We start from the raw sequence: 57,273 nt of genomic DNA, 5'->3' as shown, positions 1-57,273 counted from the left end.
GCCGCCACGTCGGCCACCGCGCTCGCCATCGGCACCGCGACGCCGAGGACGGTGCGGGTGGTGTGGGCCGCGCCGCCGCCGAAGCCGACCAGCACGCCGGCCGCGCCGGTGCGCATCAGGTGGAGCGCCGCCTGGTAGGTCGCGCAGCCGCCGACGATCACCGGGACGTCGAGCTCGTAGATGAACTCCTTGAGGTTCAGCGGCTCGGCCCGGCTGCTGACGTGCTCGGCGCTGACCGTCGTGCCGCGGATGACGAACATGTCGACGCCCGCGTCGACGACCGCCTTGACGTGCTCCTTGGTGCGCTGCGGCGACAGCGAACCCGCGACGGTCACGCCGGCCTCGCGCACCTCCTGCAGCCGCGCGGTGATGAGCTCCGGCTTGATCGGCTCGAGGTAGATCTCCTGCAGCCGCCGGGTCGCGTCGGTGCCCTCGAGGCCGGCGACCTCCGCCAGCAGCCCGGTCGGGTCGTCGTAACGGGTCCAGAGGCCCTCGAGGTCGAGCACGCCGAGCCCGCCCATCCGACCGAGCGCGATCGCGGTGGACGGCGACATGACCGAGTCCATCGGCGCGGCGAGCACCGGGATGTCGAAGCGGTAGGCGTCGATCTGCCAGGCGGTGCTGACCTCCTCGGGGTCGCGGGTGCGCCGCGAGGGCACGATCGCGATGTCGTCGAAGGAGTACGCGCGGCGACCGCGCTTGGCACGGCCGATCTCGATGTCGGTCACGGGCCCAGCCTATCGGCGACCCAGGGTGGCGCCGTGAACTACACCTGGCACGCCGTCGACGGCCGGATGGCGGAGATCTGCGACCAGTGCGGCTTCGACGCCCGCGAGCTCACCGGAGGTGCGGACGAGGCCGCGCGGCTGGACGCGGCGTACGCCGCCCTGGACCACCCCGGCCGGGACGCTCACCGACCTCGACGCGCTGCGGACCGCCGTACGCGAGCACCACGTGCTGGACGTCCGCTGCGGCCACGCCTCGCTGGCCCGGGCCGACCTCCCCGAGGTGTCCTTCCGCCCGACCTGAGCGCGCCCGGGTCGCGACGCGGCAGGTCCGGCCGGGCCCCCGCCCGACCGGACCTTCTGTGCGCGGAACCCAACCCCCACAATTGGATCCGGTCACATCGTACTCAATAGGTGGTGCCGTGGTCCACGGCGGCGCGCAACGACCGGCGCAGCCACGCGGCGTAGCGCTCGATCGTCCAGCCGCGGTGCTGGGCCAGGGTCTGGTAGACCTCCGCCCGGGTCAGCAGGTAGACCTCGTCGACGGCGTCGGGCGCCGGCTCGCCGACGGCGACGAGCCGCACCAGCTCCTCGCACACGGCCGCGTGCGAGAGGTGGGCGGTCCGGACGAGGTCGCGCAGCGTGGGGTCCTGCTCGGCCCCGCTGAGGAGCACCCCGACCAGGGGCCCCATCGGCTCGACGATCCCGCAGGCGAACTCCACGAACCGGTCGAGCCGCGCGTCCGGGTCGGGGTCGTCCTCGAGCCGGAGCTCGTGGAAGGCGTTGAGCAGGCCGCCGCGGCGGCCCAGGCCGGCGGAGGCGAAGGCCGCCATGAACAGGCCGGCCTTGCCGCCGAAGCCCTTGGTGACCCACTCGACCGAGACCTCGGCCTCGCCCGCGACCAGCGCGAGCGTGGTGCCGTTCCAGCCGTGCTCGGCGAACAGCCGGGCCGCGACCTCGGCGACGCGCTGGCGGCGCTGCTCGGCGGCGGCGCGGCGGCGACTGGCGTCGTACGGGCGGCGGGCGGGCGCGGCGTCGTGCTCCACGGCGCGAGCCTAGGCGACCGCGGTCAGAAGCCGAGCCCGCGGGCGGTCGCCCGGATGCCGTCGGCGCTGCGCCTGAGCCCGTCGAGCTCGTCGGCGCTCATCGGGACCTCGAGCCGCCGCTCGGCGCCACCGGCGCCGACCACGGTCGGCACCGAGAGGCAGACGTCTCCGATGCCGTGGAAGTCCTCGAGCAGCGTGGAGACCGGCAGCACCCGCTTCTCGTCGCGCAGCACCGCCTCGATGATCCGGCTCGCGGAGACGCCGATCGCGTAGTTGGTGGCGCCCTTGCCGCGGATGATCTCGTAGGCCGCCCCGACCACCTCCGCGGCCATCGCGTCGCGCTCGGCGGCCGGGACCAGGTCGGCGATCGGGACCCCGCCGATGGTGGCGCTGCTCCACAGCGGGATCTCGCTGTCGCCGTGCTCGCCGACGACGTAGGCGTGGACGTTCTGCACCGCGACCCCGCACCGCGCCGCGAGCAGGCCGCGCAGGCGCGCCGAGTCGAGCACCGTGCCGGAGCCGAAGAGCTGCTCGGTGCCCAGCCCGGTGATGCGCTGGGCGGCGTAGGTCACCACGTCGACGGGGTTGGTGACCATGACGAACGTCGCGTCGGGGGCCACCTCGACGAGCGCCGGCATGAGGGACCGCAGCATCCCCGTCGTCGACGCCGCCAGGTCCAGTCGCGACTGCCCGGGCTGCTGCTTCGCGCCGGCCGTCACCGCGACGACGCTCGCGCCGGCGCACACCGCGACGTCGGTGGACGCCTCGACGTGCGCGGTCGGCAGGAACTGCAGGCCCTGGCGCAGGTCGAGCTCCTCGGCGCGCACCTTGGGGCCGTCGACGTCGTGCAGCGCGACGGTGGTGGCAACGCCGCGCACCAGGCAGGCGTAGGCGAGCGTGGAGCCGACGGCGCCGGCACCGACGATGGCGATCTTCGCTGAGGTCACGCTGCATCGTGGCACCGGCGCCGGCCGGCGGACAGGGACCAACGTCCCGTCGGGTCAGCCCAGGTGGTGCACCTCCTGCAGCCGGTGGACCGGGGTGTCGATCCCCTCGAAGCGCGCCTTGAGCTGGAGCGCGAGGTAGAGCGAGTAGTGCCGCGACTGGTGCAGGTTGCCGCCGTGCATCCACAGGTTCGCGACCTGCGTCGGCTTCCACATGTTGCGCTGCTCGCCCTCCCACGGGCCCGGGTCCTTGGTGGTGTCCGACCCCAGGCCCCAGCACTTGCCGAGCCGGTCGGCCGTCTCCTGGTCGACGAGGTCCGCCACCCACCCGTTCATCGAGTTGTAGCCGGTCGCGAACACCACCACGTCGGCCGGCAGCGTGGTGCCGTCCTCGAGCACGGCGGCGTCCTCGGTCAGGTGGTCGACCTGGCCCTGCACCAGCTTCACGTCGCCGTTCGCCACGAGGTCGGCGGCGCCGACGTCGATGTAGTAGCCCGACCCGCGGCGCAGGTACTTCATGAACAGCCCCGAGCCGTCGTCGCCCCAGTCGTGGCGGAAGCCGGCCCGCTCCAGCCGCTCGTAGAAGTCCTTGTCGCGCTCGGCCATCGCCTCGTAGGCCGGGATCTGGAAGGTGTGCAGGATCCGGTAGGGCAGCGAGGCGAAGATCATGTCCGCCTTCTCGGTGGTGACCCCGGCGGCGAGGGCGCGCTCGGAGTAGAGGTCGCCGAGGCCGATGTCCATCAGGCTGTCGCTGCGCACGATGTGGGTCGAGGACCGCTGCACCATCGTCACGTCCGCGTCGTTCTCCCACAGCGCGCCGCAGATGTCGAAGGCCGAGTTGTTGCTGCCGATGACGACCGCGCGCTTCCCGGCGTACGCGTCCGGGCCGGGGTGCGCCGAGGAGTGGTGGACGTCGCCGGCGAACACGTCGAGCCCGGGGATGTCGGGCATCCGCGGCTTGCCGCTCATGCCGGTGGCGAAGACCAGCTGGGTCGGGCGCAGCGTCAACGGCCGGCCCTCCCGCTCGACCTCGACCGTCCACTCCCCCGTCTCGTCGGACCAGGAGGCGCCGGTGGCCACGGTGCTCGACCAGTAGGGCACCTCCATGATCCGGACGTAGGACTCCAGCCAGTCGGCGATCTTGTCCTTCGGCGCGAAGACCGGCCAGTTGTCGGGGAACTTGAGGTAGGGCAGGTGGTCGTACCAGACCGGGTCGTGCAGGCACAGCGACTTGTAGCGGTTGCGCCACTGGTCGCCGGGGCGCGGGTGCTTGTCGATGACCAGGCTCGGCACACCGAGCTGGCGCAGCCGGGCGCCGAGCGCGATGCCGCCCTGGCCGCCGCCGATGACCAGGACGTAGGGCTGGGTGGTGCTGCCGAGGCTCTCGGCCTCCGCCTGGCGCTGCTCCTTCCAGGTCTCGCGGTGCTTGTCCGCACCGTGCCGGGCGCCCATCGGCCGGTGCGTGCCGCGCGGCTCCTCGTGGCCCTTCAGCTCGTGGAGCGCGGTGAGCAGCGTCCAGGCCCGGTCCTCGCCGTCCTCCTGGACGAGCCGCAGGAGGCCGTTGCCGCGCCCGACCGCGGTCTCGAAGCCGATCCACGCGGTGACCACGCCGTCGACGTCGTCGGGGGGCTCGGTGGTGGCGAACCCGGAGGGCGCGACCCGGGCGCCCACCGCGCCGACCAGGTCGGCGACGCCGTCGCGCCCCTCGACCGTGGTGAGGTTCCAGGTGAACGCGACCAGGTCGCGCCAGTAGCACTCGGTGGCGAACAGCGCGGCGGACGCCTCCGCGTCGCCGGCGGCCACCGCGGCCTCGAAGCGGTGCAGCCACGCGTCGACGCGGGCCTGGGGGTCGGTGGTCGCGCCGGCCGCGGTCGCGGGATCCAGGGTCTGGGTCATCGTCTCTCCTTCACCTACGCTGGTGTGACCGAGCACACACCGTCCGGGACGCAGCGCGACAGGGTTGCGGGACGTTGCAACGGCTCGCCCGGAGGGACTCCCGATGACCGACCGCGACCAGCACCGCGTGCGCGAGGCGACGCTCACCGGTGACCCGCGCGCCGGGCTCCCCCGCACCGAGATCGCGGCGTCCTGGCGGCGGGTCGCGGCCACCGGCCTCGACCCCGGCTCGGGCGCCGACATCCCGCCCGTCGGCGGCGCCGAGCTCGAGCGCAGGCGGGCCGCGAGCGGGCTGGCCGACCTGGTGCCGCGGCTCGCGGAGTCGCTCGCCCCGGTGGTGGACGCCGGCCAGCTGGTGGTCGTCGCCGACGCCGAGGGGAGGGTGCTGTGGCGCCTGGGCAGCAGCCGCGTACGCCGTCTCGCCGACGACCTCGGGTTCGTCGGGGGCTCCGCGTGGACCGAGGCCAACGTCGGGACCAACGCCATCGGGACCGCGCTGGTGCTCGGCACCCCCGTGCAGGTCCTGGGGGCCGAGCACTTCGTCGAGTCGCACACCCGCTGGGGGTGCGCGGCCGCGCCCCTGGTCGACCCGTGGACCGGTCGGACCCTCGGCGTCGTCGACGTCAGCGGACCGAGCCGCGGCATGCACCCCGCCGAGCTCGCGCTGGTCGAGCTGGCCGCCCGGCTGACCTCGGCCGAGCTGGTCGCCCGGCACCGCGCGGCGCTCGACCGGCTCCGGGCGCGAGCGGCGCCGCTGCTCGCCCGGCTCACCGGGGACGTCCTCGCCACCGACCACGCAGGTCACCTCGCCGCGTCGATCGGCAGCCGCAGCCCCGACCGGGTGGCGCTGCCGGACGGGCTCCGCGCCGGACGGGTCTGGCTGCCGACCCTCGGCGACGCGACCGTCGAGCCGCTCGACGGCGGCTGGCTGCTGCGCCTCGAGGGCGGCGGCCACGACGGCGGGCCCGGCACCTCGGTGGTGCTCGACCTCGACGGCGACCCCCGGCTGCTGGTCGGAGGTCCGAGCGGGTCGTGGTCGCGCACGCTGTCCCCGCGGCACGCCGAGATCCTGCTCGCCCTCGTGGGCGCCGGCTCGGCGGGGCGCACCGCCGTCCAGCTCGCGGAGGACCTCTTCGACGACCCGGGGCGGACCGTGACGGTGCGCGCCGAGGTCTCGCGGCTGCGCCGGCTCGCCGGCAGCCTCCTGCTGTCCGGTCCCTACCGGATCGCCCCCGGGCCCACCACCGAGGTGCGGGGCGACCGCACGGCGGCGCTGCCGCGCTCGTCGGCCCCGGTCGTGCGCCGCTGGCGCGCCACCGTGTGACGAACGCCCCGGGAAAGGTTTTCCCAAACCGACCACGCGCCGCGCGGGCCGTACCTACCGTGCAGTGGTGGGGATCAACGAGGGGACGCGGCGCCACGCGCTGCGCCGGACGACGGCACGCGCGCTCGCGACCGCCTGCGTGGCGGGCGGGCTGATGCTCGTGACCGCGCCGCTGGCACAGGCAGACGACGACTACCCGTGGGCGGGTCAGGGCCAGTGCCCGATCCTCCCGCAGGAACCGATCGTCGAGCCGACGCCCACACCGACGCCCACGCCGACGCCGTCCCCCGGCCCCGGCGCCCCGGGCCCGAAGGCCGCCCCGGAGCCCGAGCCGGTCCTGCCGCCGCCCCCGCCGCCGGTGCTCGACCCCGTCAGCGGTCACCTCTACGACCCGCGCGGCCCGCGGCCGACCTGCGCCCGCCGGGTGTGGGCGATCGACGGCTCGATCGGCGACCCCTGGGGCTTCGTGCTCCGCAACTGCACGAGCTTCGTGGCCTGGCGGATGCAGGAGCGCAACCGCCTCGACGGCTTCGGCAACCACTTCCGCGGCCGGCACTGGGGCAACGCGGCCAACTGGGACGACGCGGCCCGCGCGCTGGGCTACCGCGTCGACGGGGTGCCCGCCATCGGTGCCGTCGCCCAGACCGACGCCGGCCGGGTCGGCCACGTCGCCTGGGTCAGCGCCATCGGACCCGGCACCGTGACGGTCGAGGAGTACAACCACGCGCTCCCGGGCGGCTACGGCACCCGCACCGTCCCGGTCGGCGACTTCCGCTACCTCCACCTCGACGACGTCGCACCCTCGCCGCTGGTCGGGTCCGACCGGCCGGTGGTGTCGGTCCCGGACGGCCTCGGCGAGTCGTGGACCGCCCGCGTCGACGCCTCCGGCACGCTGCGCGTCGCCCGCCCCGGCCGCCCGGCACGCGTCGTGGGACGCCCCGGCTCCTTCTCCGCCGTCGCGGCCCCGGCCCTCGCCCTCGACGACCGGGGTCGCCCGTGGCTGGCGGCCACCACCGCGACGGGCCGGGCCCTGGCCGGCGCCCTGCGCGGTCCCCGCTTCGCCCTGCGCGACGTCGCCGCGGCGGCCGCCACCTCCAGCCCGGCGATCGCGCTGTCCCGCACCGGCCGTCCGGTGCTGGCCACCATCGCCGGCGACGGCACCCTCTCCACCCGCCGGCTCACCCAGCGCGGACGCTGGAGCCGGCCCGAGCGGGTCGGCCGGCCCGGGTCGTGGGCGACCCACACCGCGCCGGTCCTCGGCCACGACGGCTCCGGCCGCACCTGGCTGGTGGCCGTGACGGCCGGCGGCGCGACGTACGCCGAGGGCCTCGAGCGCGGCCGGCTGCACCGCCTCGCCGGTGCCCGCGCCTCGATCACCTCGACGCCGGCCCTCAGCCTGTCCGGTGACGGGTCCGCCCACCTGCACCAGGTGGGCGCGGACGGGCGGCTCACCGTCCGCACGCTGCAGGCGGGACGCTGGAGCCGGCCCCGCGCCCTCGACGGGTCGTGGTCGGTCTACGCCTCGCCGGCCGTGGGCGTCGCCGGCGGCGGCCTCGTCGTCGCGGTGGCCGACGCCCGCGGCACGGTGCGGGTGCGTCCGGCCGTGCCGGGGCAGCCTGTCAGGGTGCGGGTCAGGCCGCTCCCCGGTGGCGACCCGACCCGGTCCCCCGCCCTCGTCACCCGCGCCAACGCGGGGGTGTTCGTGGTGTCCGGCGACGGTCCGCGAGCCGGCCGGACCGGGTTGCTGACCCGGCCGGCCACGGCACTCGTGCGGGACTCCTCACCGACCCGGGCGGGCTTCACGCCCTGACCCGGGTCGGCGGGTGTCAGCGTCCGGCGTAGGCCCAGGCGCTGACGTTGAGGGTGTCCTCCAGGCCGGTGAAGCCCTCCACCGGCGAGTAGGTGTCGGTGACGAACCGGACGTTGTCGTCGTCGGCGGTGCCGCCGATGCCGTCCGGGCCCACGCCGTAGAGGTTGGTGGCGAAGTTCGCGCCACCGCTGTCCATCATGTTGCCGATCTCGTCGGCGTTGTCGGTGTGGTAGTTGCCGATCGTGTGGCCGACCTCGTGGGCCACGACGTTGCCCACGGCCTCGGACACGAACGTCACGCGGTCGCTCGAGGCGTTCATGAAGGTGTTGAGCGACGACGCCGGGCCGGCCGGCGCGCTGAGCACGTCGAGCAGCACGATCGCCTCGTCCTGGTGGCCGTAGTTGCCCGGGTCGATGTACTGCGCGATGCCGATCGTCGAGATGCCGGTCTCGGCGATCGAGCCCGCGACGTAGATCCGCGACACGTTCTCCTGCCCGATCAGCTCGGGGTTGGTGCGGGCGTTGAGCACCTGCACGTTGACCGCGGGGTTGAGCCCGCCGGCCTGGAGCTCGGCCTGCAGGTTGCGGCGCACCACGTTGGTGATCCGGTTCTCCACCTTGCGGGCGTCGGCGCGGCCGATGCCCCACTGCGGCACGAACGCCGAGAACGGGGAGACGGTGCGCTGGCCCGGTCCGCCCCAGGTGCCGGTGTTGACCCGGCCAGGCGCGAAGTCGAGCAGCACGGTCTGGGTGCGGCCGCGGTCACCCTGGGTGCCGGGGCGGTAGCCCTCGACGGTGACGTCGTAGGCGCCGGTGCCGCCGGACACCTGGACGGAGTACCAGCCGGCCTCCTCGGCGACGTAGGCGATCGTGGTGTTGCCGCCTCCGGGCAGCGGCGAGGTCGGCGGGTAGAGCGACGACGCGTCGGTGCCGACACCGCCCACCCGCTCCTCGCCGGACGGCGTGCGGACCTTCAGGCCGGTGGCCGAGCCCTCGGAGGTCGAGCCGATGACGTCACCCGGGCGCAGGCGCAGCGAGTAGAAGTCGGCGTCGAGCTGCTGGCTGGCCACGGACAGCTTGTAGTCGCCCACGTCGGCGCCGCCGGCGCCGCTGCCGGAGTCGAACGGGTCGGCCGGCAGCGGGTCGAGGGCGTAGCCGCCGACCATGACGTAGTAGGTGCCGGCCTCGGCGGGCGTGTAGCTGAGGCTGCTCAGCACCCCGGTGCCGCTGTCGTCGTCGGCGACGAGCGGGGTGCCGTCGGCGGCGTAGACCACGAGGATGGTGTCGGTGGTGCTGGGGCTCCCCTCGGTGTCGGCGGTGAGCGTCTGGCCCTGGGCGACGTCGACGGCGTAGAAGTCGAAGTCGTTGGTGCCGTCCCCGGTCGTGCCGTGCGGGCCGTCGCCGAGCACCGAGGTGACGGTCGCCCTGCCGGTCCCGGCGATGCCGGTGTCGGTCGCGATCGGGATGGCGCCCTGGTCCTCGGCCGTGGTGACCGTGCGCGGCGCGCTGGTGGCCGGGGCGGCGAGGTCGCCGAGGATCCGGACGGCCGGCAGCCGCGAGGCCGCGGTGCCGAACTCCGGGATCGGCTCGGCGTTGGCGTGCGTGTCGTTGGACCCCGCCGTGCCGGCGGGCTCCTCCTCGTCGTGCACGAACGGGGTCGGCACCGCCTTCGCGGAGGCGCCCCCGGAGCCGAAGGCCTGGCGCCGGTTGGCGGCCAGCTTCGCCGAGTCGGCGCGCTTCTCGGCCTGGGCGTGCATGAGCTTGTTCCAGGCGAAGTAGTTCGCGTCGCCCAGGTCGGGCAGGTTGGCGAGGTAGGGGTTGGGGTTGGCCTTCGCCGTCAGTGCGGCGGCGTCGGTCTCCTTGGGTGCGACCTGGAGGCCCAGGTCGAGGGCTGCCTGCTGCTGCGGCGTGACGGTGTCCTGCCCCGCCGGAGCCGCGACGGACAGGGCCGGTATGGCGAGGGCGACGAGACCGGCGGTGCCGGTGGCTGCCCAGATGCGTGCGCGCACGTGTGTTCCTCCCGAGATGATTCCCGGGATCGAGTCCCTGTGCTGCTGCTCCCGCCTCGGCCTGGGGCCCGATCCCCTGACGAGACGAGAACCTAGGCGCTCCCGGGCCGCAGGGGAAGGGTCCTTTCGGCTACATCCCGGAGTAGTTGGGTGCCTCGACGGTCATCTGGACGCCGTGCGGGTGGCTCTCCTTGAGCGACGCGCTGGTGATCCGGACGAAGCGGCCCTTCTCCTGCAGCTCGGCGATGGTGCGGGCACCGACGTAGAACATCGACTGGTTGAGCCCGCCGACGAGCTGGTGGGCGACCGCGGACAGCGGGCCGCGGTAGGCGACCTGGCCCTCGATGCCCTCCGGCACGATCTTGTCGTCGCTGGCGACCTCGGCCTGGAAGTAGCGGTCCTTGGAGTACGACTTCTTGCCGCGGCTGCTCATCGCGCCGAGCGAGCCCATCCCGCGGTAGGACTTGAACTGCTTGCCGTTGACGAAGACCACGTCGCCGGGCGACTCCTCGCAGCCGGCCAGCATCGACCCGACCATCACGGCGTCCGCGCCGGCGACCAGCGCCTTGGCGATCTCGCCGGAGTACTTCATGCCACCGTCGGCGATCAGCGGGACGCCGGCCGGCCTGGTGGCCAGCGAGGCCTCGTAGACGGCCGTCACCTGCGGGACGCCGACGCCGGTGACGACGCGGGTGGTGCAGATGGAGCCGGGCCCGACGCCCACCTTGACCGCGTCGGCGCCGGCGTCGACGAACGCCTGCGCCCCCTCCCGGGTGGCGACGTTGCCGCCGATGACCTGGACGTGACGGGTGGCCGGGTCGGTCTTGAGCCGCCGGACCATGTCGAGCAGCAGGTGGACGTGGCCGTGGGCGGTGTCGGCGACGAGCACGTCGACGCCCGCCTCGACCAGGGTGGTGGCGCGCTCCCACGCGTCGCCGAAGTAGCCGATCGCGGCACCGACCAGCAGCCGGCCGTCGGCGTCGTAGGAGGCGTGCGGGAACTGCTCGCCCTTGACGAAGTCCTTGACCGTGATCAGGCCGCTGAGCCGGCCCTGGTCGTCGACGAGCGGGAGCCGCTCGCGCTTGTGGGCGCGCAGCAGCGCGGTCGCCTCGTCGCGGGAGATGCCGGGGTGGCCGGTGATCAGGCCCTCGCTCGTCATCACCTCGTTCACCTTGGTGGTGGCCCACTCCGCGACCGGGGTGAAGCGCAGGTCGCGGTTGGTGATGATGCCGAGCAGCCGGTCGTCGACGTCGACGACCGGGAGGCCGGAGACGCGGTACTCGCCGCACAGCCGGTCGAGCTCCTCGAGCGTCGCGTCGGGCCCGATGGTGACCGGGTTGGAGATGATGCCGGTCTGGGTGCGCTTGACCAGGTCGACCTGGCGCGCCTGGTCCTCGATCGACAGGTTGCGGTGGAGCACGCCGATGCCGCCCTCGCGCGCCATCGCGATCGCCATCCGCGCCTCGGTCACGGTGTCCATGGCCGCGCTGATCAGCGGCACCCGGATCGAGATCTCGCGGGTGAGCCGCGTGGTGGTGTCGATGTCGCTGGGAGCCAGGTCCGACTCCCCCGGCAGCAGCAGCACGTCGTCGTAGGTGAGGCCCAGGGCGGCGAACTTCTCGGGGATCTCCACGCCCCCAATCCTACGGCGGCGCGCTCAGGCGCTCACGTCGGCGTCGAGGAGGGCGTCGAGCGCCGCCGCCTCGCCCAGGCGGAACAGCGTCCCGGTGTGGGTGAAGTCGAGCATCGTGCCGCAGTAGAAGGTGCGGTCGAGCACGCAGCTGACGACCTGGACCCCGGGAGCGAGGACGGCGGCCGAGCGGTGGTGGATGGAGACGGCCAGCGACCCGATGAGCACGTCGAGGGGCGAGCGCAGCGAGCGCGCGGCCGGCGGCTTGGTGACGTCGAGCACGAACACCCGGTCGCCGGGCTCGGCGATCGCGGCGGCGGCGGACAGCGGCAGGTTCTCCGAGATGCCGGCGTCGACGTGGGGGGCCGGGCCGTCGGCGCCGTCGAGCACCACGGGCGGGAACACCGCCGGGATGGCGGCGGACGCGGCGAGCAGGTCGGCGAGCGCGCCCTGCGTGTGGTGGTGGGCCCGGCCGGTGTCCAGGTTGGTCGTGGCGACGATCGCGGTCACCGGGAGGTCCTCGAGCCGCTGGGCCGGGATCCAGGAGGCGACCAGGTCCTGGAGGCGCTCGGAGGAGAACAGGTACGGCCGGAGGCGGACGAGGTTGCCCGGGACGGCCGCGCGCGACCCGGTGATGTCCCGCGCCCGCATCGACATCCACCGGTCGGCGATCCGCTCGACGCGCTCGGGGGTGGGGTCGTAGGCCAGGGAGCACGCGTTGATGGCGCCGACCGACGCCCCGACGACGACGTCGGGCACGAACCCGGCGCCGAGGAGCGCGCGCAGCATCCCGATCTGCGCTGCTCCCCGAGAGCCGCCTCCGGAGAAGACGAAGATGTTCCTGGTCATGGGCGCCGCCGGTCTGGTCTCGGGGGAGGTCCGTGCCTTGCGGCAGCGACGAGGCCCGCCCCACTCAGGGTTCTCTTCGGCTCCCGCGGCGCGGACATGAGGCAAACCGGCCGCAGCGGGCCCGCAGTGAGAAGGTGTCGCCATGGGGCGGGGACGCGTGGTGTGGCTGGCCGCCCTCGCGGCGTTCGTGGCCCGCTTCCCGGGGCTGCTCTGGCCGCTGCGGCCCGACGAGGCCGGGTTCCTGCTCGTCGCGCGCGGCTGGCGCCCGGAGCCCGACTCGCTCTACGGCCCCACCTTCGTCGACCGGCCGCCCCCGATCATCTGGCTGATGCAGGCCAGCGACGCGCTCGGCGGGGCGTACGCCCACCGCCTCGTCGGGGCGCTGTGCTGCTCGCTGCTGGTGCTCGCCGCGGCCGCGGCCACCCGCGAGCTCGCCGCCCGGGCCGGCGTGGTCGACCCGGCGGACGTCCGGCGGCTGGCAGGGTGGGTGGCGGTGGCGACCGCAGCGCTGGTGTCGAACGCCGAGATCGACCCGGTCGCGGCGAAGGGCGAGCTGTTCGGCATCCCGCTGGTGCTCGCCTCCTGCTGGCTCTCGCTGCGCGCCGTTCGCCGCGCCTCGGCCGGCGACGCCGCCTGGGCCGGCGGGCTCGCCGTCCTCGCGGTCGGCTTCAAGCAGAGCATCCTCGGCGGGATCGTCTTCGGCGTGGTCCTCCTGGTCGGGACGGCGCTCGCCCGCCACCGGCCGTGGCGCACGGTCGCCCGCTTCGGCGTCGCCGCCGTCCTGGGCGGGCTGGTCCCGGTCGTGCTCGTGGTCGGCTGGGCGCTCGCCGCGGGGGTCCGGCTCCGCACCCTCTGGTACGCCTCGGTGTCGTTCCGCTCCGACGCCAGCCGGATCATCGCCAGCCAGGACAGCTCGGGGGCGCAGAGCCGGATCGGCACCCTCCTCGCGGTCTTCGTCGGCATCGGCATGCTCGGCGTCGTGGTCTGGCTGCTGGTCCGGCTGCGCGGGCTGGTGCGCCTCGACGCGGTGGCCACCGTGGCGGTGGCCACGATGCTGGCCGCGGACCTCGCCGGGGTGGCGGTCAGCGGGAGCTACTGGACGCCGTACCTCTTCGTGCCGATCCCCCCGGTGGCCCTCGCCCTCGCCCTGCTGGTCACCCACGAGCGGCTGCGGCCGGTCCGGCTCCGGGTGGCGCGCCCGGCGCTCGTGCTGCTGGTCGGCTCGAGCGTCGTGTCGCTGGCCGTCTGGACGGTCACCTGGGTGCACGGCCGGGTCCCGGTGGAGGTCCGCACCGGCGAGGCGATCGCCGCGGCGGCGGCGCCCGGCGACCGGGTGCTGGTCTACGGCGGCCGCGCCGACATCCAGTGGGCGACCGGCAGGACCTCCCCGTACCCGTACCTCTGGTCGCTGCCGATGCGCACCCTCGACCCCGGCCTCACCGACCTCGAGCGGGTGCTGACCGGCCCGGACTCCCCCGCGTGGTTCGTCGAGGCCACCTACATCAACACGTGGAGCGAGCTCGGGACCCGGCCGATCGAGTACAGCCTGATCCGCAAGTACCAGTTCATCCGCACCGCCTGCGACCGCTACCGGATCTACCACCTCAACTCCGTCGACCCCGTCGACGTCGACGTCGACTGCTCCACGCCGTACCGGACGATCTGGGGACGCTGACCGCGACGGGGTCCGTCCGCTCAGCCGGCGGCGAGGCGGTGGGCCCGCGCCGCCTAGGCGGGCGTGAGCCGCCGCAGCGGGATGCGCACCGTGAGGTCGTCGGCGCCCATCCGGATCCGCCCGCGCAGCCCGCTGCCGAGCACGAGCGGGAGCACCGCCGGGTTGTCGGCGGCGGTGCGGACGACGAGCTCGGACGCCCCTGCCGCCCGCGCCGCGCGCGAGGTCTCGAGGAGCAGCCGGGAGCCGAGCCCGCGCCGCCGCCAGGCCGGGTCGACGGCCAGGTCGAGGTGCCAGGACCCGTCGGGGTCGACCAGCCAGGTCGCGGTGCCGACGGCGACCGCACCGACGAGCGCGCGGACGGCGCCGGCCGTGGTCTCGATCCGGGGCTCGTCGGTGCTCGCGGCGCCGGGGGACGGTGCGCCGTCGTGCGCGGCCGCGGCGAGGACGTCGCCCACCAGCTCGGCGAGCGCCGTCCCGCGGGCGTGCTCGGCAGCCGTGAACGGGGCGGTGCGCCGCAGCTGGACCTGCACGTCGCCGATCTCGAGGTCCATGCCGTCCATCACCGCGCCGAGGTCGGCGGGGTCGGTCTCGGCGTCGAAGAGCCGGGCCACCACCTCGGGGAAGCCCGCCGGGTGCGCCAGGATCGCGCGGGCCGCGAGGACGTACCGGGTGGGCTGGTCGCCCAGCGCGGCGTCGGTACAGGGCAGCACGCTCACCCGGCTGCCGCCGGCGCCCTCGACCAGCGCGGCGAGGTCGCCCAGCTCCCAGTCGTCGGGGGTGCGCAGGACCAGCTCGTCGGTGACCCGGTCCACGCCCGGGAAGACCTGCAGGCCGAGGATGTTGACGCCCGCCTCACCGCAGCGCACCGCCAGCCCGGCCAGCGCACCGGGTCGGTCCTCCAGGGTCGTCCGCACTCTCCACAGCATGGGGTCGATGCTGCCCGGCCGATGTTTCGCCGGACGTCCGCCCACGTAACACCGGTGTCACACGTCAGTCCGTGGCCCCGGTCCCCTCGGCACCATCACCGGCGTCCACCTCCGCGTGGCCGCCCGTCCCGGACAGCAGGTCCACGCCGGGCAGCGTGCTGCCGCCGATCCCGAGCACCGTGAGCGCCACGATGCCGGCGAGGACGATGCCCCGCAGGTGCGGCGACCGGCGCGCGCCGGGGCGCGCCTCCGGCCCGGTCCTGAGGAGGGCGACGCAGAGCAGGACGGCGGCGAGCTCGAGAACACCGGCGCAGAGGTCGGCCAGCCCGACCGCCTCGGGCTCCCCGGCCTCCGGGCCGAGGGGCAGGCCGACGGCTCGGGACACCGCCCAGAGGACCAGCAGCGCTGCGGAACCGACGGCTGCGGTCACGAGGGCCGCCCGCCCGGGGCGTCGCCACACCCAGAGCGCCGAGGCGAGCTGGGCGAGGAGGACGACGACGAAGAAGACACCGGCGGCCCACCACTCGTCCAGGTGCTCGGGCACGACGGCCGCGTGGACCAGGCCCGAGCCGACGAGCAGCAGGGCCAGGGCGAGGACTGCCGGGCGGGCCTCCGTGGCGGTGGCGCCCCGACGGCGGACGGCGGCGGGGAGCGGGCCCCCGCGCAGCGCCACCGCCCACGCGACCAGTGCCAGGTCGGTGGCGAGGATGAGGGCGAACCCGACCGCCACGGCCCGCAGCTGCACGGCCAGCGAGGCGCTCTCCCGGGCCGCCAGGCAGGCGCTGTCGCAGCCGCCGTGGTCCTCCACGTGGTGGACCAGCGCGAGGCTCTGGAGGTGGTAGTCCCACAGCGAGCTCGCCAGCAGGATCGTCCCGGCGGCGACCGCGGCGGCGAGGGCCACGAGCACGATCGTCCCGAGGACCGGACCACGACCGCGCGGCCGGTCTCCCCACCATCGGCACGCGACGGCGAGTGCCGCCACCACCGCGACCACGTAGACCGGGAGCAGCTCCACCGACTCGCGCAGCCAGCTGAGGGCCGGCGCAGAGGTCCGCTCGATGGACCCGACGCTCGTGCGCAGCACCACGACCCAGAACTCGTCGGCCAGCGCCAGCAGGACCGCCAGCGGCAGCACGACCGACAGCCACGGCACCGCGCGTGTCGTCGGGCCCCGCTCCTCCGCTGCCACGGGGGCCCGCCGCGCCATCGACACGGTGCTCACGGCGAGATCGCCCAACCGAACATCATGGCGTGGTCCTCGTGGGCGAGGTTGTGGCAGTGCGCCACGTAGGGCCCGACGAAGTCGCGGAAGCCGCGGTAGACGATGACCGACTCACCGGGGTCGAGCGCGACCAGGTCCTCGCGCGACATGTCCTCGGGATGTCCTGGGTCCGCCTTGAGCGAGACGTCCTTGCCGCCGCGCATGACGGTGCGGTGCTCCTCCATGTGCAGGTGGAACGGGTGGACCCAGCCGCCGCCGCCGTTGCGGATCTCCCAGAGGTTGAAGCTGCCCTTCTTCTGGATCGCGAGCGGGGTCTTGCCCGCCGGGTTCTTCAGGCTGCGCGCCACCGACTCCGGCGTGAACGCCTGCCCGTTGACCAGCCACTCGACCTCACCGCCGAGGCTGCCGCGCTTGACCTCGAAGACGAGGCGGTTGTCCATCATGGACTTCCAGTTGGGCGGCAGCGGCGGCAGCGGGCGCATCTGCTGCGGGACGACGCTGTTGTCCTCGGCGACGTCGCCGATGACGAACTTCAGGACCGGCACCTTGTAGGCGGGGTCCGGCGTGGAGCGCAGCGAGTTGCTCCACATCCGGCCGTCCGGCATCCGCATCACGTTGGTCAGGTAGACCACGTCGCCCTTGGTCGTCGGCGTCCCGTCCTGGTAGCGGCTGAAGTCGACGATCACCTCGCGCCGCTTCGCCGGCCACAGCTCGAAGTTGTCACGCTCGATGGGGAACGGCAGCAGCCCGCCGTCAGAGGCGATCTGGGTGAACTTCATGCACTGCTGGCCGTCGGGGATCCGGTACTGCCCCTGCAGGTCGTCACCGGTGTAGCCGAGCGACACCGCGGACCTCGGGCCCTGGGTCGAGCTCATCAGCTGGAAGTCGTAGATGCGGGCGATCGAGGCGTCGAGGAAGCGGAGGCGGTACTTGCGGCGCTTCACCTCCATCACCGGGTAGGCGGTGCCGTTGACGGTGAAGATGTCGCCGACGAACCCGTGGTTGGGGAAGTGCTTGAAGAAGGTCTTGCCCCACCACTCCGGGTGCTTGGCCGGGTTCTTCGCCTCGGGGAAGTCGCCCTCGATGTCGTGGATGTCCTTGTGGGTGGTGACGCCGTCGTCGAGGCGCGTGTCGTAGAAGGCGAGCGGGATGTCGTAGTCGACGTCGAAGGACCCGTCGGCGTGGTCGTGGCGTACGCCCGGCAGGCGCAGGCCCTGCCGCTCGTCGCCCATGTCCATCCCGTTCTTCGGGTCGTAGATCGGATACAGCCCGACCATGCCCTTGTAGACGTTGCTGCCCGTCTGGTCCATGCGGTGGTCGTGGAACCAGAAGAAGCTCTGCTTCTCGGTGTCGTCGCCGCCCGCGGGCCAGTTGAGGTACAGGTTGTCGACCCAGGCGCCGGGCAGGTACCCGTTGGCGTACGGGCCGGCGGTCCTGGAGTAGTGCGGGTTGCCGTCGCTCTCGGGTGCCGTGTGCGCGTTGTGCAGGTGGGTGAGGAACGACCAGTCCGGCGAACCGAAGTCCTGCCGGTCGAGCTCGAACGGGTTCTCGTGGAGGTTGTTGACGAACCGGACCAGCACCGGCTTGCCGTACTCGGCGTTGATCATCGGTCCCGGGAAGGTCCCGTTGAAGCCGTAGATCGTGCTCATCGGCAGCGTGCGGACCTGGCCGGCGGCGTAGACCTTGCCGGTGGCGTCGAACGACTTGGCCGGGCGCCCGTTCTTGTCGATCGGGAGCACCTTGGAGGACGTGAAGGAGTGTCCCCGCACCAGCAGCTCGATCTTGTAGACGATCGGGTCCGGGGAGCCGACCATGTTGGGCCACATCTGGTGGCGCTCGTTGCGCATCGAGTTCTGCTGACCGTTGCCGGGGCCGGGTGGGTCGGTCCAGCCCTTGTACGCCGAGTCGGGCTCGGGCGCGAGCGCCCGGGGGATCGGCAGCCGGTCGGTGAAGGGCTCGAGGATCAACGGGCTGGTGGGGAACGCCTCGAGGTAGAAGACGGTGTCACCGAGCGCCGTGCCGGCGGCCGAGAAGATGCCGTCGGGACTCAGCAGTCCCCGCCGGGCGAGGGGCGGGCCGGCGAGGGCGCCGGCGGTGGTGACCCCCGCCCCGGCCGCGCCGATGGCGGTAACCCGAAGGAGGGTCCGACGCGCGAAGGTCGGGACCTCCGGGTCGAGCTCGTGCGGATCCGTGCGTCGTTCGTGCTCGTCCATGCCCACTCCCCGGAGCTCCCCACGTGACGCGGTGCGCCACCCTGATCCCGAGCGCGCACGACGCTAGGCGCTGGCTCTTGGAGTTTCCTTGGGCCGCCCCCACGGCAGACGGCAACGAGCCCCGAGGCTGCCCGGGAAGAGCAGGCCTCGAGGCTCGTCGGAGAGGGGTGGATCAGTGGCCGTGGCCGTGACCGTGTCCGGCGGCGGCCGGCTCCTCGTCCTCGGGCTTGTCGACGACCAGGGTCTCGGTCGTCAGCAGCATCGCGGCGATCGAGGTCGCGTTGACCAGCGCCGAGCGGGTGACCTTGACCGGGTCCAGGACGCCCTGGGCGACCAGGTCGCCGTACTCGCCGGTGGCGGCGTTGTAGCCGTTGCCGACGCCGAGCTCGCGGACCTTGGCGGTCACGACGTAGCCGTTGACGCCGCCGTTCTCGGCGATCCAGCGCAGCGGCTCGTCGGCGGCCTTGCGGACCACGCGGACGCCGGCGGCCTCGTCACCGGTCAGGCCGAGGTTGTCCTCGAGCACCGACACGGCGTGGATGATCGCGGAGCCACCGCCGGGGACGATGCCCTCCTCGATCGCGGCACGCGTCGCGGAGACGGCGTCCTCGATGCGGTGCTTCTTCTCCTTCAGCTCCACCTCGGTGGCGGCGCCGACCTTGATCACGCACACACCGCCGGCCAGCTTGGCGAGGCGCTCCTGGAGCTTCTCGCGGTCCCAGTCGGAGTCGGTGTTCTCGATCTCGGCCTTGATCTGGTTGACCCGGCCCTCGACGGCGGAGGCGTCGCCCGCACCCTCGACGATCGTGGTGTTGTCCTTGGTGATGACGACACGACGCGCCTGGCCGAGGACCTCGAGGCCCACCTGGTCGAGCTTGAGGCCGACCTCGGGGGCGACCACCTGGCCGCCGGTGAGGACGGCGAGGTCCTGCATCATCGCCTTGCGGCGGTCACCGAACGCGGGGCTCTTGACCGCGGCGACGTTGAACGTGCCACGGATCTTGTTGACGACCAGCGTCGAGAGCGCCTCGCCGTCGACGTCCTCGGCGAGGATGAAGAGCGGCTTGCCGGTGGCGATGACCTTCTCGAGGACCGGGAGCAGCTCCTGGATCGAGGAGATCTTGCCCTGGTGGAGAAGGATGTAGGGGTCGTCGAGGACGGCCTCCATCGACTCCGGGTCGGTGACGAAGTAGGCCGAGATGTAGCCCTTGTCGAACTGCATGCCCTCGGTGAACTCGAGCTCGGTGCCCATGGTGTTGGACTCCTCGACCGTGATCACGCCGTCCTTGCCGACCTTGTCGAAGGCCTCGGCGAGCAGGTCGCCGATGTGGCTGTCGCGGCTCGAGATCGTGGCGACGGACGCCATGTCCTCGCGGGACTCGACCTCGCGGGCGGCCTCGCGCAGCGCGTCGCCGACGGCCTCGGCCGCCGCGTCCATGCCGCGCTTGAGGCCCATCGGGTTGGCGCCGGCCGCGACGGCGCGCAGGCCCTCGTGGACCATGGCCTGGGCCAGGACGGTGGCGGTGGTGGTGCCGTCACCGGCGACGTCGTTGGTCTTGGTGGCCACCTCCTTGGTGAGCTGGGCACCGAGGTTCTCGAACGGGTCGTCGAGCTCGATCTCGCGAGCCACGGTGACACCGTCGTTGGTGATCGTGGGGGCGCCCCACTTCTTGTCGAGGACGACGTAGCGGCCCTTGGGGCCGAGCGTCACCTTGACGGCGTTGGCGAGGGCGTCGACGCCGCGCTCGAGGGCGCGGCGGGCGTTCTCGTCGAACTCCAGGATCTTGGGCATCTGTGTGCTCCTAGGAAGGGTTGATCAGGGCCTGACGTGCACGGATCCCGGCCGGCACGAAGCCGGCCGGGATGCCAGGTGCGTCAGGAGACGACGGCGAGGACGTCGCGGGCGGAGAGGATCAGGAACTCCTCGCCGGCGTACTTGACCTCGGTGCCGCCGTACTTGCTGTAGATGACCTTGTCACCCACCGCGACGTCGACCGGGACGCGGTTGCCCTTGTCGTCGACACGACCGGGGCCGATCGCGAGGACCTCGCCCTCCTGGGGCTTCTCCTTCGCGGTGTCCGGGATGACCAGGCCGGAGGCGGTGGTCTGCTCGGCGTCGAGCGGGCGGACGACGATGCGGTCCTCGAGGGGCTTGATGTTGACCGACACTTCGGATCAACCTCCACTTTCTCTGGCACGTTTTCTTCAGGACGTGGTCCCGTGGAGTGATCGGCACGCCGTCGCGGGGATCGAGCCGGAGCCACGGGCATTGGCATTCTCGGGGTGAGAGTGCCAAGGCTGACGCTAGCACTCTCCCCAACCGAGTGCTAGCACAGGCCGTTCCCGACCCGACCGACGTCCGCGCCGCCTGACAGGATGCGGGCGTGGAGCTCGAGACGCTGGCGTGGTTGCGCACCTCCGACGGCACCCGGTTGCTGGAGGTCGCCGCGCAGGCGTGGGCCGAGCACGCGGGCGATCCCGTCCGGGTCGCCGGCGCCGTGCGCCGCGTCGAGCCGGACCCCGAGCGGGCCGCGGCCGCGACGACCCAGGCCCAGCTGCGCGAGCGGGGGGTGGCCAAGCTGGGCGAGGCCGCACGCCTGATGTTCTTCACCCCCGACGCGCTCGAGCAGTCGACCCGGGCGCGGGTCGCGGCGCACCGGGCCGCACGGCTGGCGGCCGCGATCCCGGGCGGCAGCGTCGTCGACCTCGGCTGCGGGATCGGCGGCGACCTGGTGGCGCGCGCGCGCCGGGCTGATCGCCGCGGGCGTCGAGCTCGACCCGGTCCGCGCCGCGATGGCGCGGGCCAACCTGGACGCCCTCGGCCTGCCGGGCGCGGTCCAGACCGGCGACGCCACGGCGCTCGACCCGCGCGGCTTCGACGCCGCCTTCGCCGACCCCGCCCGCCGCAGCGGCCGCGGCCGCGTCTTCGACGTCGACGGCTGGACCCCTCCGTGGCCGTGGGTGCTCGACCTGCTCGCCCGGCGCGCCCTGGTGAAGGTCGCGCCCGGCATCGACCACGACCTGGTCCCGCCCGGGGTGGAGGCGGAGTGGGTCAGCGACGGCGGGGAGGTCAAGGAGGCCGTGCTGTGGTCCCCCGACCTGTCCACCACCGACCGGAGGGCCACCGTCATCGGCGCCACCGGGCTGGCGACGCTGACCGACGAGGACTCCCCCGCCGCCGGCGAGGACGCGACGCACGTGCGCGACGTGGGCGCCTACCTCTACGAGCCCGACGGCGCGGTGATCCGCGCCGGCCTGGTCACCGCGGTGGCTGCGGGGGTCGGCGGCGGGCTGGTCGACGAGCACATCGCCTACGTCACCTCCGACGAGTCCTTCCGCACCCCGTTCGCCCGCGGCTACCGCGTCCTCGAGGAGCTCCCCTACCGGGAGCGGCAGCTCCGCGCCGCGCTGCACGAGCGCGGCGTCGGTCGCCTCACGATCAAGAAGCGCGGCGTGCAGGTCGTGCCGGAGGAGCTGCGCAAGCGGCTGGCGCTGTCCGGCGAGCGCGAGGCCACGATCGTCCTGACGCGGGTGGCCGGTCGCGGCACCGCGCTCCTCGTCGATCCGTTCTGACGCCTCGCCCTGCTCGTCGGGCCCTGCTCGTTGCGCCCTGCTCGCCGACGACGGGTCAGCAGCCGGCTCGGCCGACGCCCGGGACCGTCACCGGGAGCCGTCCCGGCGCCGCGGCCTCGCCGCGCAGCACCTCGACGAGCACGTCCATCGCCGCCGGGGTGTCCCCGTAGGTCGCGATCCGGGTGGGCGCGGCGACCTGGCCCAGCACCCACGGGCTGTCGGTGGCGACGGCGACCTCACCGTCGACCGGAGCGTCGTGGTAGCCGGTGAATCCCACCGAGGTCCCGACCGGGAGGCGCGCGTCCTCCTGCGCGGTCCAGCGGGCGAGGCGCCGCTCGCGACGCACCTCGTCACGCCTCCACTCGCGACGGCGCTCGCGGTAGTGCCGGCGCCCCTCGTGCCGGCGCCGCTCCGGCCGGGGGTGCGCGCGCACCAGCCGCGCAGGCGGCGAACGGCGCAGCAGCACCTCCAGCCCGGCGCGGCGGCCGCGGCGGTGAAGGCCGCCACCGCCCCTGAGTCGCCGTAGGGATGGACGCTCGCCCCGACGAGCGGGCCGGTGCAGGCGCCGTCGGTCACCGTCACCGCCGCCGCCGAGAGCTCGCGGGAGGCCGCCCGAGCCGCCCCGGTGGCTCCCTCGGTGGCTCCCTCGGTGGCTCCCTCGGTGGCTCCACCGGTGGCTCCCCCGGTCGCTCCTCCGCCGTCGCGCAGGTGGGTGAGCAGGGCGACCTGCCGCGCCGCGGCCTGCTCCAGGCGCCGCCGCGGGAGCGCGCCGGACCGGACCGCCCGCACGAGGGCCGTCCGGGCGAGCGCGGGCGAGGGCGGCATCAGCAGCACGTCGGCGCCGGCCCGGACCGCCTGCACGGCCGCGCGGCCCGCGTCGCGCCCCCGCGTGACGCCCGCCATGTCGAGGGCGTCGGTCACGACCAGGCCGCCGAACCCGAGGTCGTCGCGCAGCAGCCCGGTCACCACGGGACGGGACAGCGACGACGGGACCCCGCGGTCGACCGCGCGCACGTCGAGGTGACCGACCATCACCGCGGGCAGCCCCGCCCGGACCGCCTCGCGGAACGGCACCAGGTCGGAGCGCTCGAGCTGCCTGAGGGTCTTCGTCTGCACGGGGAGCGTGACGTGGCTGTCGGCGGGCACGGACCCGTGGCCCGGGAAGTGCTTGACCACCGGCAGCACCCCCGCGCTCGAGAAGCCGCCTGCCGCCGCGACGACGTGCTCGGCCACGAGAGCCGGGTCGGACGAGGCGGACCGGGACCCGATCGTCGGATCCCCCGGCCCGGAGGTCACGTCCGCGTCGGGCGCGAAGTCGACGGTGAAGCCCAGCCCGCGCAGCTCCGCGCCGCTCGCGGCGTACGCCCGCCGCGTCAGGTCGGCGTCCCCGGCGGCGCCGGTGCTCATGAAGGTGGGGAAGCGGGTGGCCACGCCTCGCAGCCGCTCGACCACGCCACCCTCCTGGTCGACCCCGAGGAACAGCGGCCACCCCCGCTTGCGCTCCGAGCGCGCGAGCGCCCGGTTCACCGCCCGGACCTGCCCGGCCGACTCGACGTTGGCGTCGAACGCGATCACCCCGCCGAGGTGCAGGTCGTGCACCATCCGCACGGGCGCGCGGGTCCCCGACCACGACGCGACGATCAGCTGACCTGCGAGGTCCGGGAGCCTCAGCCGGGCCACCTGGTCGGCCGCACGATCGAGCTCGGCACGGTCGGGTCCCCAGCCCTCGACCAGCCCCAGCTCCTCGGACGGGCCGGGTGGCGCCTCAGCCGCCGCGTCGGACGCGGCGCCGCCGGCAGGCTGGGCCTCGCCCGACGACTCCTCGCCGCCACCGCTGCTGTCGCACCCGGCGAGCGACGCCGCGAGGGCCAGCACGAGACCAGCGGCGCTCCCCCGCGCCCGCCACGACCACCCGCCACGACTCCTCGATGCCACCGACTCATCGTGACACGCGCCGCGCGGGTCGCGGAGGGGTGCCCGGCCGGCCCGGGCGGTGCGCGTTGTGGCGGGACGTACGGCGGAGCCAGACGTGCGGTCGAGCCTGACGTGCGGCCGAGCCAGACATGAGGCCGAGCCGGACGCGCGTGCAGCGTGGGAGCACTGCTCCGGTTCAGGGTCGTCCGTGTCGGTCTGGCCGAAGCCACGGCCAGGCCTCCGCCAGCCAGTCCCGCACGGCACCGGCCAGCGCCTCGTCGAGACGGGCGTGGTCGGCTCGGACCCACGACTGCACCTCGACGTCGTGCTCGGGCGAGGCGGACGGGTAGAGGTAGACGCACCCGATCACCTCGCCGGAGGAAGTCGAGAGGACGGTGAAGGTGAACCCGCGCCGCGCCTCGAAGTCGCCTGCGTGCCGCGTCAGGTCCGCGAGGTTGTCCTCGGCGCTCATCCCCTCCAGCGGGGGCCACCGCCCGTCGGGATAGCCCGGGGTCGCGCGGATGTGCTCGATGCTGGAGGACCACGCCGCCAGGTCGGACTCGTTGTGCTGCGGCCCGAGCGGCTCGAGGCGGAACTCCCGCGCGACCAGGGACCGAGGTGGTTCGAAGCCTGCGGGGACGAACGGCTCGCTCATCCCTCGACGGTAGCGCCGACGCCAGCCGGGTGACGTCGCGTCGCCCCGTCAGCCGCCCCGGTTCGGCCCGCCGGGGTTCGGCCCGCCATGGCACCTGAGTCGCTCAGCGACTCAGGTGCCACTGTCGCCAGAGGGGGGGGCTCCGGCACCTGTGCCGCGGAACGGGACCGGCCAGCGTGGACCACTTCGGGGTCACAGAGCTGTGGACGAAGAATGCCTGTGGAGGACGGACTCGTCGTTGTCGGTGGCCGGGAGTGGGATCGACGGACGACACCCGGCCGTGGAGGAGGACCGATGACGATCAGCGTGCAGCGGGTCGATCCGGAAGCGATGAGCGAGTGGACCGACGCCGAGGTCGACGCGTACCTGCTCGGGCCGCACGACGGCGGGGTGCCGGGGCTCGTACGACGCGTCCGGCGGATCCTGGACGTCTCGCAGCGGGGTCTGGCGGCGATCCTCGGCGTCTCGCAGTCGCGGGTCGCCCGGTGGGAGACCGCGCGCACGAGCCCGCGGGCCGACGTGGTCGTGGAGATGTTGCGGCTCGCGCGGGTGCGCGTCCGGCTCCTCGACGAGGAGACGGGTGCCGAGGTGGAGCCGATGCGCGACGACGGCGGGCGCGACCGGGGTCGCCGGCGGTACCCGGCGCACGTCGACCTCGAGGTCACCGGGTGGTGGGTGCCCCGGGACGCGATGACGACCGGCCTCGATGCGCGATGGCGGGCCCGGTCCCGGCGCTGGCAGGTGCCGCGGGTGCGCTACCACCACGCTCCCTGGCGTCGGGTGCTGCGTCGGGTGCGCGGGACGCCCGTCGACCACCCGGCACGCCCCCAGCTGGTCGCGGAGGCGATCCACCTCGACGAGGTGCGCGAGGAGCGCCTTCGCCGCGCGGTGGCGCTCCGTCCGGTGCGGCCCGCGCCTCCCCCACCCGACCTCGGCCCCGGCGGCGACTGGGTCCTCGACGACTGACCGGTCGAGGGCGGGACGCCGGGGGCCGGAGTCCCGACCTCGGCCGGCGGCGACTGGGTCCTCGACGACTGACCGGTCGAGGCGGGACGCCGGGGGCCGGAGCCGGGGTGGCGTCAGACGTTGGCCTTCTCGGCGCCGATGGTGGTGTCCGCGCCGTGACCGGTGTGCACGACGGTCTCGTCGGGCAGGTCGAACAGCCGGCGACGGATCGACTCCTTGATCACGTCGGCGTCCGAGTAGGAGCGCCCGGTCGCGCCGGGGCCGCCTTCGAACAGCGTGTCGCCGGTGAAGACGCAGCCGAGGTCGTGGACGTAGAGGCACACGGCCCCCGGCGCGTGGCCGGGGGTGTGGATCACCGTGACCGCAGCACCGCCGATGGTCAGGGTCATCCCGTCGGACAGGTCGACGTCCCAGAGCTCGGCGCCCGGCTCGTCGCCGCCGTGGGTGAGCTCCCACAGCGGGCGGTCGTCGGGGTGCAGCAGGATCGGCGCGCCGGTGGCGACCCGCAGCGCCGGGGCGACCCGGACGTGGTCGTCGTGGGCGTGGGTGCACACGATCGCCTTCACCGCGCGGTCACCGACCACGCGCATGATCGCGTCCACGTCGTGCGGGGCGTCGATCACCAGGCACTGCTCGTCGTCACCGACGACCCACACGTTGTTGTCGACCTGGTGCGTCTCGCCGTCGAGCGAGAACGTCCCGGACACGACCGCGTGGTCCACTCGCGCCGTCATCAGAGGACCACCACAGACCTGAGCACGTCGCCGCCGTGCATCTTCTCGAACGCGGCCTCGACGTCCTCGATGCCGATCTCCTCGGTCACGAAGGCGTCGAGGTCGAGACGACCCTGCTGGTAGAGGTCGACCAGCATCGGGAAGTCGCGCGAGGGCAGGCAGTCGCCGTACCACGACGACTTCAGCGAGCCGCCGCGACCGAAGACGTCGATCAGCGGGATCTCGGGGACCTTCATGTCCGGGGTGGGCACGCCGACGAGCACGACGGTCCCGGCCAGGTCGCGGGCGTAGAACGCCTGCTTCCACGTCTCGGGGCGCCCGACGGCGTCGATGACCACGTCGGCGCCGCCCTCGTGGCCCGTGCCGTCCGCCGGCGGGGTCAACGACCGGATCGCCTCGACCGCGTCGTTCTCCTTCGAGTTCACGGTGTGCGTCGCGCCGAGCTTCTTCGCGGTCTCCAGCTTCCGGTCGTCGATGTCGACGGCGATGATCCGCGCCGCGCCGGCGAGCGCCGCACCCGCGATCGCGGCGGCACCCACACCGCCGCAGCCGATGACGGCGACGGTCGAGCCGCGACCGACGTTGCCGGTGTTGATCGCGGCACCGAGCCCGGCCATCACGCCGCACCCCAGCAGCCCGACCGCGGCGGCGCGGGCGGACGGGTCGACCTTCGTGCACTGCCCGGCCGCCACCAGCGTCTTCTCCGCGAAAGCGCCGATGCCCAGCGCCGGCGAGAGCTCGGTCCCGGCGAGGTCGCCCTCGGCCAGGGTCATCTTCTGGGTCGCGTTGTGGGTGGCGAAGCAGTACTGCGGCTCGCCGCGGTTGCAGGCCCGGCAGTCGCCGCACACGGCGCGCCAGTTGAGGACCACGAAGTCGCCGGGGGCCACGGACGTCACGTCGGGGCCCACGGCCTCGACGACGCCGGCCGCCTCGTGGCCCAGGAGGAACGGGAAGTCGTCGTTGATGCCGCCCTCTCGGTAGTGCAGGTCGGTGTGGCAGACCCCGCAGGCCTGCACCTTCACCACGGCCTCCCCCGGGCCCGGGTCGGGGACGTTGATCGTGGTGAGCTGGACCGGCTCGCCCTTGGCCAGCGCGACCACTGCCTTGACCTGCTGCATCTGTGTGCCTCCTTGCACGAGGGGGTGTCACCGCAGAGCCTCGCAACGCGGTCCAAGCCCCGCAACACCGGGTCCGCTCCCGGATGCAACCGTCCCGGCGCCGTCCGCGTCCTCATCGCGACGAACCCGCCGCGCGACACGCGCGAACCACCGGCAGCAGCGCGGAGCGGGGCACCACGAGGATGATCGAAGGGTCCGTGAGGATGGACGGAGCAGTGACGACGAGGACCGAGGCGGAGGTGCCACGGGGGTCGGGCAGGGACGCCGACTTCTCGGCCTACATGGCTGCCCGCCAGGCGGCGCTCTACCGCACCGCCTACCTCCTCGCCGGCGACCACGCCGGCGCCGAGGACCTGCTGCAGAACGCCTTCGCGAAGCTCTACCTCTCGTGGGACCGCATCCGCGACCACGGCGCCCTCGACGGCTGGGTCCGCCGGGTGATGGTCAACGACCACAACTCGCTGTGGCGCCGGGCCTGGAAGCGCCGCGAGCACTCGACCGAGCGGCTGCCGGAGGCCGGGGCCAGCGACAGCTACGACGACGGCCTCGGCGGCGAGCTGTGGTCGTTCGTCCAGACGCTGCCGCCGAAGCAGCGGTCCGTGGTGGTGCTGCGCTACTACGAGCAGCTGAGCGAGGCCGAGATCGCCGACGTGCTCGGCATCTCGACGGGGACGGTCAAGTCGCAGGCCAGCCGGGCGCTGGCCGCGCTGCGCGCACGCGCGCCCCAGTCACTCAACCCCCACGAGTCCGGAGACGACGTCCGATGAACCACTCGCCCCTCGAGGACCAGGTCCACGACGCGCTCGCCCGCCGGGTCGAGCCGCTGCACCCCGCGCCCTCACGCTCGACGGCGTGCGCCGCCGCGCCCGCCGCATCCAGGTCCGCCGCCGCGTCACCGCCGGGGTGGCCGTCGCGGCCGCGCTGGCCGTCGCCGTCCCGGTCGGGCTCGCGCTCGACGGACCGGTCCGTCGCACCGAGCAGCCGCCGGTGGACCGTACGCCCGGCGTCGTCGGCACGGTGCGGGTCGACCCGCGCAGCGCGACCGTCGGTGCCGGCCCGGGCACTCCGCTGACCGACGTGACCGCGCGGACCGTCACCCTGGGCGACGAGGTCGTCGCGCTGCCGGAGGCCTACGAGCAGGCCACGCCGTACGGCGACGGCTGGCTCGCCGCGCGGCAGGACGGGGACGGTCGCTGGACGCTCGACCGGCTGACCGCGGACCTCGAGGTCGAGGACAGCACGCAGGGCAACAGCCTGTTCACCGTCTCCCCCGACGGGTCGCGCTACGCCGTGGCGTCGTTCGACGGGGTCGACACCTGGTTCGTCATGAACTACGACACGGCACGCCAGGAGCCGGAGCGTCCGTGGGCTGCGGTCACCCAGGGCCCCGACGGCTCGGAGGTCGGCACGGTCGGCTTCCTCTCCGACGACGAGGTGCTGACCTACCGGCTCGACCAGGCGACCGGCACGATCTCCTACCTCGTCGCCAACGGCGAGCAGCTCACCCCGTACGACGGCCTCGAGGGCGCGCAGAGCGCCTCCCCCGCCACCGGGATGGTCGCCGGCAGCACCGCCGTCGACGACGGACGGTCCTGCGCCGCCACCTTCGACGGGCGCTCGCGCTCCGCCGACCCGCTGTGGACCGACTGCGACCGCGAGCTGGGCCAGTTCAGCCCCGACGGCAGCCTCCTCGTCGCGTTCGGCGCCAGCGACCCGGGCGCAGGCGGCGACGAGTCGGGGGTGTCGGTCCTGGACGCCACGACCGGTCGCCCGGTCGTCGACTTCGAGGTCACCCCGGTCCGCGACCGCGTCGTCGGGATCGCCACGCAGGTGGTCTGGGAGGACGACGAGCACCTGCTGGCGACCTACTCCGACGGCGACCAGCAGTGGGTCGTGCGCCTCGGCGTCGACGGCAGCGTCGAGCGGGCGGCGGGTCCGGTCACCGTCGACCTCGGCACCGTGGGCCTGCGACTGACCCCGGGCCGCGCACGCTGAGGCCGGACGCTGGGGCCGGACGCTGGGGCCGGTCAGTCCAGGTCGGTCTTGAAGCTGGCCAGCAGCCGACCGATGACCTCCTGCTGCCCCTCCTCGTCGAGCGGTTCCGGGAACCCCCGCTTCTCGAAGGTGATCCTGATCAACCATGCCGAGTCCAGGAAGAGGATCCCGTAGGTGTGGATCTCCTGGACCGGGTCGCTGGTGGTGTCGAGCCGGTGCCACGCGCGGTACTTGCCGCCCGCGACGGCCTCCTCCTGCGCGACCTGCTTCTTCGGGCCGCCGCTGTCCTGCACCCAGTCGCGCTCGAACGCCTCCAGCGACGTCGCGACGTTGACGTCGGGCAGGAAGGTGACCGAGCTCTGCCCGTCGCCCCACCCCTGCAGCACGCCGTAGTCGGTGACGTGCCGGTAGGTCGACAGCGCGTGGATGCTGGCGCCCGGCACCTTGATCCGCGGGCCGTCCGCCGGCGGGTAGGACGTCGGCAGGCCCTCGATCGGCTCCGGTGACTCCGACTCCGACGGCGACGGCGAGGGAGACCCCGAGGCCGCACCCGACGCCGCGTCGGCAGGGTCGTCGGCGCCGTCACCGGACGACCCGCACCCGCTGGCCAGGACGGCCACCGCGAGCCCGGCAGCGACGAGCGGACGAAGACGGGTTCCCCGAGCGAGCATGGCGCGACCATACCGGGGCCCGGGTGGGCGACGGGACCGAGATGCTGCGCCGCCGAGATCACCCGCATAAAGTGGGTTTCGGCCATGTCACCCGGGGGAAAGGACAGACCATGCTGCCGCTCGAAGACAGGGAACTGCTCACCCAGACGATGGTGGGGCTCAACATCGATCCCTACACCACGCAGTCCCTGATGGAGTCCTTCGACCTCGCCGCCCTCGGCATGGAGAAGGACGAGGTCACGCCCGTGCAGGACACCGCGTTCGGTGACTCCTACACCGGCGGCTACCGCCTCGCCACCAACGTCAACATGGCCCACGTCCGGATCCGCGAGGAGCTGCTCAACATGGCGGCCGGGCTGCGCGGGATGAGCGGCTCGGTCGAGGAGTTCAGCAACGACCTCGAGCGCACCACCGAGCAGACGCAGGCGACGATGGCGCGCCTCCAGACCTCCACCGACTGCGTCGCCTCGCCGTCGTTCGCCGCCGGCGACACGTGCACGCTGCCGACCACGGACGAGGGCTGAGCCATGACCAAGGGACCCCACCGCCTGAACCTCGACCAGTACCTCGACTCGGCCGCCGAGGGCGCCGTCAAGAACGCCGGCCAGGACTGGAAGAAGAAGGCCGACGACCTCCAGGTCCTCGCCGAGGCGCTCAACCGCGCGGCCGAGCAGGCCGAGCTGCGCATCGGCGAGCAGACCCTGACCGGCCCCGCCCTGCGCGCGAGCATGGAGAAGTCGTCGGCGTCGATGACGACGAAGGCCGACCAGCTGCGCGTCGCCGGCGAGGCGCTGCGCCAGGTCGGCGACCAGATCTCGGACACCCGCGACTCGCGTGACGCGATGGCCGACCTCGGCACCAAGCCGGCGGCCTACCAGCCGCCCGCCAGCACCACGGGCATGCCGCCGAGCAAGGAGGAGCTCCAGGCCCAGGCCGACGCCTCCCAGGCGCGCGACAACGAGCGCAGCGCGTGGCAGTCGCAGTACGACAAGCAGGAGGCCAAGTCCCTCGCCCTCACCAAGGCGATGGACGCGGCGTTCCTCGGCGCCATCCCGCCGATGCAGGCCATCCACGGCCAGCCCGACCCCACGGAGCCCCCGCCGACCGTCCCCGGCGGCCCGGGCGGCACGTACCTCCCCGGCACGCAGGCGCCGCCGGTGACCGGCGGCGGCGCCGACGGGAACGGCGGCCGGGAGACCGGCATCACGCGCAACCCCACCATCGTCATCGGGGAGCCGGTCGACAACGAGCACGGGACCAAGCACCCCCCGCGGCCGCCGGAGACCACGCCGACCACCCACCCCACGACCACCCCCACCACGACGCCGACCACGACGCCGACGACGACCCACACGGTCCCGACGCACGTGCCGAGCACGTCGGTGATCGGGTCGTCGCAGGACGGGATCAGCTATCAGGGCCCGTCCGGATCGGCTCCGGGCTCGGCCGGCGCGACCGGCGGCTCGGGCGGCGCGACCTCGGCCGCCGCCCTCGGCGGAGCAGGCGGCGCGGGTGCCCTCGCCGGCGGCGCGGTCCGCTCGGCGGGGTGCCGACCGCGGCCAGCGGCGGTGCCGCCACCCGCCCGATCGGCTCGACCGGCCGGACCGGCAGCGCCAGCGCCCTCTCCCGCGGCACCGGCTCGACGACCGGCGCGTCCGCCTCCCGTACGACCGGGACGGCCGGCACGACGGGCGCCTCCTCGGCCGCACGGTCGGCCGGGACCACCGGGTCCGCGGGCGGGCGCGGCAGCGCCGGCTCCCGCGGCGCGGCCGGAGGCTCGACCGCCGGCTCCCGCGGCGCGGCCGGTGGCTCGACCGCCGGCTCCCGCTCGGGCGGTCGCGGCAGCAGCGGCGCCCGGAGCGCCGGCGCCGGCTCGGCGGGCGGGCGCGGCGGTCGCCGCTCGGAGGACGAGAAGGCGCAGGGACGCGACGCCCTGGTCTACGACCAGGACTGGCTCGGCGACGACGACGTCGCCCCGGGCGTCCTCGACTGAGGTGTCCCCGGCCGCGAGGTGATGCGCGGTCGGGGTGATCGTGATGCAGGTCCCCGCTCCCGGGCGGGGACCTTCGTCATCCCGGACCGCGCGGGGCGGCGGTCAGGCGACGACGGTCGTGATCGGCTGCGAGGAGTCGGCGGGCAGGTCGAGCAGCGACGGCGTACGGCCCCGCAGCACCAGCTCGGAGCCGAGCGCGGCCACCATCGCGCCGTTGTCGGTGCACAGACCCGGACGCGGCACCCGCACCCGGATGCCCCGGGCGCCCGCGCGCTCCTCGGCCATCGCGCGCAGCCGGCTGTTGGCGGCCACGCCGCCACCGATGAGGATGTCCTCGATGCCGCGGCTCGACGCCGCGTCGATCGCCTTGCGGGTCAGCACGTCGCACACCGCCTCCTGGAACGACGCGGCGACGTCGTGGACGTCGATCGAGACGCCCTCGCGCTGCTGGGTCTCCACCCAGCGCGCGACGGCCGTCTTGAGGCCGGAGAAGGAGAAGTCGAAGCGGTGCCGCTCGAGGTCGCGGCGGCTGGTCAGCCCGCGGGGGAAGTCGATCGCCACGCTGTTGCCGCTGCGCGCGGCCTTGTCGATGTGGGGGCCGCCGGGGAACGGCAGCCCGAGCAGCCGGGCGACCTTGTCGAAGGCCTCCCCCGCCGCGTCGTCGATCGTCGCGCCCATCGGCTCGACGCCGACGGTGACGTCGGTGACCTCGAGCAGGCTGGAGTGGCCGCCGGAGACCAGCATCGCCAGGCACGGCTCCGGCAGCGGGCCGTGCTCGAGCTGGTCGACCGCGACGTGGGCCGCGAGGTGGTTGACGCCGTAGATCGGCTTGCCGAGCCCGAGGGCGAGCGCCTTGGCGCTGGCCACCCCGACGAGCAGCGCGCCCGCCAGCCCCGGCCCGCTGGTGACGGCGACGGCGTCGATGTCGCTCAGCGCGATCCCGGCGGTCTCCGCGGCCCGCTCGATCGTGGGGACCATCGCCTCGAGGTGCGCGCGGCTGGCGACCTCGGGGACGACGCCACCGAACCGGGCGTGCTCCTCGACGCTGCTCGCGACCGTGTCGGCCAGCAGGGTGTGGCCGCGCACGATGCCGACACCCGTCTCGTCGCACGACGTCTCGATGCCCAGGACCAGCGGCTCGTCAGTCATGGGCGGTCGCCGTCCTCGTGCGGGCCGCACCGGGCAGCCACCGGCACATCACCAGGGCCTCCGACCCGTCGCGGTAGTAGTGCGGTCGTACGTCGATCACGCTGAACTGGCGCGCGACGTAGAAGCCGAGCGCCTCGGCGTTGGCGACGCTCACCTCGAGCAGCATCCGGGACGCGTCGTCGGTGCCGACGAGCATCTCGTCGAGCAGCAGCGTCGCCAGGCCGCGGCGCCGCGCGTCGGGGCGGACGCCGATGCGGAGCAGGTCGACGATGTCGCCGGCGCTCATGGTCACGGCGTAGCCGGCGAGGTCGTCGGTCACCACGAAGCGGCGCCCGGGCCCCTCGATCTCCTGGCGCACGAGCGTCTCGCTCCACGCGTCGTCGCCGAAGAGCTCGCGCTCGAGCGCGACGAGGGCGGGCAGGTCGGCCAAGGTGGCGGGTCGGATCACGACATGGTTCCTGAGGAGTCGAGGGACGAGACGTCTCGAAGGGCGGGCTTTCTGGGTGCGCCGGCGACCGCGTCGGGACGCCGGAGGTAGAGGGGTTCGGGATCGAGCAGCTCGACGTCCTCGGCGCTGACAGCCGCCGCCATCCAGGCGGCGCTCGGGCGGGTCACCCCGAGCGGGTTCGAGAACGCGTCCGGGTAGAGCCCCGGTCCGGCGCCGGCGACCGGCGCGTCGGTCGCGACGTCGGCGGGACGGGTGACGACGGGTCCCTCGAGGCGGCGCCCGTCGGCGTCGTAGGAGGCGAGGTAGACCTCCTTGCGCCGCGCGTCGGTGGCGACCAGGAAGCTGTCGGCGGTGGCGCCGGTGCCGACGACCTCGACGGCGACGGCGTCGAGCGAGCACACGCCGTAGACGGGGAGGTCGAGCACGAAGCCGAGCGTACGGGCGGTGACCAGCCCGACCCGCAGGCCGGTGAAGGGGCCCGGACCGACGCCCACGGCGATCGCGGTGAGGTCCTGGCGGACGATGCCGGCGTCGTCCATCGCGCGGGCGATGAGCGGGGCGAGGTGCTCGCCGTGCTTCATCGGGACGGTCGACGAGTGCTCCACCACCACCCGGTCGCCGTCGTGGAGCGCGACGGTCACCAGCGAGGTGGCGGTGTCGAAGGCGAGCAGCACGGCGTCGAGGTTACTGGCCCACGACCCAGCGCAGGGAAACGCGGCGCGGGTCGAGATCGTCGGCGGACGCGGTCTCCCCCACCGTGCGCTCGATCAGGACCTCCAGCCGGGAGTCGGCGAGGCCCTCGGCGAGGCCCGCGCCCCACTCCACGACGGTCACCGACGACTCCAGCGGCGTGTCGAGGTCGAGGTCGTCGAGCTCGTCGAGGCCGCCGAGCCGGTAGGCGTCGACGTGCACCAGGTCGGGTCCGCCGACCAGCGAGGGGTGGACCCGCGAGATGACGAACGTCGGCGACGTGACGCCGCCGCGGACCTGCAGCCCGTCGCCGAGGCCCTGCGTGAAGGTGGTCTTCCCGGCGCCGAGCTCGCCGGTCAGCACGACCAGGTCCCCGGCGACGAGGGTGCGGCCGAGCCGCTCCCCCAGCCCGCGCATGGTCTCGGCCTCCGGGGCGTCGAAGGACGTCCCGAGCCACCGCGCGAGCTCGACGTAGGGGCTGCGGCGACCGGTCTCCACGAAGCCGAGCGCCTCCCAGAAGGCGACCGTGTCGGGCAGCTCCTCGCGGGCCAGGACGCGGACCGCGGAGTGGCCGAGCGAGGCGTCGACGGCAGCGTCCACCAGGGCGGTGGCGACGCCCTTGCCCTGGGCGGCCGGCGCGACCCCGAAGCGGCGCAGCACCATGCCGTCCGGCCCCGGGTCGAGCACCACGCACCCGACCGGCTCGCCGTCGACCGTCGCCAGCAGGCCGCCGCGGCGGCGCAGCATCCGCCCCACCGACGCCAGGTCCTCGGCCATCGCGTCGGCGGGCGGGTCGAGCGGCGGGCGCGCACCGAACGCGTCGCGGACGACCGCGAGCACCTCGGCGGCCGCCTCGGGACCGACGCGGCGTACGTCGACGCTCATCGCGGCTCCTCCTTCTCGGCCAGCGCGATCAGGTCGTCGATCTCGGCGATCACGTCCCGGTGCCGCTCGAGGAGCACCATGTGGCCCGCTCCCTCGCACTCGAGCAGGCTCGAGCCCGGGATCCGGCTGTGCAGCTTGCGGCTGTGCCCGACGGAGGTGATCTTGTCGTCGGTGCCGCAGATGATCGCGGTCGGGACCGTGCCGAGCGCCCCGAGGTGGTCGAACTTGTCGAGCGAGGCGAAGGCCGGGTAGAAGTCCGCCACCACGGCGAACGGCGTCGAGTTGAGCATCCCGTAGACGAACTCGACGAGGGTCGCCGGGACGTCGTCGCCGAAGGCGTAGCGGTCGGTGAACACGTCGGCCACGGCGTGGCCCCACGTACGGGCGAGGTCGACGACCCTGTGCCCGCGGTCGAGGGTGCGCACGGCCCGGCCGACGAAGCGCCCGCCGAGGCCGAGCGGCAGCATCGGGAACAGGATCCGGCCCGGGTCGAGCCCGCCGGCCGTGGTGGAGACCAGCGCGGCGCCCATCACGGTCTCCCCGAAGAGCTCGGGGAACTGCTCGGCGAGCGAGATCACCGTCATCCCGCCCATCGAGTGGCCGACGACGACGCAGCGCCCCGGCACGGTGTCCTCGATGACCCGGCGCAGGTCGGAGCCGAGCTGCTCGATGGTGCAGTGGTCCTCCGGGGAGCGCGCGGAGCGGCCGTGGCTGCGCTGGTCGTAGAACACCGTGCGCACCTGCCCGCGGTAGGCGGCGCGCTGGTAGTGCCAGCTGTCGAGGTTGAGCGAGTAGCCGTGCACGAAGACGACGGTGAGGTCGTCGTCGGTCGAGGCGGGCCCGCCGAAGTCGGCCGGCTCGTCGATCTCCACGTGCAGGTCGACCGCGTCGTCGGTGACCACCACGCGCGGCGCGCTGCGCAGCGCGCCGAGGGCGACCTCGTCGCCCGCCTGGCGGTTGCCGATGACCCGACTCTGCCGGGCGATGCCGACGGCCCCGGCGGCGGCGGCCAGACCGGCCGCACCGACGACGGTCCCGAAGATGCGCCCCTTGACGCTCATGGTGCGGTCCCTTCCGTGTCCGGGTCGGCGTCGGAGTCGACGTGGCGGCGCACCATGCGGCCGCCGAGCCGCGTCACGATCTCATAGCTGATCGTGTCGGCAGCCTCGGCCCAGTCCTGAGCAGTCGGCTCGCCCCGGTCGCCCGGGCCGAGGACGAGCACCTCGGTGCCGGGCGGTGGGAGCTCGCCGTGCAGGTCGACGACGAGCTGGTCCATGCAGACCCGTCCGCGCACGGGGCGCCGCGAGTCCTCGACCCAGACCGACGCGCTGTTGCTCGCCGCGCGCGGGATGCCCTCGCCGTAGCCGACGGGCACCACGCCGACCGTGGTGTCGCGGTCGGCGACCCACGTGTGGCCGTAGGAGACGCCGTCGCCGGCCGCGATCGGCTTGCTCATCAGCAGGCGGGCGCGCACCGTCATCGCCGGTCGCAGGCCGACGCGCGGGCTGACGCCGGGAGCCGGGTCGAGGCCGTAGGTCGCGATGCCGCAGCGGACGAGGTCGAAGTGGGACGAGGGGCGCAGCAGCGCGGCTGCGGAGTTGGCGAGGTGGGTGACGTCGGGGTCGAGCCCGGCGTCGGCGGCGAGCGCCAGGGCCTCGCGGAAGGCCGCCTCCTGCGCGTCGTTGGCCGGGTGGGCGGGCTCGTCGCTGGCCGCGAGGTGGGACCAGACCCCGGTGACCCGGATCCGGCCGGCCCGCTCGTGGGCGGCGGCCGCGGCGAACAGGTCGCGCCACTGCGCGCGCGGGGAGCCGCCGCGGGACAGGCCGGTGTCGACCTTGAGCTGGACCCGCGCGCCGTCCTCGCCGTGCGCGCCACCGACCGCGGCGACCTCGTCGAGCTCGGCGACGGTGTAGGCCGTGACCTCGACCCCCGCGGCGACCGCGGCGGCGAAGTCGTCGCCGGGTGCGCTCAGCCAGCACAGCAGCGGTCCGTGGTCGCCCGCGGCGCGCAGGGCGAGCGCCTCCTCGAGGGTGGCGACCCCGAGCCAGTCGGCGCCGGCCTCCCGGGCGGCGGCGGCCGACTCGACCATGCCGTGGCCGTAGCCGTCGGCCTTGACGACCACCATCAGCGCGACCGGACCGTCGGCGGAGACCAGGTCCTTCAGGACCCGCACGTTGTGCCGGATCGCCGCCACGTCGACCACGATCTCGGCTCGATGCGCGGGACCGGTCATGGCACCGATCATCCCAGTTCCGCCAGGGTCGCGCGCACGACCTGCGGGATCTGGACCGCGACCCGGCTCGCGGTGAGCGGGCCTCCTGCCGCTGCCTCGGTCGCGGCGGCGCCATGCAGCCACGAGCCCACGGACGCCGCGTCGTACGGGTCGAGCCCGGCGGCCAGCAGCGCGCCGACGAGCCCCGCGAGGACGTCGCCGGCGCCCGCGGTCGCGAGCCACGGCACGCCCGTCGTGGTCGCCCGGACCCGGCCGTCGGGGTCGGCCACGAGCGTGTGGTGGCCCTTGAGCAGCACGACGCACCCCCACCGCTCGGCCGCCTCCCGCGCGTGGGCGAGCGGCCGGTCCTCGACGTCTGCGCGGTCGGCCCCGGTCATCGCGGCCAGCTCACCGGCGTGGGGCGTCAGCACGCACCCGGGCAGCCGGCCGTCGACGTGGCGCAGCGCGTCGGCGTCGACCACGACCGGTACGTCGTCGGCGAGCGCCTCGGAGAGCATGCCCTCGGCGTCGTCACCGCCGCCCGGACCGACCACCCAGGCCTGGACGCGGCCGTCGCCGACGACCTCGGGATGGGTGGCGCGGACCCGGTCGGCCACCGCGGACGCACCGACGTAGCGGACCATCCCGACGAGCCCGGTGTTGGCCCCCGCCACGGCGAGGAGCGCGGCGCCGGGATAGGTCGCGGAGCCGGCGCGGACGCCGACCACGCCGCGGGAGTACTTGTGGGCGTCGGGGCCCGGACGCGGCAGCAGGTCGCGGACGTCGGCGGGCTGGAGCGCCTCGACGGCGGCCGGCCCCAGGTCGAGGCCGAGGTCGACGAGGTGGAGCGCCCCGCAGGCAGTGGCGGACGGGTCGACGAGGTGGGCGACCTTGTGGGTGCCGAAGGTGACGGTGAGGTCGGCCTCGACGTGGGCACCCTCGACCCGCCCCGTGTCGACGTCGAGCCCCGACGGCACGTCGACCGCGACGACGGGGACGCCGGCCAGGCGCTCGAGCACCCGCGCGGCGTCGTCGCGCAGCCCGGGGCGGCCGCCGATGCCCAGGATCCCGTCGAGGACCACGTCGGGGTCGGCGCGGAGGTCGTCGAGGTCACGGCCGGCACGCCCGCCGGCCCGGCGCAGCGCGGCGAGGCCGGCCTCGTGCGCGCGGTCGGCCAGCAGCAGCGCGTCGACCGACGCACCGCGCGCGCCAGCCGGGCGCCGCCGAACAGCGCGTCGCCCCCGTTGTCGCCCGGACCGACCAGCAGCAGCACCCGGCGCCCGTAGGCGCCGCCGAGGAGGTCGACGACGGCCGCGGCCAGCCCGGCGGCGGCGCGCTGCATCAGCGCCCCCTCCGGCAGCCGGGCCATCGCGACCCGCTCGGCGCGGCGTACGTCCTCGACGGTGTGGGCGCGCAGCACGCCTCAGCCCTCCAGCACCACGACCGCCGACGCGATGCCGGCGTCGTGCGAGAGCGAGACGTGGACGCTGGCCACCCCGAGCTCCTCGGCCCGGGCCGCCACGGTCCCGCGGATCTCGAAGCGCGGCCGGCCGGTCTCCTCCGACACGATCTCGGCGTCGAGCCACGCCATGCCGACGGGGGCGCCGAGGGCCTTGGCCATCGCCTCCTTGGCCGCGAAGCGCGCCGCCAGCGAGGCCGGCGGACGGCTGGCCTCGTCCGGCGTGAACAGCCTCGCCCGCAGCGCGGGCGTGCGCTCCAGGGACTGCACGAAGCGGTCGATGTCGACCACGTCGATCCCGACTCCGATGACCGGCACGGCGCCGCGCCCTACTCGACCGTGACGGACTTGGCGAGGTTGCGCGGCTGGTCGACGTCGTGACCGAGCTGCGAGGCGAGCTCGCACGCGAAGAGCTGCAGCGGCACGACCGCGACGAGCGGCTGGAGCAGCACCGGCACCTGCGGGAGCGTGATCAGCACGTCGGCGTAGGGCTCGATGGTGGTGTCGCCCTCCTCGGCCAGGCACAGGGTGCGGGCGCCGCGGGCACGCACCTCCTGGATGCCGCTGAGCATCTTGTCGTGGAGCTGGTCGCGGCCGCGGGGCGGGACGACGCACAGGATCGGCAGGCCCTCCTCGACCAGCGCGATCGGACCGTGCTTCAGCTCGCCGGCGGCGAAGCCCTCGGCGTGCAGGTAGGCGATCTCCTTGAGCTTGAGCGCCCCCTCGAGCGCCACCGGGTAGCCGGCGTGGCGGCCCAGGAACAGCACCGAGCGGCTGTCGACGTGGTCGCGGGCGAGGGCGTAGACCTCGTCGGCCTTGTCGAGGACGGTCTGGACGTGGCCGGGCATCTGCTCGAGCTGGTCCATGACCTGCGAGATCTCGTCGCCGTAGCGGGTGCCCTTGACCTGGGCGAGGTAGAGCGCGAGGAGGTAGCAGGCGACCAGCTGGGTCAGGAAGCCCTTGGTCGACGCGACCCCGATCTCCGGTCCGGCGTGGGTGTAGATCACGCCGTCGGACTCGCGCGGGATGGTGGAGCCGTTGGTGTTGCAGATCGCCAGCACCTTGGAGCGCTGGACGCGCGCGTGGCGGATCGCCTGCAGCGTGTCGGCGGTCTCGCCGGACTGGCTGATCGCCACGACCAGGGTGTCGCTGGTGAGGATCGGGTCGCGGTAGCGGAACTCGCTGGCCAGCTCGACCTCGACGGGGATCCGGCACCAGTGCTCGATGGCGTACTTGGCGACCATGCCGGCGTAGAACGAGGTGCCGGCGGCGATGATGATGATCTTGTCGATGTCGCGCAGGTCCTGGTCGGACAGCCGCATCTCGTCGAGCTGGAGCAGCCCGTCCTCGCCGCGACGGCCGAGGAGGGAGTCGGCGACCGCGCGCGGCTGCTCGAAGATCTCCTTGCGCATGAACCAGTCGTGGCCGTCCTTCTCGGCGGCCGACAGGTCCCAGTCGACGTGGTAGCGGGTGCCCTCGGCGGGGGTGCCGTCGAAGCCGGAGACGCTGACACCGTCGCGGGTGATGGTGACGACCTGGTCCTGGCCGAGCTCCATCGCCTCGCGGGTGTGCTCGATGAACGCGGCGACGTCGGAGCCGAGGAAGTTCTCGCCCTCGCCGATGCCGACGACGAGGGGGCTGTTGCGCCGCGCGGCGACCACGCGGTCGGGGTCCTGCGCGTCGACCGCGACGAGGGTGAAGGCGCCCTCGAGGCCGCGGCAGACGTTCTGCATGGCGACCGTCAGGTCGACGCCGGTCCGCAGCTGCTCCTCGAGCAGGTGGGCGGCGACCTCGGTGTCGGTGTCGGAGGCCATCTCGGTGCCGGCGGACTCGAGCCGGTGCCGGAGCGCCGCGAAGTTCTCGATGATGCCGTTGTGGACCACGGCGACGCGGCGCTCGCGGCCGACGTGCGGGTGGGCGTTGCGGTCGGTGGGCGCGCCGTGGGTGGCCCAGCGGGTGTGGCCGATGCCGGTCGTGACGGGCGGCAGCGGCGTCTCGGCGATCGCCTTCTCGAGGTTGGCGAGCTTGCCGGCACGCTTGTCGCTGACGATCGACCCGCCGTCGACGAGGGCGATCCCCGCGGAGTCGTAGCCCCGGTACTCCAGGCGCCGGAGCCCCTCGATGACCACACCCTCGGCGGCCTTGCCACCCACGTACCCGACGATTCCGCACATGGTGGCGCAGTCTATCGGCGCCGCTCGGCAGGGTGCTGCATCGCCGGGCGCCCCGGCGGTGCAAGAATCGCGGCCATGTCCGAGGCCCCGGCGCCGCCCCACGGCGCCTCCAACGGGGGCGAGGCCTCGCCGTACGTCGAGCTGGAGCGCGCCGCCTGGGCCGAGCTGGCCGGCACCGCCGAGACCAGCCTCACACCCGACGAGGTGCTGCGCCTGCGCGGCCTCGGGGACCAGCTCGACCTGCGCGAGATCGAGCAGGTCTACCTCCCGCTGTCGCGGCTGCTGAGCCTCTACGTCGCCGCGAACTCCCGGCTGCACCTCGAGCAGGAGGAGTTCCTGCACCGCGTCACTCCCCCGCGCACGCCGTTCGTCATCGGCCTCGCCGGCTCGGTCGCGGTCGGCAAGTCGACGACCGCACGCGTGCTGCAGCAGATGCTGGCGCACTGGCCCGAGCACCCCAACGTCGCGCTGGTCACCACCGACGGCTTCCTGCTCCCCAACGCCGAGCTCGAGCGGCGCGGGATCCTGCACCGCAAGGGCTTCCCCGAGTCCTACGACCGCAAGGCGCTGCTGAAGTTCGTCATCGACATCAAGTCCGGCAAGGACGAGGTCGAGGCGCCGATCTACTCCCACCTCGTCTACGACGTGCTGCCCGACGAGAAGGTCGTGGTCAAGCGCCCCGACATCGTCATCGTCGAGGGCCTCAACGTCCTGCAGCCCGCGCGGGTCCGCGACGACGGCCGCACCGGGCTCGCGGTGAGCGACTTCTTCGACTTCTCCGTCTACGTCGACGCCGCGCTCACCGACATCAAGCGGTGGTACGTCGACCGGTTCCTGCGCCTGCGCGAGACCGCCTTCCGCGACCCGGCGTCGTACTTCCGCAAGTACGCCGTGCTCTCCCACGACGAGGCCGTCGACCAGGCGACCCGGATCTGGGACTCGATCAACGAGCCCAACCTCGTGCAGAACGTCGCGCCGACCCGCTCGCGCGCGAACCTCGTGCTGCGCAAGGACGCCGACCACTCCGTGCGCTACGTGCGGCTGCGCAAGCTCTGAGGGCGCCCGCCGCCCTGACGTCATCAGGCGGCCTCCTGCCATCCGCCCGAGCGCAGGCCACGCCCGACCTGGTCGAAGAAGTCGTCGGCGGCGACCCGCAGCCCCAGCAGCGGCAGGCGCAGCACCCGCGAGCCCCCGAGCACGACCTCGTTCTGGCGCAGCGCGTCCGGGACGACCGACGTCGCCCACGAGTGGTGGATGCCGTCGACCTCGACCACCAGGTGGAACGCGTCCCAGCACACGTCGAGGTAGTAGCGACCGTCCCGGCCGCGCCGGACGACCTGCCGATCGGGCTCCGGCAGGCCGCGGCGACGACACTCGCGGGCGACGTCGAGCTCGCCGAGTGACCGGACCCCGCCGAGCAGGTCGTTGACGACCGCGTGCATCAGCTCGCGGCGCCGGTCGCGTCTCACCGCCAAGAGCGCGCGCCCCAGGTACTCGGCCGTCGTCAGGCCCTGCTGGACGGGCATCGTCAGGAGCAGCGCGGCCTGCTTGTCGGTCCGCGCCCACATCGCCGCGCGCACCGCGGCGACCGGGACGCGGGTGCGAGGGACACCGGACGTCGTGCGGTCGTCAGCCGACCACCGCCGGGTGCGTCTGACGTCCAGCCCGGCGCCGCGCAGCGGCGTTACCCCCCGCGGCACGGAGACGCGGTGCACGCTGGTCTCGTAGCCGGTAAGGCCGGACGCGACCAGCGACGACTCGCCGTCGAGCATCGCGTGGTCCCCGCCCTCGAACACCGCCGCCCACTGCAGGCCCGTCTCCGAGACCGCCCCGGTGGGCAGGCACAGGGACCTCGACCACACCCGCTGCCACCGCCGGGCCCGCAGCTGGGCCCGGACCTCCCCCCTGGTCAGGCCCGCGGCGTAGGCCTGCGACCGCGACACCACCCCGCCCTGCCTCGCGGCGGTGGCGGCGATCCGCCCCAGGATGCGGTCGCGGTCGTCCCTGCTGTGCCTGCGTCGTTCGTCCATGTCCACGAGGCTCCGCGACACCTACGACGACCCCCGCCGCCCCGGACGCAGCCCTGTGGATGACGGCCGCCGAGACCCGGCTGTGGACGTCCGGAGGTCCGGCGCCGCGAGGCGTCCGGCGCGCCTCCGGCGTACGACGTCAGGGCCGGCGGTCGCCCCGACAACCACCGCCCATGACGTCCGTAGGCACCCGCGTACGACGTCAGGGCCGGCGGTCGCCCCGACAACCACCCGCCATGACGTCCGCGCAGGGCGCCCGCAGCCCTCAGGCGGACGCGACGGTGAACCGCTGGCGGCGGTGCTGCGGCTGCTCGATCTCGTCGACGAGCGCGACGGCGTAGTCCTCGGCGCTCACGAAGTCGCCGGCCGGGGTGTCGAGCGAGGTGACGACCGAGCCGGTGCGCTCGCCGGGCGCGATGACCGGCGCGGGGCTCAGGAAGGTCCAGTCGACCGACTCCGGTGCCGCGCGGAAGATCTCGAGGGCGGCGGCGCCGGAGGTGGCCTCGGCCTTGTACTCCTCGGGGAAGCCGTCGGTGTCGAGCAGGCGGGTGCCGTCGGGCGTGAGCAGCGACCCGGCACCGCCCACGAAGAGCACGCGGGTGTCGCCGACGTGGTCGACGAGGGTGGAGACCGACGCGAGCCACGGCTCGTGCGACTCCCCCGTCCGGCTCGGTCCGGTCGCCGAGACCACGACGTCGTGGTCGGCCGCGGCCGCCCGCACGGCGTCGGCGGACCCCATGTCGGCACCGCCCGAGCGGCTCAGCGAGGTGACCTCGTGCCCGCGGGAGGTGGCTTCGGAGGCGATGCGGGAGCCGACCATGCCGGTGGCGCCGAACAGGGCGATCTTCATGTGCGTGTCCTTCGTGAGTGGGTGGACCACCGACGGTAACCATTGGTGACCAAGCACTTCAACGTGATATCAGTACCTCGTGGTAACCATGGACCGCGGTGACGCCTTCGACCCCGAGTGCCCGACCCGGGTCGTGCTCGACCGCATCGGCGACAAGTGGACGGTGCTGGTCATCGGCGCGCTCGAGGGCGGCCCGCTGCGCTTCACCCGGCTCCGGGCGCGCATCGGCGGCGTGGCGCCCAAGGTGCTGACCCAGACGCTGCGCGCGATGGAGCGTGACGGCCTGCTGACCCGCACCGTCCACGCGCAGGTCCCGCCGCGCGTCGACTACGAGCTCACCGACCTCGGCCGCTCCCTCACCGCGCCCCTCGCGACCCTCACCGACTGGGCCGAGACCCACCTCACGCAGATCCTCGGGTCCCGCGAGAGCTACGACGCGGCCACCGACGCCCGCTGATCACAGCCGCTTCTGCAGCTCCAGCAGCGTCTCGATGGTGCGGTAGCCCAGCGCGTCGTTGACGGCCTGCATGTGCGTGTTGACCTCGGCGTTGGAGGTGTCGACCGCGCGCAGTCCGGGGTACGTCGCCAGCGCGAGGTCGTGCGTGGCCAGCTTGAGCGCCAGGCCGAGCCGGTGGCCGCGGTGGGTCGGGTCGACCAGCGTGATCCCGACCTGCCCGTGCGTGGTGTCGGTGTCGTTGACCCGTACGTCCGACGAGCCCGCGACGGAGCCGTCCGGGGCGATCGCCAGCGCGGTCAGGACGTGGCGGCCGATGCCGACCTGGCGCTGCTCGGCGGCCCGGATCCGTTCGGGGGTCCACTCGGACGCGCTGAGGTCGAGCTCGCCGAGCGGGATCTCGTCGAGCAGCATGCCCAGCAACCGGCCGAACGACACGACGTGCTCGTCGGGGCAGACCGTGTCGAAGGTGACGACCCGGTAGGCCGCGGCGTCGGCCGCCTGCGCGCGGAGCCGGTCGCGGCGGGCGACGTAGCCGGCCATCTCGAGCTCGCGGAACGCCTCGCGGCTCGCCACCTCGTAGCCCAGGGCGGCCGCGAACGCCTCGGGCGGGGTGCCGGAGGTCCCGGGTGCGACGAACACCTCGGCGTGGAGCGTCGTGCGGCCGTCCCCCGCGGCGACGACCTCCATCTCCTGCGCCAGCCGCCGCCCGGTCCCCTCCCGGGTGCGGTCGGGCCGGACGTACACGCTGACCGACGCGGTGTGGAGGTTGTCCCGCAGCGGCCGGACCAGCAGGCCGGCGCCGACCATCTCGCGGTCGTCGATCGCGGCGAGAACGGTGATGCCGCCCTCGGGGTTGTCCGCCGGCAGGGCGACCCGGCTCTGCTCCCAGGCCGGCCACGGGTTCCCGGGCCGGTCGGCGGCGGCCGCCCGCCCGACCTCCCACCACGCGCGGAGCGCCGCCTCGTTGCGCGGGTTGAGCTGCTCGATGTCGACCACGCAGCGACCGTAGTCGCGCCCGACCGTGGCCCGCACCGGGATACCTGAGGACGAAATGGGTGGGAGATCGGCCGTCGGGCCCACCAGAACGTCCCTAGATACCCTCGGTGGGCCGTCGCCGCCGGGCCTGCGCCTTCTCGATCCGCTCGGCCTCGCGCACCGCCGAGCGCGCCACGACCCGCCCACGCCAGCGCACGACGAGGGCCACGAGCAGCACGAGCACCGGCATCCCGACCGCCAGGCCGAGCCCGGTGGCGAGCGGCGAGCTGGTCTCGACCGACGAGCCGTCGGGAGAGACCCACAGCGTCCACGTGTCACCGACGGCGCGCTCGGGGGCACCGGAGCGTCGCAGCGTCGCCGTCCGGGCGTCCTCGCCGTCGGTCCAGCGCAGGTCGTACGTCGTCACGGGACGGTCGCGGTCGTCGGTGACGAAGCCCTCGGTGACCTCCGTGACGGTCGTCTGGCGCCGGTCGGTGCCACCGAGGACGTGGGCGAGCGACCCGGGCGTCAGCGCGAGCAGCGCCGCAGCCAGCACCAGCCCGATGCCGACCGCCAGGACGACGTCGCGCACCGAGAGCCAGCCGGGGACGGCGGGCGCGCCTCCGTCCTCGGTGCCGGGGCGCGGGTCGTGCGTCACGACAGCGCGAGCTGTCGCTGCACGACCTCGGCGAGGCGCGACGCCACGCCGTGCGCCTCGTCGTGGGACGGCGCCTCCACCATGACCCGGACGATCGGCTCGGTGCCGGACGGGCGGAGCAGGATCCGGCCCCGGTCCCCGAGCGCGGCCTCCTCCTCGGCGATCGCGGCGGCCAGCACGGCGTCCTCGTCGGCCCGCGTCTTGTCGACGCCGGAGACGTTGAGCAGCACCTGCGGCAGGCGGGTCATGACCGACGCGAGGTCGGCCAGCGACCGACCGGTGGTCGCCATCCGCTCCATGACGTGGAGCGTGGTGAGGATGCCGTCGCCGGTGGTGGCGTGGTCGCTGAGGATCACGTGGCCGGACTGCTCGCCGCCGAGGTTGTAGCCCGACACCTTCATCGCCTCGAGGACGTAGCGGTCGCCGACCTTGGTCTGGCGCACGCCGACGCCGTTGGCGCGCAGCGCCTGGACGAAGCCGAGGTTGCTCATCACGGTGGCGACGACGGTGTCCTTGGCGAGGCGTCCCTGCTCCTGCAGCGACAGGGCGAGGATGGCGAGGATCTGGTCGCCGTCGACGACGGCACCGTCGGCGTCCACGGCCAGGCAGCGGTCGGCGTCGCCGTCGAGCGCGAACCCGGCGTGGGCGCCGTGCTCGCGCACCGCGGCCTGCAGGGACGCGAGGTGGGTCGACCCGCAGTCGTCGTTGATGTTGAGCCCGTCGGGGTCGGCGTGGATCGCGATGACGGTCGCGCCGGCGTCCTCGAGGGCGCGCGGGCCCGCGGCGTGCGCCGCACCCTCGGCGCAGTCGAGGACGACCTTCAGCCCGACGAGCGGGTGGGTGATCGTGCTCTCGAGGTGGGCGGCGTACTCCTCGACGGCCGTGTCGTAGACGGTCACCCGGCCGACGTCGCCGCCGCGGGGGCGCGTCCAGGGCTCGTGCATCCGCTTCTCGATGGCGATCTCGATGGCGTCGTCGAGCTTGTGGCCACCGCGCGCGAGGAACTTGATGCCGTTGTCGGGCATCGGGTTGTGCGACGCCGAGAGCATCACGCCGAGGTCGGCGCCGAGCCGGTCGGTCATGTACGCCACACCGGGCGTCGGCAGCACGCCGAGCAGGAGCACGTCGACCCCGGCGGAGGCCAGCCCGGCCACGACGGCGGCCTCGAGGAACTGCCCGGAGATGCGGGTGTCGCGGCCCACCACGGCCAGCGGGCGGTGGCCGGCGAACTCACCGCGGTCGGCGAGCACGTGGGCGGCGCAGACGGAGAGCTCGAGGGCGAGCTCGGCCGTGAGGTCGGCGTTGGCCAGGCCCCGGACGCCGTCCGTTCCGAAGAGTCGTGTCATGGCCCGGGAGCCTACGTCCCGGGCGGCCCCGTCGCGGAACCGAGGCCGGACGTGCGACGAGGCCCGCACCGTCGTCGACGGTGCGGGCCTCGTGCGGTGCTGCTGCGGGTCAGCGCTTGCTGAACTGCGAGGCCTTGCGGGCCTTCTTGAGACCGGCCTTCTTGCGCTCCACGACGCGGGCGTCGCGGGTCAGCAGACCGGCCTTCTTCAGCGCCGGGCGGTTGGCCTCGACGTCGACGGCGTTGAGCGCGCGGGCCACGCCGAGGCGCAGCGCGCCGGCCTGGCCGGCGATGCCGCCACCGTGGATGCGGGCGATGACGTCGAAGCGGCCCTCGAGCTGGAGCTCGACGAACGGCTCGTTCGCGATCTGCTGGTGCAGCTTGTTCGGGAAGTAGCTGTCCATCGTGCGGCCGTTGATGCGCCACTCGCCGGTGCCCGGGACGATCCGGACGCGGGCGACGGCCTCCTTGCGGCGGCCGGTCGCGCCGGCGGGCGCGATGGTGGCCGGGCGGGCGGGGGTGTCGGCGGACGCCGAGCTCTCGGAGGTGTAGGCCACGCCCTCGGAGTCGGTCTCGAAGGTCTCCTCGACCTCGGTGGTGTTCTCAGTCATCTGTGAGTCCTCAGTCACTGGGAGATCTGCGAGATCTCGAACGGGGTGGCCTGCTGGGCCAGGTGCGGGTGGTCGGGGCCTCCGTAGACCTTCAGCTTCTTCAGCATCTGGCGACCCAGCTTGTTCTTGGGGAGCATGCCCCACACCGCGTTCTCGATGGCCTTGCGCGGGTCCTTCTCGAGGAGCTCGCCGAACGGGGTGGCCGAGAGGCCGCCCGGGTAGCCGGAGTGGCGGTAGGCCATCTTGGTGGTCTTCTTGGTCCCCGACAGCGACACCTTCGAGGCGTTGACGATGATCACGAAGTCGCCCATGTCCATGTGGGGGGCGAAGGTCGGCTTGTGCTTGCCGCGGAGGAGGTTGGCGGTCTGGACGGCGAGGCGTCCGAGGACCACGTCGGTGGCGTCGATGACGAGCCACTCGCGCTGGATGTCAGCGGGCTTGGGGCTGTACGTGCGCACGGCGGTATCCCGTTCTGGTTCGTGGGTCCCGGCCCCCGGACGGGGACCGGCTGGGTGCCCCCGGAGCGGAGGCGTGCGGCTTCTGACGAACACGGCCCGGATCGCTCCCCCGCTCCGCGTGGGAGACGGGGGATGACGTCCGGATCTGCGCCCCGCCCCCGAGGGAGCGGACGCGGCAGGAGTCGCGACCAGCAAGGTTACGGCGCGCCGGGCAAGGGGGTCAAAACGCGGCGGGGCCATGATGGGGCCGTGCGCAACGGCGGCGTGTCCTTCTGGTGGCAGCAGGTCGGGCTGCCCACCCCCTCCGACCGGCTCGACGGCGACGTGACGTGCGACGTCGCGATCGTGGGCGGCGGGCTCACCGGGCTGTGGACCGCACACTACCTGCGCGAGGCGGACCCCTCGCTCGACGTCCGGGTGCTCGAGGCCGAGTTCGCCGGCTTCGGGGCCTCGGGCCGCAACGGCGGCTGGCTGTCGAGCGAGCTGCCCGGGAGCCCTCGCGCGTACGCCCGCGCGGGCGGCGAGGAAGGTCTCGCCCGGATGCGGGCCGCCGTGCGCGCCACGGTCGACGAGGTCATCGGTGTCACCACGCGGGCGGGCATCGACGCCGACGTGGTGCGCCACGGCGTGCTGCACGTGGCCCGCTCGGCGGCCCAGGCCGAGCGGCTGCGCGGCGAGCTCGACGCCGAGCAGGTCGCCGCGCGGATCCGCGTCGCCGGCGCCGTGTCCGGCCACCTGGACCCCGACTGCGCCCGGGTCCAGCCGGCGAGGCTGGTGGCCGGCGTGGCCGACCTGGTGCGCGCGCAGGGCGTACGCGTCCACGAGGGCACCCGGGTGCGGTCGGTGGAGCCGGGCGCGGCGGTCACCCAGCGCGGCACCGTGCGGGCGCCCGTGGTGCTGCGCTGCCTCGAGGGCTTCACGGCGGGCTCGCCGGCCACCGCCGCGACTGGCTGCCGATGAACTCCGCGATCGTGGTCACCGAGCCGCTGACCGACGCGCAGTGGGACGCGATCGGCTGGGCCGGCGAGGAGCTGCTCGGCGACGAGGCGCACGCCTACTGCTACGCCCAGCGCACCGCCGACGGGCGCATCGCCCTCGGCGGACGCGGCGTGCCGTACCGCTTCGGCTCGCGCACCGACGTCGACGGGCGCACCCAGGACTGGACCGTGGAGTCGCTGCGCACGACCCTCACCTCCCTGTTCCCGACGCTGGCCGGGATCGGCCTCGACCACGCGTGGTGCGGCGTCCTCGGCGTGCCGCGCGACTGGAGCGCGAGCGTGTCCTACGACCCGGTGACGGGCCTGGGCCACGCGGGCGGCTACGTCGGCTCGGGGCTCACCGCGACCAACCTGGCAGGTCGGACGCTGCGCGACCTCGTGCTCGGCCGCGACACCGATCTGGTCCACCTGCCCTGGACCGGGCACCGGGTGCGGAGGTGGGAGCCGGAGCCGCTGCGGTGGGCCGGGGTGCACGCCCTCTACCGGCTCTTCCGCGCCGCCGACCGCCGCGAGGACGGCGGCCTCGGCCGCACCAGCCGCGTCGCCCGCGTCGCCAACCGGGTGGCCGGTCGCGCGACGTGACCCGCGCCCCAGCGCGCACCGGGTGCTGGACACCTGATTCGCGGTGGTGGCGGGGCCCGGTCTAAGTTGGGCGGACACCCACAAGACGTACAAAGACGTATGAACAGGAGCCGACGTGACCGACGTTGCGGCCAAGGATTCCCTGACTGTCACCGACAACCGGACCGGTCAGACGTACGACATCGCGATCACCGACAACACGATCGCCGCGAAGGACCTGGGGCAGATCCGCCTCACCGACGGCGAGCCCGGCCTCGCCACCTACGACCCCGGCTTCGTCAACACCGCCTCGTGCCGCTCGGCCGTCACCTTCATCGACGGTGACAAGGGCATCCTCGAGTACCGCGGCTACCCGATCGAGCAGCTGGCGGAGAAGTCGAACTTCCTCGAGGTGGCCTACCTCCTCATCCACGGCGAGCTGCCCACCAAGGAGCAGTACGACACGTGGGTGCACGAGATCACCTACCACACCTTCGTGCACGAGAACGTGAAGTCGTTCATGCACGGCTTCCGCTACGACGCCCACCCGATGGGCATGCTGATGGCCTCGGTCGGCGCCCTGTCGACGTTCTACCCCGACGCCCGCAACATCAGCGACGCGGACAACCGCCACATCCAGATGGTCCGGATGATCGCCAAGATGCCGACGCTCGGCGCCTGGGCGTTCCGCCACGCGCAGGGCAAGCCGTTCGTCTACCCCGACAACGACCTCGGCTACACCGCGAACTTCCTCTCGATGCTCTTCAAGATGAGCGAGTCGAAGTTCGAGGCCGACCCGCGCCTGGTCAAGGCCCTCGACGTGCTCTTCATCCTGCACGCCGACCACGAGCAGAACTGCTCGACCAACGCGGTCCGCTCCGTCGGCTCCTCGCAGGTCGACCCGTACTCGGCCGTCGCGGCCGGCGTCGGCGCCCTCTACGGCCCGCTGCACGGCGGCGCCAACGAGGCCGTGCTGCGGATGCTGCGCCGGATCGGCTCGAAGGAGAACATCCCCGCCTTCATCGAGGGCGTGAAGAACGGCAACGAGCGCCTGATGGGCTTCGGCCACCGGGTCTACAAGAACTTCGACCCGCGCGCCACGATCATCAAGAAGGCCTGCGACGACGTCTTCGAGGTCACCGGGGTCAACCCGCTGCTCGAGATCGCCAAGGAGCTGGAGAAGATCGCGCTCGAGGACGAGTACTTCGTCCAGCGCAAGCTCTACCCCAACGTGGACTTCTACTCGGGCCTGATCTACGAGGCCTTCCAGTTCCCGCCGGAGATGTTCACCGTGCTGTTCGCCATCGGCCGTACGCCGGGCTGGCTGGCGCAGTGGTCGGAGCTGGTGCAGGACAAGGACCAGAAGATCGCCCGCCCGAAGCAGATCTACACCGGCGACCGCCAGCTCACGTTCACGGCCGCCGAGGAGCGCTGGAAGTGACCGGCTGACCCCGACACCGACGTACGACGAACGCCCCCGGCCGCACGGCCGGGGGCGTTCGTCGTCGGAGGTGGGCTCAGCGGGTCACGACGAGCGACCTGGTCCCGCTGGCGGCGAGGTGGTCGGCGTCCCCTCCCCAGCTGGCGGTGACCGTCCAGGTGCCGACCGTCCCCGGGGCCTTCGTCGCCACCGACCACGTCCCGTTCGCGGCGACGGTGGCGGTGACCGCCCTCGGCGACCGCTGCCCGGCCAGCGTGAAGGTGATCGTGACGCGACTGCCCTGGTGCGCCGGGCTGAGCGTGCCCGAGACCGTCAGGTTGCGGCCCCTGCCGACGGACGGCAGCGGGTTGATCGTCACGACCGCGCGCACCCCGACCGTCTGCGCGGTGCTGGTCGAGCCCTGGGCGGTGGGCCCGCCGGCGTACGCCACCCGGTAGCGCGTCGTCGCGGTGGGCGCGACGGCCGCGAAGGCGTACCTGCCCGTCGCGTCGGTCACCGCGGTCAGCCCGGTCGCCTGCCAGGTCGTCTGGCCGACGGCCTGGGACTGCAGCACCACCGCTGCGCCCGCGATCCCGGCGCCGCCGCTCGTCAGCCTGCCCGTGAGCGTCGTGGACTGCCCGAGCGTGACCGTCGAGGGCGACGGCGTGCCGAGGGTGGTGCTGGACGCCGGCAGGCCGATGGTGAACGCCCACGACCCGACCGGGCTGACGTTGCCCGCGGGGTCGATGGCGACGGCCCTCAGGGTGAGGGTCTGGCTGACCGTGACCGGCCCCGTGTACAGGCTGCTCGTGGCGGTCGGCGTCGACCCGTTGGTCGTGTAGCGGACCTGGGCCGTGGGGTCGTCGGTGCCGAGCGTCACCTGCTGCGCCGCCGGGAACGTCCCGCCCGGCGGGCTCGCGGACACCGTCGGGGCGATGGTGTCGATCAGGTAGGTCTCGCTGCCGATCGCGGACGTGCTGCCGTCGGCCCCGAACGCCCGGAACCTCAGCTGGGTGGTCCCCTCCGCACCGATGGTGACCGGGCCGGTGTAGAGCGTGCTGCTCGCCGTCGGGTCCGTCCCGTCGGTGGTGTAGCGGATCTCGGCCGTCGCCTCGTTGACGCCGAGCGTGACCTGTCGGGCGCTGGTGAAGGTGCCGCCCTTCGGCGTCGCCGTCACCCTCAGCTCGGCCAGCTTGCCCTGGACCACGAACTGGTCGGTCTCCCCCAGCGTCACCGGGGCGTCGAGCGGGACGCCGGCGCCGGTGGTGGTCCGCTCCATCCGGAACACGTTCGTGCCGTACGGGCTGCCGACGACGGCGTGGGGCGTGGTGCCGTCGCCGACGTAGCCCACCGGGGCGCCCGCGTCCCAGCGGAGGAACGGCCCCACCGGCCCCCGGAGCAGCTGCCCGAAGTCGCAGGGTGCGCTGAGGCACCCGGTGTCGTCGGTCATGAAGATCGACCCGGCCTCGTCGGCCTCGAGGTCGACGACGCCGTACGGGTGGGTCACCCGGTACGTCGCTCCGGGCACCAGGTTGTCGGCCCGCACGCGGATCCGCGCGAACGCGATCTGGTCGTTGGCCTTCGGGGTCCCGCCGGCGAATGCCGCCTCGGCGCCGAGGACCAGCCGGGCGCGCGTGGCACCGGCGTCGAACGAGGCGTCCCCGGCCCACCAGAACGACTCGTCGGGGAAGTTGCCGGGGAAGGCCAGCGGCGCGCCCGGGTCGGGCAGGTCGCCGACGATCGGGCACAGCGGGTCGTCGAGGCACAGCTCGAGCTTGGCCGGCTGGAGCGTGGCCGAGCCGAGGTCCTGGTACCAGCCCGGGTAGCCGTTGGCGGCGGACACCGGGCCCACGGCGCGCAGGTTCTTGATGTCGTAGGCGAACGCCGCCACCGGGCCGGGGGTCCCGAGGCCGCTCACCGCGAGGGCACGGATCGTGGTCGGGCGGCCCACCGTGAGCGGTCCCGTGTAGGCGCGGGTGGAGCCGGTCGGCGCGCCCGTGCCGTCGACGGCCGGGACGGTGTTGTCGGTGGTGTAGAAGATGTCGGGCACGGTGCTGGTGAGGGTCACCTGCTGCACACCCTCGAACGTGGTGCCGGTCGGGTCCGGGCTGGCCGACACCGTCGGCAGCGCGCCCTCGATCCGGTACTCCTCGGTGTAGACCTCGGAGGTGGTGCTCGGGTCGTCGAGGTCGACCGCCATGTAGGTCAGGGTCGTCAGGCCCTCCTCCACGTGGACGACCTCGGACTCCTCGGTGCCGGGGAGCGGGTCGCCGTCGGCGTCGACCTGCGGGACCGTGCCGTCCGTCGTCCACACCACCTTCGCCTCGCCCGGGAAGGACGGCGTGAGGCGGACGTCCTGCGCGGTGCCGTAGCGACCGCCGCCGGGCGAGGCCGTGGCGCGCAGCCGCGCCAGCCTGCCCTGGACGGCGAACATGTCGGTCTCGGCGCTGCCGACCCCCGGACCCTCGACCCGGAAGTAGTTCGTGCCTCGCGGGCTGCCGATGACCTGGTGCTCGACCAGGGGGTTGCCGACGTAGCCCTCCGGCGCGGCCGGGGCGACGTCGGGGTCCCACCGGAGGAACGGCCCGACGCGACCGTCGAGCGCCGCGTCGAAGCTGGTGCACGGCGTCGTCAGGCACCCGACGTCCTCGGTCATCCGCGCCCGGCCGCGGTCGTCGGCCTGGACCACGTCGACGCCGTAGGGCGTGGTGACCGTGTACTCGGCGCCGGGGGTGACGTCGTCGAGCCGGATGCGCAGGCGGGAGAAGGCGATCTGCCCGCCGGGCACGACGTCGGCGGCGAAGGCCGCCTCCTGGGCGAGCACGAGCAGCGCCGAGCCGCCGCCGGGCAGGTCCATGGCTGCCTCACCGGACCACCAGAAGCTCTCGTCGGGGAAGTTGTCCGGGAACGACAGCGGCCGGCTCGGGTCGGGCAGGTCGCCGACGACGGGGCACAGCGGGTCCTGCAGGCACAGCTCGAGGCGGACCCCGGGCTCGCCCGGCCCGGAGCCGCTGGAGGTGCCCGCGTCACCGAACCAGAACGGGTAGCCGTTGGCGGTGTCCACCGGACCGACGGCGTCGAGGTTGTCACCGTGGCGGTTCGCCGGGATGTCGATGTTGTAGGTCTCGGTCATCACCGTGGACTGCCCGGCGGTGCTCGCGGCCAGGAACTTCAGGGTCGTGAGGTCGGTCAGGTGGATCGGGTCGTTGGTGTACTCGACGCCGTGCGCGACGCCGGTCACCTCCATGGTCACGGGATCCTGCACGATCTCGGGGTCCACCCCGTCGAGGGAGTAGAAGATCCGCGCGGCGGGGTCGGTGGCGGTCAGCTCGACGTCGACGGCCGCTCCGAAGGAGCCGCCGTGCGGGCTGGCCTTCACGTCGGGGGCGTCGATCGTGAACTCGCGCCGCACCACCTCGGAGGCATTGCCGGCGTCGTCGTAGGCGATCGCCTTGATGACGGTGGTGGCCTCGTCGAGGTTGCCGTTGACCGGGATCCGGCCGGTGTAGCGCGTGCTGGCGTCGGTCGGGTCGGCCGGGTCCGCGCCGCCCGGGGGCACGTTCGCCATCGTGTAGAAGATCCGCGGCGAGCCCGCCTTGTCGTCGGTGGCGGTGAGGGTCACCAGCTGGGCCGAGGAGTAGGTGCCGCTGGACGGCGTCGCGCTGAGGCTCGGGGCAACGGTGTCGACCACGTAGGCGATCTCGGTGGCCCCGGCGGGCGCCCCGGTGACGGGGTCGGTCACCGCGAGCCCCGCGACCGCGTTGACGGCGGTGATCGTGAGGTCGTCGGCCACGGGGACCGGACCCGCGTACACCGACGCGGTCGGGCTGATCTCGCCGGTGGCCGTGGCGGGCTGGGTGCCGTCCGTGGTGTACCAGATCTCCCCGCCCGGCTCGGTCCCGGTGAGCGTGGCGTCGAACCCGGCGGCGTACGAGCCCGCGACGGGGGACGCCATCACGCGCGGGCGGGCGACCTTGCCCTGGACGGAGAACAGGTCGGTGCGCGCCACCTCGGTCTCGACCACGGTGCCGTCGGGCTCGTCGGTCAGCTGCACGACGGAGACGTGGTTGCGGCCCAGCGGGCTGCCGACGACCCGGTGCGCGGTGACCGCGTCGCCGAGGAAGCCGACGGGCGCCGCCGGCGCGACGGCGGGGTCCCAGCGCAGGTAGGCGTCGCCCACGCCACCGTCGCCGGAGTCGGCCAGCTCGGCGAAGTCGCCGCACGCAGGCGTGAGGCAGCCGACGTCCTGGGTGTCGTTGATCCGGAGCACCCCCTGGGCGTCGGGCGTGACCGTGTAGGTCTTCGAGCCGTAGGGGTAGTCGACGCGGTAGCGGCCTGCCTCGGGCACCGTCAGCCGGATCCGGATCCGGTTGAAGCCGATCTCCTGGCCCGGGCCGTCGCCGGCGAAGGCGGCCTCGGTGGCCATCTCCACGATCCCGTCCACCGCGCCGGTGAGGGTGGCGCCCGCCTGGAACCAGAACGCCTCGCCGTCCGGGGCGACGAGGTCGGCCCGGGCGCCGAGGCAGTTCGGGCCGTCGAGGCAGAGGTCGAGCCGGTCGCTCCCGGCCGTGACCCAGGTCGGGAAGCCCGTCGCCGGGTCGACCGGTCCCACCTCGACGGTCGCCGCCCCCGCTGTGGGCACCAGCCCGAGCTGGGCGACCAGCAGCGCCATCAGCCCGACCAGTGCCAGTCCGAGCCTGCGCCGCCGGGGCGCTCGCCGGATGTCCGCTCTCTGGGTCCTCATGTCGTCCCCTCCCTGGGCCAGATCGACCCATGGTGGGAGGGGGGTGTTGGGAAATCCTTGGGATCAGCGTTCGAACACGGCGGTGGTGCGGGCCGGCACGGTGACCGAGTCAGCGGTCGCGGTGCTGCCCTTGACCACGGCGTCGGCGCCCGACGCCTGCACGTCGTGGAGGGTCCAGCCCGCGCCGGTGCCGGCCACCGTCGTGGCCTCCGGCGAGGCGTTCACCACGACCAGCACGCCGTCGCGACGGGGGTCCGCGTCGGCGCCTGCCGTGTCGTCGACGAGCATCGCGACGACCCCGGGGTCGGTGTCGAGGAACGACACCTTCGCCTGGATCGCCTCCAGCGAGCCGAGCCGGAACAACCGCGACGACGTGCGGATCCGCAGCAGGTCCTGGGCGGCCGCGTGGGCGGCGTCCATCGCCGCCGCGTCGGGGCGCAGCGCGGGGTCGGCGAGGAGCGGCCGCATGAACGGCCACTTCGACTCGTTGTCCGCCTTCGGCGGCAGCCCCGAGCCGAAGGTGTTGTCGCGGCGCTGCCAGTCGACGCGGTTGAACCAGTCGCCGGAGTCGTAGGAGTTGCGGTCCAGGCTCTTGGAGCGGAGCAGGTCGGTGCCGGCGTGCCAGAACACGACGCCCTGCGAGAGCGCGACCGTCGACAGCGAGACCGTGCTCATCCGGACCCGGTCGGCCATCGGGGTGCCGACGGGGAGCTTGAGGGCCAGCGAGTCGTAGAGCGTCTCGTTGTCGTGGGCGTCGACGTAGGTCACGGTCTCCGACGGGTCGGCCGCGTAGCCGGCGGGCTGGCCGTTGTAGTCGACCTCGGAGCCGACGACCTCCTCCCCCGTCGAGCTGCGGAAGCGGAGGTCGGCGAGGTTGCCGGCCATGCCGAGGCGGACGAGGTCCTCGTCGTGGCGCAGGCGGGCGAGCTGCTCCTCGCTCGTGCCGTTGGCGTCGGCGCCGTTGGGGTCGGTGTAGAGGCCCGAGCCGAAGCCCTGCACCCGCGGGTCCTCGTCGAACGGTCCGCCGCCGAGCACGGCGTCGCGCAGCCGGTCGCTGAAGGAGCCGATGCCCGAGCCCGCGAGGTTGGCCTGGGTCGCCTGCACGAAGCGGGCGTCGTCGGCGACCTCACCGAAGTTCCAGCCCTCGCCGTAGAGGTAGACGGCCTTGCCGTCGACGCCGTCGCGCCGCACCGTGAGCCGGTCGAGCGCGGCACGCAGCCGGGTCATGTTCTCCAGCGAGTGGTGGCCCATCAGGTCGAACC

The 57,273-nt window shown here is 73.9% G+C and carries 51 protein-coding genes and 1 pseudogene (2 of these 52 only partly in view); 15 read left to right on the top strand and 37 right to left on the bottom strand.

The genetic code is table 11. The annotated features are described in order from the left end of the window. Window positions 1-728: the 5' portion of a GuaB3 family IMP dehydrogenase-related protein gene (locus tag LN652_RS17860; RefSeq protein ID WP_230441929.1), read on the bottom strand. Its footprint begins 382 nt before the window's first position; only the first 728 of its 1,110 coding nucleotides appear in the window; it begins with the start codon at window positions 726-728; the stop codon falls past the left edge of the window. A 118-nt stretch (window positions 729-846) separates the two neighbouring features. Here LN652_RS17860 and LN652_RS17855 point away from each other — a divergent pair, with 118 nt between their 5' ends. After that, window positions 847-1,029: a hypothetical protein gene (locus tag LN652_RS17855; RefSeq protein WP_230441928.1), complete on the top strand. Its 183-nt coding sequence runs from the start codon at window positions 847-849 to the stop codon at window positions 1,027-1,029. A 103-nt stretch (window positions 1,030-1,132) separates the two neighbouring features. On the opposite strand, the gene LN652_RS17850 is transcribed toward LN652_RS17855, so the two are convergent. From LN652_RS17850 to LN652_RS17840, 3 genes are read right to left on the bottom strand one after another with little or no spacing between them, the layout of a single operon-like run. Beyond that, window positions 1,133-1,771 carry a TetR/AcrR family transcriptional regulator gene (locus LN652_RS17850; RefSeq protein ID WP_230441927.1) on the bottom strand — a complete coding sequence of 213 codons (639 nt, stop codon included), beginning with the start codon at window positions 1,769-1,771 and terminating at the stop codon, window positions 1,133-1,135. A gap of 23 nt (window positions 1,772-1,794) precedes the next feature. Beyond that, window positions 1,795-2,718, bottom strand: a complete 924-nt coding sequence (locus LN652_RS17845) for an L-lactate dehydrogenase (protein ID WP_230441926.1) — start codon at window positions 2,716-2,718, stop codon at window positions 1,795-1,797. 54 nt (window positions 2,719-2,772) lie between these two features. Further along, window positions 2,773-4,611: a flavin-containing monooxygenase gene (locus LN652_RS17840; RefSeq protein WP_230441925.1), complete on the bottom strand. Its 1,839-nt coding sequence runs from the start codon at window positions 4,609-4,611 to the stop codon at window positions 2,773-2,775. Window positions 4,612-4,714: 103 nt separating this feature from the next. On the opposite strand from LN652_RS17840, the gene LN652_RS17835 reads away from it, so the two are divergent. Both LN652_RS17835 and LN652_RS17830 read left to right on the top strand, forming a co-directional pair. Next, entirely contained in the window at window positions 4,715-5,935 is a 1,221-nt protein-coding gene (locus LN652_RS17835; RefSeq protein ID WP_230441924.1) for a GAF domain-containing protein, read from the top strand. Window positions 5,936-6,002: 67 nt separating this feature from the next. Beyond that, the gene (locus tag LN652_RS17830) at window positions 6,003-7,745 is read left to right on the top strand and encodes a CHAP domain-containing protein (RefSeq protein WP_230441923.1); all 1,743 of its coding nucleotides are present in this window, start codon (window positions 6,003-6,005) and stop codon (window positions 7,743-7,745) included. Window positions 7,746-7,761: 16 nt separating this feature from the next. Here the strand turns inward: LN652_RS17830 and LN652_RS17825 are convergent, their stop codons facing one another. The 3 genes from LN652_RS17825 to LN652_RS17815 form a co-directional block, all read right to left on the bottom strand. After that, entirely contained in the window at window positions 7,762-9,753 is a 1,992-nt protein-coding gene (locus LN652_RS17825; RefSeq protein WP_230441922.1) for a pre-peptidase C-terminal domain-containing protein, read from the bottom strand. 130 nt (window positions 9,754-9,883) lie between these two features. Continuing rightward, a complete protein-coding gene (gene guaB / locus LN652_RS17820; RefSeq protein ID WP_230441921.1) occupies window positions 9,884-11,386 on the bottom strand; it encodes an IMP dehydrogenase in 1,503 nt (500 codons plus the stop codon). Between the two features lie 24 nt (window positions 11,387-11,410). Then, window positions 11,411-12,232 (bottom strand): patatin-like phospholipase family protein, encoded by an 822-nt coding sequence (locus LN652_RS17815; RefSeq protein WP_230441920.1) that lies wholly within the window; start codon window positions 12,230-12,232, stop codon window positions 11,411-11,413. A gap of 142 nt (window positions 12,233-12,374) precedes the next feature. Here LN652_RS17815 and LN652_RS17810 point away from each other — a divergent pair, with 142 nt between their 5' ends. Further along, window positions 12,375-13,907, top strand: a complete 1,533-nt coding sequence (locus tag LN652_RS17810; RefSeq protein WP_230441919.1) for a hypothetical protein — start codon at window positions 12,375-12,377, stop codon at window positions 13,905-13,907. A 53-nt stretch (window positions 13,908-13,960) separates the two neighbouring features. Here the strand turns inward: LN652_RS17810 and LN652_RS17805 are convergent, their stop codons facing one another. The 6 genes from LN652_RS17805 to LN652_RS17780 form a co-directional block, all read right to left on the bottom strand. Further along, window positions 13,961-14,821 carry a GNAT family N-acetyltransferase gene (locus LN652_RS17805; RefSeq protein ID WP_230441918.1) on the bottom strand — a complete coding sequence of 287 codons (861 nt, stop codon included), beginning with the start codon at window positions 14,819-14,821 and terminating at the stop codon, window positions 13,961-13,963. Window positions 14,822-14,897: 76 nt separating this feature from the next. Next, a complete protein-coding gene (locus LN652_RS17800; RefSeq protein ID WP_230441917.1) occupies window positions 14,898-16,055 on the bottom strand; it encodes a hypothetical protein in 1,158 nt (385 codons plus the stop codon). After that, window positions 16,052-18,268 (bottom strand): multicopper oxidase family protein, encoded by a 2,217-nt coding sequence (locus tag LN652_RS17795; RefSeq protein WP_230441916.1) that lies wholly within the window; start codon window positions 18,266-18,268, stop codon window positions 16,052-16,054. Before LN652_RS17795 ends, LN652_RS17800 begins: the two co-directional genes overlap by 4 nt. Window positions 18,269-18,440: 172 nt before the next feature. Then, window positions 18,441-20,060 (bottom strand): chaperonin GroEL, encoded by a 1,620-nt coding sequence (groL, locus tag LN652_RS17790; RefSeq protein ID WP_230441915.1) that lies wholly within the window; start codon window positions 20,058-20,060, stop codon window positions 18,441-18,443. A gap of 83 nt (window positions 20,061-20,143) precedes the next feature. After that, window positions 20,144-20,437, bottom strand: a complete 294-nt coding sequence (groES, locus tag LN652_RS17785) for a co-chaperone GroES (protein ID WP_211733286.1) — start codon at window positions 20,435-20,437, stop codon at window positions 20,144-20,146. 158 nt (window positions 20,438-20,595) lie between these two features. Beyond that, window positions 20,596-21,075 (bottom strand): hypothetical protein, encoded by a 480-nt coding sequence (locus LN652_RS17780; RefSeq protein ID WP_230441914.1) that lies wholly within the window; start codon window positions 21,073-21,075, stop codon window positions 20,596-20,598. On the opposite strand from LN652_RS17780, the gene LN652_RS17775 reads away from it, so the two are divergent. Beyond that, window positions 21,062-21,841: a THUMP-like domain-containing protein gene (locus LN652_RS17775; RefSeq protein WP_230441913.1), complete on the top strand. Its 780-nt coding sequence runs from the start codon at window positions 21,062-21,064 to the stop codon at window positions 21,839-21,841. The two genes, LN652_RS17780 and LN652_RS17775, sit on opposite strands and share 14 nt — an antisense overlap. 87 nt (window positions 21,842-21,928) lie before the next feature. Here LN652_RS17775 and LN652_RS17770 read toward each other — a convergent pair whose 3' ends face one another. Next, window positions 21,929-23,716 (bottom strand): glycoside hydrolase family 3 protein, encoded by a 1,788-nt coding sequence (locus LN652_RS17770; protein ID WP_230441912.1) that lies wholly within the window; start codon window positions 23,714-23,716, stop codon window positions 21,929-21,931. A gap of 235 nt (window positions 23,717-23,951) precedes the next feature. Beyond that, window positions 23,952-24,410, bottom strand: a complete 459-nt coding sequence (locus tag LN652_RS17765; RefSeq protein WP_230441911.1) for a GNAT family N-acetyltransferase — start codon at window positions 24,408-24,410, stop codon at window positions 23,952-23,954. Window positions 24,411-24,704: 294 nt separating this feature from the next. Between LN652_RS17765 and LN652_RS17760 the strand changes: the two genes are divergently transcribed. Beyond that, window positions 24,705-25,376 carry a helix-turn-helix domain-containing protein gene (locus tag LN652_RS17760; protein WP_230441910.1) on the top strand — a complete coding sequence of 224 codons (672 nt, stop codon included), beginning with the start codon at window positions 24,705-24,707 and terminating at the stop codon, window positions 25,374-25,376. 113 nt (window positions 25,377-25,489) lie between these two features. Here LN652_RS17760 and LN652_RS17755 read toward each other — a convergent pair whose 3' ends face one another. Together LN652_RS17755 and LN652_RS17750 are read right to left on the bottom strand one after the other, a co-directional pair. Next, the gene (locus LN652_RS17755; protein WP_230441909.1) at window positions 25,490-26,110 is read right to left on the bottom strand and encodes an MBL fold metallo-hydrolase; all 621 of its coding nucleotides are present in this window, start codon (window positions 26,108-26,110) and stop codon (window positions 25,490-25,492) included. Next, entirely contained in the window at window positions 26,110-27,228 is a 1,119-nt protein-coding gene (locus LN652_RS17750) for an S-(hydroxymethyl)mycothiol dehydrogenase (RefSeq protein WP_230441908.1), read from the bottom strand. The genes LN652_RS17755 and LN652_RS17750 overlap by 1 nt, the downstream gene beginning before the upstream one ends. A 215-nt stretch (window positions 27,229-27,443) precedes the next feature. On the opposite strand from LN652_RS17750, the gene LN652_RS17745 reads away from it, so the two are divergent. Both LN652_RS17745 and LN652_RS17740 read left to right on the top strand, forming a co-directional pair. Continuing rightward, the gene (locus tag LN652_RS17745; protein ID WP_230441907.1) at window positions 27,444-27,995 is read left to right on the top strand and encodes a SigE family RNA polymerase sigma factor; all 552 of its coding nucleotides are present in this window, start codon (window positions 27,444-27,446) and stop codon (window positions 27,993-27,995) included. Window positions 27,996-28,080: 85 nt separating this feature from the next. Then, entirely contained in the window at window positions 28,081-29,223 is a 1,143-nt protein-coding gene (locus LN652_RS17740) for a hypothetical protein (protein WP_230441906.1), read from the top strand. Between the two features lie 32 nt (window positions 29,224-29,255). Here LN652_RS17740 and LN652_RS17735 read toward each other — a convergent pair whose 3' ends face one another. After that, window positions 29,256-29,894 (bottom strand): hypothetical protein, encoded by a 639-nt coding sequence (locus tag LN652_RS17735; protein WP_230441905.1) that lies wholly within the window; start codon window positions 29,892-29,894, stop codon window positions 29,256-29,258. Between the two features lie 110 nt (window positions 29,895-30,004). On the opposite strand from LN652_RS17735, the gene LN652_RS17730 reads away from it, so the two are divergent. Both LN652_RS17730 and LN652_RS17725 read left to right on the top strand, forming a co-directional pair. After that, complete coding sequence (locus LN652_RS17730) at window positions 30,005-30,418, top strand: hypothetical protein (RefSeq protein ID WP_230441904.1); 414 nt, start codon at window positions 30,005-30,007, stop codon at window positions 30,416-30,418. A 3-nt stretch (window positions 30,419-30,421) separates the two neighbouring features. Beyond that, window positions 30,422-31,909, top strand: coding sequence for a hypothetical protein (locus tag LN652_RS17725; protein WP_230441903.1), 1,488 nt, complete (start codon window positions 30,422-30,424; stop codon window positions 31,907-31,909). Between the two features lie 80 nt (window positions 31,910-31,989). Here LN652_RS17725 and tsaD read toward each other — a convergent pair whose 3' ends face one another. The 10 genes and pseudogenes from tsaD to glmS form a co-directional block, all read right to left on the bottom strand. Continuing rightward, window positions 31,990-33,036, bottom strand: coding sequence for a tRNA (adenosine(37)-N6)-threonylcarbamoyltransferase complex transferase subunit TsaD (gene tsaD, locus LN652_RS17720; RefSeq protein WP_230441902.1), 1,047 nt, complete (start codon window positions 33,034-33,036; stop codon window positions 31,990-31,992). Continuing rightward, on the bottom strand, window positions 33,029-33,484 hold the full coding sequence (locus tag LN652_RS17715; protein WP_230441901.1) for a GNAT family N-acetyltransferase: 456 nt from the start codon (window positions 33,482-33,484) through the stop codon (window positions 33,029-33,031). Before LN652_RS17715 ends, tsaD begins: the two co-directional genes overlap by 8 nt. Beyond that, window positions 33,481-34,158: a tRNA (adenosine(37)-N6)-threonylcarbamoyltransferase complex dimerization subunit type 1 TsaB gene (tsaB, locus tag LN652_RS17710; RefSeq protein WP_230441900.1), complete on the bottom strand. Its 678-nt coding sequence runs from the start codon at window positions 34,156-34,158 to the stop codon at window positions 33,481-33,483. Before tsaB ends, LN652_RS17715 begins: the two co-directional genes overlap by 4 nt. A 10-nt stretch (window positions 34,159-34,168) precedes the next feature. Next, on the bottom strand, window positions 34,169-35,059 hold the full coding sequence (gene tsaE / locus LN652_RS17705; RefSeq protein ID WP_230441899.1) for a tRNA (adenosine(37)-N6)-threonylcarbamoyltransferase complex ATPase subunit type 1 TsaE: 891 nt from the start codon (window positions 35,057-35,059) through the stop codon (window positions 34,169-34,171). Beyond that, complete coding sequence (locus LN652_RS17700; protein ID WP_230441898.1) at window positions 35,056-36,120, bottom strand: alpha/beta fold hydrolase; 1,065 nt, start codon at window positions 36,118-36,120, stop codon at window positions 35,056-35,058. The genes tsaE and LN652_RS17700 overlap by 4 nt, the downstream gene beginning before the upstream one ends. Next, window positions 36,117-37,292 (bottom strand): alanine racemase, encoded by a 1,176-nt coding sequence (gene alr / locus LN652_RS17695; protein WP_230441897.1) that lies wholly within the window; start codon window positions 37,290-37,292, stop codon window positions 36,117-36,119. The genes LN652_RS17700 and alr overlap by 4 nt, the downstream gene beginning before the upstream one ends. A gap of 8 nt (window positions 37,293-37,300) precedes the next feature. Continuing rightward, window positions 37,301-37,999: an ADP-dependent NAD(P)H-hydrate dehydratase gene (locus LN652_RS17690; protein WP_230444767.1), complete on the bottom strand. Its 699-nt coding sequence runs from the start codon at window positions 37,997-37,999 to the stop codon at window positions 37,301-37,303. A 219-nt stretch (window positions 38,000-38,218) separates the two neighbouring features. Beyond that, window positions 38,219-38,613 (bottom strand): annotated as a pseudogene (locus tag LN652_RS17685) (NAD(P)H-hydrate epimerase); the annotation flags it as partial. A gap of 81 nt (window positions 38,614-38,694) precedes the next feature. Beyond that, complete coding sequence (locus tag LN652_RS17680) at window positions 38,695-39,048, bottom strand: holo-ACP synthase (protein WP_230441896.1); 354 nt, start codon at window positions 39,046-39,048, stop codon at window positions 38,695-38,697. Window positions 39,049-39,059: 11 nt separating this feature from the next. Next, a complete protein-coding gene (glmS, locus tag LN652_RS17675) occupies window positions 39,060-40,904 on the bottom strand; it encodes a glutamine--fructose-6-phosphate transaminase (isomerizing) (protein WP_230441895.1) in 1,845 nt (614 codons plus the stop codon). Between the two features lie 75 nt (window positions 40,905-40,979). Here glmS and coaA point away from each other — a divergent pair, with 75 nt between their 5' ends. Next, window positions 40,980-41,960 (top strand): type I pantothenate kinase, encoded by a 981-nt coding sequence (coaA, locus tag LN652_RS17670; RefSeq protein ID WP_230441894.1) that lies wholly within the window; start codon window positions 40,980-40,982, stop codon window positions 41,958-41,960. 23 nt (window positions 41,961-41,983) lie between these two features. Here coaA and LN652_RS17665 read toward each other — a convergent pair whose 3' ends face one another. Further along, on the bottom strand, window positions 41,984-42,934 hold the full coding sequence (locus LN652_RS17665; RefSeq protein ID WP_230441893.1) for an endonuclease domain-containing protein: 951 nt from the start codon (window positions 42,932-42,934) through the stop codon (window positions 41,984-41,986). 265 nt (window positions 42,935-43,199) lie between these two features. Next, entirely contained in the window at window positions 43,200-43,784 is a 585-nt protein-coding gene (locus LN652_RS17660) for an NAD(P)-dependent oxidoreductase (protein ID WP_230441892.1), read from the bottom strand. A gap of 88 nt (window positions 43,785-43,872) precedes the next feature. Between LN652_RS17660 and LN652_RS17655 the strand changes: the two genes are divergently transcribed. Next, on the top strand, window positions 43,873-44,241 hold the full coding sequence (locus tag LN652_RS17655; RefSeq protein ID WP_230441891.1) for a winged helix-turn-helix transcriptional regulator: 369 nt from the start codon (window positions 43,873-43,875) through the stop codon (window positions 44,239-44,241). Here the strand turns inward: LN652_RS17655 and LN652_RS17650 are convergent, their stop codons facing one another. The 5 genes from LN652_RS17650 to rplM all read right to left on the bottom strand — a co-directional run bounded on the left by LN652_RS17650 (window position 44,242) and on the right by rplM (window position 48,288). Then, window positions 44,242-45,237 carry a GNAT family N-acetyltransferase gene (locus LN652_RS17650; RefSeq protein ID WP_230441890.1) on the bottom strand — a complete coding sequence of 332 codons (996 nt, stop codon included), beginning with the start codon at window positions 45,235-45,237 and terminating at the stop codon, window positions 44,242-44,244. It abuts the gene before it with no gap. Between the two features lie 94 nt (window positions 45,238-45,331). Continuing rightward, window positions 45,332-45,874 (bottom strand): hypothetical protein, encoded by a 543-nt coding sequence (locus LN652_RS17645; protein WP_230441889.1) that lies wholly within the window; start codon window positions 45,872-45,874, stop codon window positions 45,332-45,334. Continuing rightward, a complete protein-coding gene (glmM, locus tag LN652_RS17640) occupies window positions 45,871-47,220 on the bottom strand; it encodes a phosphoglucosamine mutase (RefSeq protein WP_230441888.1) in 1,350 nt (449 codons plus the stop codon). The genes LN652_RS17645 and glmM overlap by 4 nt, the downstream gene beginning before the upstream one ends. 109 nt (window positions 47,221-47,329) lie before the next feature. Beyond that, window positions 47,330-47,848, bottom strand: a complete 519-nt coding sequence (gene rpsI / locus LN652_RS17635; protein ID WP_407941510.1) for a 30S ribosomal protein S9 — start codon at window positions 47,846-47,848, stop codon at window positions 47,330-47,332. Continuing rightward, window positions 47,845-48,288: a 50S ribosomal protein L13 gene (rplM, locus tag LN652_RS17630; RefSeq protein ID WP_056906648.1), complete on the bottom strand. Its 444-nt coding sequence runs from the start codon at window positions 48,286-48,288 to the stop codon at window positions 47,845-47,847. The genes rpsI and rplM overlap by 4 nt, the downstream gene beginning before the upstream one ends. A gap of 249 nt (window positions 48,289-48,537) precedes the next feature. On the opposite strand from rplM, the gene LN652_RS17625 reads away from it, so the two are divergent. From LN652_RS17625 to LN652_RS17615, 3 genes are all read left to right on the top strand, one after another. Next, window positions 48,538-49,248, top strand: a complete 711-nt coding sequence (locus tag LN652_RS17625; RefSeq protein WP_230441886.1) for an NAD(P)/FAD-dependent oxidoreductase — start codon at window positions 48,538-48,540, stop codon at window positions 49,246-49,248. Then, the gene (locus LN652_RS17620) at window positions 49,245-49,868 is read left to right on the top strand and encodes an FAD-dependent oxidoreductase (RefSeq protein WP_230441885.1); all 624 of its coding nucleotides are present in this window, start codon (window positions 49,245-49,247) and stop codon (window positions 49,866-49,868) included. The genes LN652_RS17625 and LN652_RS17620 overlap by 4 nt, the downstream gene beginning before the upstream one ends. Window positions 49,869-49,983: 115 nt before the next feature. Continuing rightward, window positions 49,984-51,288 (top strand): citrate synthase, encoded by a 1,305-nt coding sequence (locus LN652_RS17615; RefSeq protein ID WP_230441884.1) that lies wholly within the window; start codon window positions 49,984-49,986, stop codon window positions 51,286-51,288. A gap of 76 nt (window positions 51,289-51,364) precedes the next feature. On the opposite strand, the gene LN652_RS17610 is transcribed toward LN652_RS17615, so the two are convergent. Continuing rightward, window positions 51,365-56,011 (bottom strand): chitobiase/beta-hexosaminidase C-terminal domain-containing protein, encoded by a 4,647-nt coding sequence (locus LN652_RS17610; protein ID WP_230441883.1) that lies wholly within the window; start codon window positions 56,009-56,011, stop codon window positions 51,365-51,367. A 63-nt stretch (window positions 56,012-56,074) separates the two neighbouring features. Then, window positions 56,075-57,273, bottom strand: partial view of a pullulanase-type alpha-1,6-glucosidase gene (gene pulA / locus LN652_RS17605; protein WP_230441882.1) — the end only. The gene runs 4,483 nt beyond the window's last position; only the last 1,199 of its 5,682 coding nucleotides appear in the window; the start codon falls outside the window, past its right edge; its stop codon occupies window positions 56,075-56,077.

The organism is Nocardioides okcheonensis (assembly GCF_020991065.1).
Classification (GTDB): Bacteria; Actinomycetota; Actinomycetes; order Propionibacteriales; family Nocardioidaceae; genus Nocardioides; species Nocardioides okcheonensis.
The sequence above is the reverse complement of the archived record's forward strand: the minus strand, read 5'-3'. Positions and strand labels throughout refer to the sequence as shown.

Bases quoted from the DNA above. Each gene is read 5' to 3' on its own strand.
- LN652_RS17840 (WP_230441925.1), bottom strand. From the start codon at position 4,611: ATGACCCAGACCCTGGATCCCGCGACCGCGGCCGGCGCGACCACCGAC.
- LN652_RS17835 (WP_230441924.1), top strand. From the start codon at position 4,715: ATGACCGACCGCGACCAGCACCGCGTGCGCGAGGCGACGCTCACCGGT.
- LN652_RS17815 (WP_230441920.1), bottom strand. From the start codon at position 12,232: ATGACCAGGAACATCTTCGTCTTCTCCGGAGGCGGCTCTCGGGGAGCA.
- LN652_RS17810 (WP_230441919.1), top strand. From the start codon at position 12,375: ATGGGGCGGGGACGCGTGGTGTGGCTGGCCGCCCTCGCGGCGTTCGTG.
- LN652_RS17795 (WP_230441916.1), bottom strand. From the start codon at position 18,268: ATGGACGAGCACGAACGACGCACGGATCCGCACGAGCTCGACCCGGAG.
- groL (WP_230441915.1), bottom strand. From the start codon at position 20,060: ATGCCCAAGATCCTGGAGTTCGACGAGAACGCCCGCCGCGCCCTCGAG.
- LN652_RS17775 (WP_230441913.1), top strand. From the start codon at position 21,062: ATGGCGCGGGCCAACCTGGACGCCCTCGGCCTGCCGGGCGCGGTCCAG.
- LN652_RS17765 (WP_230441911.1), bottom strand. From the start codon at position 24,410: ATGAGCGAGCCGTTCGTCCCCGCAGGCTTCGAACCACCTCGGTCCCTG.
- LN652_RS17760 (WP_230441910.1), top strand. From the start codon at position 24,705: ATGACGATCAGCGTGCAGCGGGTCGATCCGGAAGCGATGAGCGAGTGG.
- LN652_RS17755 (WP_230441909.1), bottom strand. From the start codon at position 26,110: ATGACGGCGCGAGTGGACCACGCGGTCGTGTCCGGGACGTTCTCGCTC.
- LN652_RS17750 (WP_230441908.1), bottom strand. From the start codon at position 27,228: ATGCAGCAGGTCAAGGCAGTGGTCGCGCTGGCCAAGGGCGAGCCGGTC.
- LN652_RS17735 (WP_230441905.1), bottom strand. From the start codon at position 29,894: ATGCTCGCTCGGGGAACCCGTCTTCGTCCGCTCGTCGCTGCCGGGCTC.
- LN652_RS17730 (WP_230441904.1), top strand. From the start codon at position 30,005: ATGCTGCCGCTCGAAGACAGGGAACTGCTCACCCAGACGATGGTGGGG.
- LN652_RS17725 (WP_230441903.1), top strand. From the start codon at position 30,422: ATGACCAAGGGACCCCACCGCCTGAACCTCGACCAGTACCTCGACTCG.
- tsaD (WP_230441902.1), bottom strand. From the start codon at position 33,036: ATGACTGACGAGCCGCTGGTCCTGGGCATCGAGACGTCGTGCGACGAG.
- tsaE (WP_230441899.1), bottom strand. From the start codon at position 35,059: ATGAGCGTCGACGTACGCCGCGTCGGTCCCGAGGCGGCCGCCGAGGTG.
- LN652_RS17700 (WP_230441898.1), bottom strand. From the start codon at position 36,120: ATGAGCGTCAAGGGGCGCATCTTCGGGACCGTCGTCGGTGCGGCCGGT.
- alr (WP_230441897.1), bottom strand. From the start codon at position 37,292: ATGACCGGTCCCGCGCATCGAGCCGAGATCGTGGTCGACGTGGCGGCG.
- glmS (WP_230441895.1), bottom strand. From the start codon at position 40,904: ATGTGCGGAATCGTCGGGTACGTGGGTGGCAAGGCCGCCGAGGGTGTG.
- coaA (WP_230441894.1), top strand. From the start codon at position 40,980: ATGTCCGAGGCCCCGGCGCCGCCCCACGGCGCCTCCAACGGGGGCGAG.
- LN652_RS17665 (WP_230441893.1), bottom strand. From the start codon at position 42,934: ATGGACGAACGACGCAGGCACAGCAGGGACGACCGCGACCGCATCCTG.
- LN652_RS17660 (WP_230441892.1), bottom strand. From the start codon at position 43,784: ATGAAGATCGCCCTGTTCGGCGCCACCGGCATGGTCGGCTCCCGCATC.
- LN652_RS17655 (WP_230441891.1), top strand. From the start codon at position 43,873: ATGGACCGCGGTGACGCCTTCGACCCCGAGTGCCCGACCCGGGTCGTG.
- glmM (WP_230441888.1), bottom strand. From the start codon at position 47,220: ATGACACGACTCTTCGGAACGGACGGCGTCCGGGGCCTGGCCAACGCC.
- LN652_RS17620 (WP_230441885.1), top strand. From the start codon at position 49,245: ATGAACTCCGCGATCGTGGTCACCGAGCCGCTGACCGACGCGCAGTGG.
- LN652_RS17610 (WP_230441883.1), bottom strand. From the start codon at position 56,011: ATGAGGACCCAGAGAGCGGACATCCGGCGAGCGCCCCGGCGGCGCAGG.